We start from the raw sequence: 49,592 nt of genomic DNA on the forward strand, positions 1-49,592 counted from the left end.
GCGCCGGACTCGTCACCGGCGTGTCGCCCGGCTCGGCGACCATCACCGCCTCGAGCGAAGGCCACGCCGGCACTGCCACCATCGTCGTGCAGCCGCCTCTCGCGGCCACGGTCACAGTAGCACCTCCGGCCGCGACGCTCATCGTCGGCGACAGCGTGGCGCTCAGTGCGACCGCGAAGGATGCGCAGGGCAACGTGATCACCGGTGCGCCGATCACCTGGTCCACCAACAACGCCGCCGCCGCGACCGTCTCGGCGGCAGGCCTCGTGAAGGCAGTGGGCGCGGGCACGGCAATCATTACGGCGACGAGCGGGAGCGCGAGCGGCTCTTCCACGATTCTCGTCATTCCCGTGCTTTGACCGGGCGGCGAACAGCGGTCCGTCTCGACAACGCCCCAGCGCGGGCCATCGACGCGCCCATCGTTCCGAGCTAGATTCGAGCCCGGCGCATCGCGCGCCGCTTCCGTCGTTCCCTGCACTTGCCGTCCCCCATGGCTTTCCGCCCGATCCGCTGGTCCGCGCTCGGCGTCTGCGCCGCGCTGGCGACGTTCGTTCTGCCTAACGGAACGCGCGCCGAGCGCGCGCCGTCGCTCGGCCCGGAGGCCGCGGCGTCGCTCGACGCCTTCATCGCGCACGAGATCCGACAGAAGGAGCTGCCCGCGTTCAGCGTCGCGCTCGTCGACGACCAGCACGTCATCTGGTCGAAGGATTACGGTATGGCGCGCCCGAACGACAGCATCCGTGCGAGCGCCTCGACGGTGTATCGCGCCGGCGCCATCTCGCAGGTCCTGACCGACATCGCGATCCTGCAACTGGCGGAGCGCGGCAAGCTCGATCTCGATGCGCCGCTGACGCGCTATCTCCCGGCGCTCCATCTCGACACGCGCACGCCCATCACGCTGCGCGAGCTCATGACCCATCGCGCAGGGCTCGAGCGCGAACCGCCGATCGGCGGACTCACCGATGATACCACGCGTTCGTTGCGCGACATCGTCCAGCGCCTCGATTCCGCGCCGTCGGTCTTCGCACCGGGAACGCGCACGCACCCATCCGATGCGGGCGTGGCCCTCGCCGGCTACGTGCTCGAGTCCACGCAGCGACAGGCGTTCGCCGCCGACGTGCGGACCGCCGTGCTCTCTCCGTTAGGCATGTCGCACAGCGCGTTCGCGCGGACGCCGCCAATCACCGCGGCGCTCGCCGCCGGCCACATGTGGACGTACGATCCGCGCAGCCTGCCGGCGCCGACCTTCGACATCGGCGCCGCGCCCGCGGAGGGCCTCTACACCACCGCCGGCGATCTGACGCAGCTGCTGCGCGCGCTCTTCGCCGGCGGCCGCGTGCTCCGGGCCCGCACGCTCGACGCCGCGATGCGGCCCGCCATTCGCGGCGCCGACACCGCGCGCACGACGCTCGGCTTCCGCCTAACGACGCTCGACCGGCGGCGCGAGCTCGTGCAGCACGGCGCCCTCTACGGCGTCACCTCCGAGATCGCCGCGCTCCCCGACGACAAGCTCGGCGTCGTCGCCATCACCACCGAAGACGACGCCCTCGGCGTCACGAACCGGGTGGCAGCGCTCGCGCTGCGCATCATGCTCGCCCAACGCAACCACGCCGCCCTCCCGCCGCTCGATACCACCAGCGACGTCCCGCCGGCGCTCGCCCACGACCTCGGCGGCGAATACGCCGACAGCGCACGCGTCGTCGACCTGTTCCAGAGCCTGGGACATCTCTACCTGGAGGACGCTCGCGGCGGCGAGCGCGCCGACCTTCGGATGCTCGGCGACACGCTCGTCGACGATGGCCGCCTCGCGTTCGGCATGCGCGTGCGTCGCGCCGGTGACAGCGCCATCGTCCTCGGCGGCGACACGCTTCGCCGCGTCGCCGAGCCCGAGCCCGCGCCGGTTCCCGAGGCATGGCGCGGACTCATCGGCGAATACGGACCCGACTATCGAACCGTGTACGTCCTCGAACGCAATGGCGCGCTCGAGCTGCTCGCCGACTGGTTCGTCCGCTATCCGCTCGCACCGGTGTCGGCCGGCACGTTTCGCATGCCCGACCGCGGCGCCTACGCCGGCGAGGAGGTCGCGTTCTCGCGGTCGCCGACCGGACGCGCCACGAGCGTGACGTTAGGCAGCGTGCGCTACGCGCGGCGCGTCACTGGTCCGGAGGACGGCTCGCAGTTCCGCATCACCCCGCTCCGTCCGCCGGCCGAACTCCGGGCGGAAGCAATGGCTGCCCAACCGCCGCGCGAGACGGGCACGTTCCGGCCGGCGGATCTCGTCGAGCTGGTCCGGCTCGACACGACCATCAAGCTCGACATCCGATACGCCACGTCCAACAACTTCATGGGCACGCCGCTGTACCAGGAAGCGCGCGCATTCATGCAGCGTCCGGCCGCCGAGGCCGTGGTGCGCGCCAGCGCCTGGCTGCGCGCGCGCGGCTTCGGGCTCCTCATCCACGATGCTTACCGCCCGTGGTTCGTGACCAGGATGTTCTGGGACGCGACACCCGACGACAAGAAAATGTTCGTTGCCGATCCGTCGAGCGGCTCGAAGCACAATCGCGGGTGCGCGGTGGACCTGACGCTCTACGATCTCGCGACCGGCCAACCGGTGACGATGACCGGCGGCTACGACGAGATGACGGATCGCAGCTATCCCGACTACCCGGGCGGCACGTCGCGCCAGCGGTGGCTGCGCGCGCTGCTGCGCCGGGCGATGGACATGCAAGGCTTCACCGTCGACAAGGAAGAATGGTGGCACTTCGACTACACGGATTGGCGCGACTACGGGATCGGCAACGTGCCGTTCGACCGGATCGCGTCCGGCGCCTAACTGACAGGTTCACCGTGAACGGATCACTCGCCATGCGTCGCGCCCTGCTCGTGCTCTCCGCCGCGCTCGCCGCCTGTACATCGGCGCGCGTCGCGCCCGCCCCCACCCCCGCCTCGCTCGAGGGGCCGTACGACCTGGTGATCGAAGGCGGTCGCGTCGTGGACGGCACCGGCAATCCCTGGTTCTACGGCGATGTCGCCGTGATCGGCGAGCGCATCGCGCGCGTCGCTCCGGCCGGCATGCTCGCGCACGCACCCGCCAAGCGCCGCATCGACGCCCACGGCATGGTGGTCGCCCCCGGGTTCATCGACATCCAGGCGCAGTCGGTGGGCGAGCTGGTGAACGGCGACAGCCGCGTGATCAGCATGACCACGCAAGGCGTGACGACGATGATCTTCGGTGAAGGAGAGACGCCCGCGCCGACGAACGCCAAGGTGATCCCGATGTATGCCGACGCCGACGGCGCCGACAGCACCGAACAACGGATCATGGCCGGCTTCCAGGGTCCGCACGGCTTCGGCAACTGGCTCGAGGAGATGCAGCGCCACAAAGCGTCGGTGAATTTCGGTTCGTTCATCGGCGCGGCCACCGTGCGCGCGTACGCCAAGGGGATGGCCGAGGGATCCGCAACGCCGGCGGAGCTCGACACGATGCGCGCTGTCGTTAGGCGCGCGATGCAGGACGGGGCCTTCGGCGTCGGGAGCGCGTTGATCTATCCGCCGGGCAGCTACGCGTCCACGCAGGAGCTCGTGGAAGAAGCCAAGGCCATGGCGCCCTACGGCGGCGTCTACATCACCCACATGCGCTCCGAGGGCGACCGGCTGCTCGAAGCCGTCGACGAAGCGCTCACGATCGGTCGCGAGGGCGGCGTGCCGGTCGAGATCTATCATCTCAAGGCGGCCGGCGTGCGCAACTGGCCCAAGGCCCGGCAGGTCGTGGCCAAGATCGACTCGGCGCGCGCCGCGGGGCAGGATGTCGCAGCCGACCAGTACGCGTACACCGCGGGCGCGAACGGCCTCTCGTCCTGCATTCCCCCGTGGGCCCACGCCGACGGCAAGCTGCTCGAGCGGTTAGGCGATCCCACGACGCGCGCCAAGATCAAGACGGACATGATGCAGGTCGAGAGCAGCTGGGAGAACCTCTGTCTCGGCGCCACGCCGGCGAACGTCGAAGTATTGGGATTCCACGAGGACTCGCTCAAGCAGTTCGAGGGCAAGCGCCTCTCGGACATCGCACAGGCGCTGCACACCGATTGGGCCGACGCGCTCATCAACCTCACCATCGCCGAGCACAACCGGCTGGGGCAGATCCTGTTCATCGCATCGGATTCCAACGTGGCGATGCAGATTCAGCAGCCGTGGATGAAATTCGGGACGGACGCCGAGGGCCTCGACCCCGACAGCGCGCAGGGCATGACGCACCCGCGCTCGTACGGCAACTATCCGCGCGTGTTAGGCCGCTTCGTGCGCGAGCAGCACGTGCTGCGGCTCGAGGATGCGATCCGGAAAATGACGTGGGCCGTGGCTGCGCGCCTCTCGATCCACGACCGCGGCCTGATTCACGAAGGCATGCACGCCGACATCGTGGTCTTCGACCCGAACACGATCATCGATCACGCCACGTACGAGAATCCGCACCAGCTCTCGACGGGCATTGAGCACGTGCTCGTGAACGGCGTGGAGGTCGTCACGGACGGCAAGTCCACGGGGGCCAAGCCGGGCGAGATCGTGCGCGGCCCCGGCTACGTTCAGCGTTAGGCGCGGCCGCGTCAGGCGCCTGCCGCGACCGCCTTGGATGCCACCCGGGCTGTCTCGGCGAGCACCGCTGCCCCGATGAACAGGCTCTCCTCGGCGGCATAGAACCGCGCGGAGTGCGCCGGAATCGGCTCGCCGCCCGCTTCGCGCGCCCCGATGCGCAGGAAGCACCCGGGGATGCGCTCCATGTAGTACGCGAAGTCTTCGCCGCCCATGTTGAGCGTCCCGAGCGGCGTCAGTGCCTGTTGGCCCAACACGGCCACGGTCGCGGTGCGCGCCCAGGCGGCGGCTTCGGGTGGATTCACGATCGGCGGCGGCCCCAGGTCGATCGCCACCCGCGCGCTCACGCCATACGCGCCCGCGAGCGTCCCGGCGAGCCGACGCATCTCCTCGTGCAGCGTCTGGCGCGTGTCCGCGTCCACCGCGCGCACGGTTCCCTCGAGCACGGCGGAGTCCGGAATCACGTTAGGCGCGGAGCCCGCGTGGATTGTGCCGACGGTGACTACCGCCGCGCGCGCCGGGTCCAGACGACGCGACACGATGGTCTGCAGCGCGCCCACGAGCGCGGCCGCGGCAACGATCGGATCCGCGCCCTCTTGCGGCCGTGCGCCATGGCCGCCGCGCCCCGTGAGCTCGATGCGGAACGTGTCCGCCGCCGCCGCGAGCGGTCCCGCCTCCGCCACCACCTGCCCAACGGCGAATCGCCGGTCGACGTGTCCGCCGAAGATGGCGCGCACGTCGTCCAGCGCGCCCGACTCGAGCACGGCCGCGGCGCCGCGCCCGGTCTCCTCCGCCGGCTGCAGCACCACGAGCACATCCCCCTGCGCCGGGGTCATCGCCAGCAGGTAGGCCGCGCCAACCGCCCACGACGCGTGCACGTCGTGTCCGCAGGCGTGCATCACGTTAGGCGTGCGCGACGCGAAGGGGAGGCCCGTGGCTTCCTGGATCGGCAGCGCGTCGATGTCGCCGCGCACCGCGACCAACGGCGCCGCCGGATCGCGTCCGCGAATCCGCGCCACCAGTCCCGTCTCGGCGACGCGATCCAGGCGCCGCGTGTCGAGCGGCGCCAGCGCCGCCTGCAGCCGCTCGCACGTGCGCCGCTCGGCGAACGACAACTCCGGATGCTCGTGCAGATCGCGCCGGAGCGTCACCAGCGCGTCGCGCGCGTCCGCGGGAAAGAGATCAGCTATCGCGCTCGGAAGCATCCCCGCCACCTCCCGTCGATCAGCGTCCGATGACGTCTCGCCGCACCGTCAGGTTGTCGATCCGGTCCATGTCCACCGTCACACCCATGCCCGGCGCATCGAGCGGCACCCGCACCATCCCCCGCTCGTCCATCGTCCACTCCGGCGTCACCACATCGCGCTCCCAGTAGCGCGAGCTCGGCGACAGGTCGCCGGGCAGCGTGAAGTTGGGCAGCGAGGCCAGTGCGACGTTGTGCGCCCGGCCGATCCCGCTCTCGAGCATCCCGCCGCACCACACCGGCACGTGCTGCGCCCAACAGTAATCATGGATGGCGAGCGACGAGGCGAAGCCGCCCACGCGTCCGGGCTTGATGTTGATGATACGGCCGCTGCCTAACGTCACCATGTCCTGCGCCCGCTCGAGATCGGTGATCGACTCATCGAGGCACAAGGGCGTGCGCAGCGACTGCTGCAGCGCGGCGTGCCGCACCAGATCCTCACGGCCCAACGGCTGCTCGATCATCACCAGGTTGAAGGTGTCCAGCCGGCGCAGCACCGCGCTGTCGTCGAGCGTGTACGCCGAGTTGGCATCGACGGCCAGGTGCGCCGTGGGCCCGAGTGCCTCGCGAACGGCGCTCACGAACTCGACGTCCGTCCCCGGCGCGATCTTGATCTTGATCTTGTTGTACCCGTTCTTGCGCGCCGCGAGCGCCAGCTCGACCAGCGCCTCCGGGCTGCTCTGGATGCCCAGCGAGATGCCGGTGGCGATCTCGTCGCGCGTCCCGCCCAACATGCGCGCGAGCGGCACGCCCTCGAGCCGCGCCGCGAGCTCCCACGACGCCATCTCCACCGCCGCTTTCGCCATGCGATGCCCGCGAAAATCGCGATCCAGGATCTCCGACACCGCGTTAGGCGACGGGAGATCCGCGCCCCGCACCCGAGGCGCGACCCAGGTGCGAATCGCCCACCACGCCGTGTCGATGGTTTCCGGGCTGTAGTTGGGCTGCTCGCCCGCTACGCATTCGCCCCAGCCCGATATCCCGTCGGGATGCTGTAGCTCCACCAGCGCGATGCGCCGCTCCGTCACCATGCCGGACGAGATGCGGAACGGCTGCTTGAGCGGGAGTCGGATCTCCCGCAACACGATGCGATCGAAACGCAGCGTCACAGTTCGGTTGGGCCGGAGGATGGGGTGGCAGTGAGCGTAGCGATGTAGTAGCTGCAGTCGGCGCCGTCATCATGGACGAATCCGGTCACTCCATACCCGGCGTCGACCGCCCACAGAATGACGCAGCGCGTGCTGGCGCGCCAGCGCGTCGCGGTCGAGATCGATTCCGCTTGCACCCGGTCGATCGATGCGGGAACGGCAATGCGCACGACCGGATCGCGCGGATGTGCCGAGAGATCGGGAACGCTGGGCAGGCCGTCGGCACCCACTGGATTGAGCACGGGTGCGTCGAGCGCATCGTTGGGCGGACGCGTCGCGAGCGGCGCCTCGCGATCCAGCTCCCACGCGACAATGAATCGGTCGGTGCCGAGCCCGCGATGCAGCGTGCTGCTGGTATCCGTGCCGTACATGTTGGGCACGTATTCGATCACGTGCGCGCCCAACCGGTTGATGTTGAGGTGCGCGTTTCGCGACACGAGCGGGTCGAAGGTCCAGTACATCCGCGTGATGCCGCGTTGGCGAAGCGTGTCGCGTTGGTACGCTTTGAGGCGTCGGCCGATACCGTGGTCGCGCATGTCGTCGCGGACGGCGAGCATGTCGGACCAGTGGGCCAATCGACCGTGCTCGACGCCCGTCATGCCGAACACGAAGCCGACCAGTTGGTCGCCCTGAAACGCGCCGGCGGCGACGCCGCCGATGCGCTGCGTCACTTTGAGCAGGGCGGCCGGGACGCGTTCGCTGAATTCGGGGCCCCAGACCTCGGTCTGCAGGTCGGCGCAGCGCGCGAATTCGTCGTGTGTGCGAAGGGCGCGCACCTCGATTGCGTTGGGCGTCGAGGCGGCGTGCGGTTGGGAGTCGAGCACCGGCTTGTGCATGGGCGATCGGCAGCGGGAACCGGCAACCGGGGCGGGACGGCGGGGGCCGGCCCGGTGGCGGTCAATATGCAAGACGACATGGTATACCTCAAGGTATACAATAGCGCACCGGAAAACTCGACCCAGGCTTGCCGATTCCCGCCGTTCCTGTACCTTCTGCCCCTATGCCCGAGGCCACGAAATCCGGCAGGCCAAACCAACCCGTCAGCAAGCGCGCGACCCGCGGCGACCGCATTGCCCGCGCCTACGAACAACTTCGCGACCTCATCATCGCGGGCCGCCTCGCCCCGGGCTCCCGCATCATCGAAAGCGACATCGCCGAACGGTTGGGCGTCAGCCGCACACCCGTGCGCAGCGCCCTGCACCGCTTGCAACAAGAAGGCTACATCGCCGGCGTTGGGCGGAAGAAAGAACAACGCCTCGTCATCGCGCCGCTCACGCAGGAAGACGCGCGCGAGTTGTTCGAAATCATCGGCTCGATCGAAGGACTCGCGGCACGCGGCGCCGCCGAAGCGCCCGACCACGCGCGCGACTCGTTGGTCACGCAGCTCCGCCACATCAACGTCAAGCTCTCCGAAGCATCGCGCCCCGGACATCCGGATCCGCTCCGCATCTTCGACATGGACATGTCGTTCCACCGGCACTACGTCGACGCGGGCGCCGGGCCGCGCCTGCGCGCGCTGCACGACGCGATCAAGCCGCAAGCCGAACGCTACGTGCGCCTCTACACCAGTTCGTTGATCGACGAGATCGGCCGGTCCGTTGCCGAGCACGACACGATCATCGAGCGCATCGCCTCCGCGAATGCCGACGGTGCCCAACGGTCGGTCGAGCGCAACTGGCGCAACGCCGCCGTTCGCCTCCGGCGCGTCATTTCGACGCTGGGCGAGCGCGGGAGCTGGTAGCCGGCTCGTATACCAGCGACGACAACGGCGCCGCCAATTCCTCCAATCCGGTCCGCTCCGCGCGGACGCCGTAGATCAGCTCCACGATGGCCGCGGCGAACATCAGCACGGCCGCGAGCACGTAGCCGAGGAACAGTTGCACGCGCGACCCGCTGCCGATGAGATGCCCGAACAGCGTCGGCGCCACGATCCCGCCCGCCGCCGTGCCCAACGAATAGAAGAAGGCGATCGCCAGCGCCCGGATCTCGAGCGGAAAAATCTCGCTCACCGTGAGGTAGGCGGAGCTGGCGGCGCACGAGGCGAAAAAGAAGATGATCGACCAGAGCGCGGTCTGCGAAGTGGCCGACAGGTAGCCCTGCGCGAACAACCATCCCGTGAGCACCAACAGCGCCGCCGAGATGGCGTAGGTGCCGGCGATCATCTGCTTCCGGCCGATCGTGTCGAACAGATGGCCTAACAGCACCGGGCCCAGAAAGTTGCCGACCGCGAACGGCAACAAGTAGATCCCGGTGCGCGGAGCCGGCACGTCGTAGAATCGCGTGAGAATGAGCACGTACGTGAAGAACACCGCGTTGTACAAGAACGCCTGCGACGTGATCAGCGCCAGGCAGAGCACCGACCGCTGCCAGTATTGCTTGAACATTACCCGCGCCACCAGTCCGAACCCGAAGCTGCGCCGCGGGTGGATGACTAACGGCTCGGTCGTGCACACCTCGAGCGTGCGCCCCAGACTCCGTTCCACCCTCGCTTCGATGGCGTCCATGATCCGGTGCGACTCGTGCCCCGAGCCGTGCGTCATGAGCCACCGCGGACTTTCCGGGATGCTCTTGCGCAGGAACAGAATCAGCAAGCCTAACGCAGCGCCGATGCCGAAGCCGACACGCCAGCCCAGCGTCGGCGGCAAGATCGCCGGATCCAGAATGAGCAGCGTGGAGGCGGAGCCGATCGCCGCGCCGATCCAGTAGCTGCCGTTGACGATGAGGTCCGCCCGGCCGCGATACGTGGCCGGGATCAATTCGTCGATCGCCGAGTTGATGGCGGCGTATTCGCCGCCGATGCCGGCGCCGGTCAAGAACCGGAACGCGATGAAACTGCTCAGATTCCACGAGAACGCCGTGAGCAACGTGCCCAACAGATAGACCGCCAGCGTCACGAAGAAGAGCTTCCGTCGCCCGTAGCGATCGGTCAGGTGCCCGAACACGAGCGAGCCGATCACGGCGCCGATCACGTACGTCGACCCGATTTCGCCGATCTGCGTCGCGGTGAAGTTCATCACCGCCGGATCCTGGAGCACGCCGCTCACCGCTCCGGCGAGCGTCACCTCGAGCCCATCGAGGATCCAGGTCACGCCGAGCGCGATCAGGATGAGCCAATGGAATCCACACCACGGCAGTCGGTCCAAACGCGCCGGAATGTGCGTCTCGAACGGTTCGGCGGTCAGTTGGTCATCCATTGGCTACTCGCATCACGATGGCCTCCCCGGGCGCCGATGTCCGCTGGCGACACGGCCGCATCCGAGTGTATTCTGCGCAATGCCGGGTCCGCTTGATAGCTGCAGGACCCGTTCCCGACGGTGGTGACATGGAGCTTCTGGACTTACTTCTTGGCTCGAACGCCTCACGCAGCGCAACGCTCGCCGCGATGAGCCCCGTGGTCCTCATGGGTCGCGGACACAGCGGCACCCGGGTGCTGGCGTGGATGTGTGTACACCTCGGCGTCACGTTGGGCACGAGCGGTCCGCACATCGAGGGCGATCCCGACGACGTCCGCTTCACCAACAAGATCAAACGGCTGGCGGCGCGCAACCTGGATGTGACGTCGCCGGCGCGTGTGCGCGAGCCGGCGTTGCGCCGCTTCAAGGCGGCGGTGTCGGCGTACTACGCGGGACTCGGCAGTCCCGCGGGCATGTGGGGCTGGAAGTTTCCGGAGACGTATCTCATCGCGCCGTACGTTGCACGCGCGTTTCCGCGGGCGAAATACCTGCACCTGGTGCGGGACGGACGGGACGTTGCGTTCAAGACCCATCTCACTGACAAGCCGCGGCACCGCGTTGGGCGTGCGGTGCTGAGCGCCTGCAACGCGCTCGGGCTGCCCGAGCATCTGCGTGCGGCCGCGTCATGGCAGTACCAGGTGGACCGCTTCGATGCGTTTCGCGAACAGCTGCCGGCGTCGGATGTGCTGGACCTCCGATTCGAGGACCTGTGCACGGCGCCGCGCGAGAGTGCCGAGCGGTTGAGCGCGTTTTTGGGCGCACCGATGACTGATGCGTGCCGCGAGTACGCGGCCACTGGCATCGACACGCTCAAAATTGCCCAGTATCGCGACCAGGATCCGCGGCTGGTGGACGAGGTGGAGCGGCGCATCGGCGCAACGCTCCGGCGGTACCGCTACCTGCCCTGACGACGGCGCGCGGCGTCAGGTTCCGAGACGGGTCGTGCCGGGCCCACCCGGCCAGTCCGTTAGACGATCACCGGCGCGGCGGCCCGGACGCCGGCCGCCGCTCGATCACGCCCCCGGTGCCCACGAAGCCGAACCGGTGGTAGAGCGTTCGGCTGCGATCCGTCGGCCACAGGAACAGCGCGTCGAGGCCATGCGTTTCCGGCGCGCACACGAGCGCCGTGAGCAGCGCGCTGCCGACGCCTTCGCCGCGCGAGCGCTCATCGACGAAGAAATTCGAGATGTAGCCGTGCCATTCGCCTTCGCCTAACGGATTGGGAATCTTCTCCACGATCTGCATCCAGATCGCGCCCACGACCCTTGGACCGCGCGCGGCCACCCAGCAGCGCCACGAGGCGCCCGGCCGCAACCGGTCGGCCATCCAGTCCTCGCATCGCGCGAGGAACGCATTGGCATCTTCGTCGGGCGTGGCGAGCCCGGCTCGTAAGGCATAGCGCAGTCGCGCCAGGGCCGGCGCATCGCTGTGCACCGCGCGCCGTACCGTGACCGATGTTCGAGTCATGTCCTAGCGCCGTCATGCGAGAGTCCGGTCGCGCAATCCACGCGCGACACGCCACAGAATGTACGCGATTCGCCCCGTCCACCGCCACCGGATGGCGCGGTGGTGTGAGTTGTTTGGCGCGCATCGGCGCATTCGGCATCGACTATGCAGGGCTGGCCGGAATCTTCTCGCGCAGGCCGTCGTGATTCGGATCGCCCCATTACTCACAACGCCGCGCCGGTGCGCACGCGTCTCGCCTCCGAGGCGCGTCGCCCGCCCGCCCCCGTCCATCCCATCGGTCCATCTCCGCACACACGATCCACCATGCACGGCGCCGGTATGCCTAACGCAGCCGAGTCGCGCTCCTGGGGTGTGAACGTCCAACTCGCTTCGAACCACGGAGGATATTGCTATGATCCCGAACTCGCGTTGGGGTACGCCGAGTGTCCGGAATCATCACGCGATGACGGCGGTGCTGCTCGCGCTGGCCGTCTGCGTCATGTCGACTGCCGCCGGCGCCCAGGCGGCAGGAAATGGCAGCGTTGCCGGCAAGGTCGTCGATGAACACGGTGCGCCTGTCGTCAGCGCTCAAGTCTTCGTCGATCGCACGACGATCGGCACGCTCACGCGCGGCGACGGCACGTACCTCCTCGGCAGCGTCCCGTCCGGCTCGCACGTGCTGCGCATTCGGCTCATCGGCTATCGGCCCGACTCGGCCAGCATCACGGTCACCGATGGTCAACGCACCGAGCAGAACTTCACGCTGCACGCAGATCCGCTGCAGTTGCAGAGCGTGGTCGTCACCGGCACATCGGTTCCGACGCAGAACCTCAAGGCCAGCGTCGCTGTCACGTCGATGAGTCCGGAAGAAATCCAGCAGGCCGCGCCCCGCAGCACCACGGAGATGCTGCGCTACGTGCCCGGATTCACGCGCGTCGAGAGTTCGGGCGGCGAAGTGAACGAGAACATCAGCATGCGCGGCATTCTGGGCGTCGAGCTCGTCATGTTCATGGAAGACGGAATGCCGGTGTTTCCGACGATGCACACGTTCTTCATGAACGCCGACAATCTGTTCCGTCCCGACGAGAACATCGAGCGCATGGAAGTGGTGCGCGGCGGCGCATCGGCGCTGTTCGGATCCAACACGCCGGGCGCCATCATCAACTTCATCAACAAGACGGGCGGCGACCAATTCCAGGGAACGATGGTCGCCACCGGCGGCACGGAAGGCTTGGCCCGCTATGACGTGGACATCAACGGTCCGCTCAACGACCAGTGGCGGTTCAACGTCGGCGGGTTTTATCGCTACGACCACGGCGTGCGCGATCCCGGATTCCCCGGCATCCACGGCGGCCAGCTCAAGGCCAACGTGACCCGTCTGCTCGACAACGGCTACATCCGGTTCTCGGCCAAGGTGATCGACGACAACAACCAGTTCATTCTCGATCTCCCGTTCGAGAACAACGGCAATCCGCGCTTTGTGCCCGGGTTCAGCGCGTACGGGTCGATGAACACGAACGAGGGACTGGACCTCTCGGTGCCCACGCCCACGGGCAAGCAGGAGTTTCCGTTAGGCAACGGCATCGCGACGGATGCCTCGTGGTTCACGGCCGATGCGGCGTTCGACCTGGCCAACGACTGGCACATTCGCAACAGCGCGCAGATCATGCGCGACCACGAAGAATGGAACGCGCTCGTGCCGTCGAACGCGATGACGGTGCAGAACTTCCTGACCATGCCGGCGGGCCAGGGCGGGCTCGGGCTCCCGGCGGGATCGACCATCCAGCTCAACTACACCAACCATTTCGACGACGCGGGCAACCCGCTGCCCTTCAACACGCCCAACGATCTGGTGGCGCCGGGGCAGGACATCCACGTGTCCAAACCGATCGCCGCGTTCCAGGATCAGGTGCAGGCGCGCAAGGAGTTTGGCAAGAACACGCTGTCGTTAGGCGCGTACTTCGCCAACTACAGCCAGGACAACCACTGGTTCTTCAGTCAGGTGCTGACCGACGTTCGCGACAATCCGCGGTTCCTCGATGCCGTGGTCACGACGCCGGGCGGGGCCCCGACGCCCATCACGAAAAACGGCTTCATGAACTTCATGTCGGGCTACACCAACGGCACCGGCCAGACGAGCATCGTGTCGGGCGTGGTCGGCTTGAGCCTGCAGCCCACGGACAAGCTGCACATCGACGCCGGCGGTCGCGTGGAGTACGATGACTACGTCCAGGCGTCCGAGAACACCTCGACCTTCGATCTCGACAGCAACGCGGCCACGCCCTGGAACAACGAGACATTCGGCAACGGGTCGTTCCGCCACTTCCAGAAGGGCATCACGGATTGGGCCGCTTCGCTAGGCGTGAACTACGCGCTCAAGGACAATCTGTCGCTCTACGCCTCCGGGTCGCGGGGCTACAAGATGCCGGCGTTGGACGAGTTCCTGCAGGCGCAGGCGCAGCAGCAAGTGAATCTGTTCGAGTCGCGCGAAGTGCAGTCATACGAGGCCGGCGTGAAGGGCGTCACCGACATGTTCGGGTATACGCTCGACGGCTTCTATACGGTTCTCAAGAACGTCGTCAATCAGGGATTGGTCATCGACTCGGTGACGGGACGGTCGACGTGGGTGATCCAGCCGCAGCCGCAGAACAAGGCGTACGGTGCGGAGGCCGAGCTGGTAGCCAATCCGCTGCCCGGACTCCAGTTGTTGGGCAACGGCACGTTCCTGCGCGCCGAGCTCGGCTCGGGCGCCGGCGCACAGGTCGGAGCGCGGCTCAACGGCGTGCCGGCCTCGTTAGGCAACATCTCGGGCACCTACACGATCGGCAAGTTCCGCGCGCTCGCCGACTGGCACTGGGTCGGCTCGCGGTTCGTGGACATCACGACGGGCATCCAGCTGCCGGCCTACAGCTACTTCAATTTTGGCGCGTCGTATCTCTTCCCGCAGAACGGCGTGACGCTGGACGTACGGCTGTTGAACGCCTTCCAGGGGGAAGGGCTCGAGGAAGGCAACCCGCGTCTCTTGACGTCGGGCACGAACCCGATCTTCCTGGCGCGTCCGATTCTCCCGCGGCGGCTGACGGTGTCGTTGCGGTACGATTTTGGCGCGAACGGCGAACCGACGTCGCCGGCGTCCACCGGATCGACGACATCGCCATCGCAGTCGACGTCGAAGCAGTAGGGCATGGCAGGGTGGTTGGTTAGGCGGCGGGCCGGCACCGGCCCGTCGCCGGGCCGTACCGCGCGGGCGGTGGCGGCCGGCGCCGCGCTGGCCAGCGCGGCGCTGGCGGCCGCCGCCCGCGCGGCGGCACAGACGCCCGCCGCCGACTCGGCGTTCGTGCTGGCTACGTCGGACCCGGCCCGCACGCCGTCGCCGTTCTTGGGCAACGGGCACGTCGGCGTCACGGTGCCCCCGTTAGGCATTGGCGCGTCCACGTCGCTGGTCGCGGGACTGTATGAGCACGGCCCGCTCGACGTGCCCCGCATCGCCGCGGCTCCGGCGTGGAACGCAGTCACGGTGTTCGACGGCGCTCACTGGCTGGACAGCACCGCGCTCTCGACCGGCGCCATCCGCTCGTACCGGCAAACCATCGACATGCGCACCGGCGTCGCGCGCACCGCCTTCGATTGGGTCGACGGATCGCGCCGCACGTCCGTACGCGTCGAGACGTTCATTTCGCGCGCCGATCCGCACCTCGCCGTCGTGCAGCTCTCGCTCGTGCCGCACCTGGCGGGTCCCATCCGCGTGCGTGTCGCGCTCGCCTCGTGGCCGCCGCCCAACCGGCTGCCGCTCGACACGCTCACGCGCACGCAACCCGGTTGGGGCGCGGCCGAGCTCTGGTATCCCGGACATTCGGTCGTCCGCGCGCGTACGGCACGCTTGTCGCCGTTCGGCGCGCGCCTAACGATGCTCGCCTCTCCCGCCGGCCGCAATGAAACCCTGGCCGAGGCGGCCGAGGTCGCGTGGCCGCCGGGCGCGGTGGCGCACGCCGATACCTCGGCTGACGGCGCGCGTGTCGACATTGTCATCGATGCGGCCGCGGGCCGGTCATACACGATCACCGAAATCGCGAGCATCGTGCCGTCATTCGACGATCGGTCATCTCTTGCAGCCGCGATCCGGGAAGCTGGATCGGCGCGCGTCGCCGGCATCGAGACGATCGCGGCACGCAGCGCCGCGGCGTGGCGACGACTGTGGGAGAGCGACATCGAGATCCAGGGTGATACCGCGCTGCAGCGCATCGTGCGGTCCATGATGTTCTACCTGTTGTGCAGCGCGGATTCGGGCACCCGTCTCGCGATTCCACCCATGGGCCTCTCGACCGCCGGCTACTATGGCCACGTCTTCTGGGACTCGGACACATGGATGTTTCCCGCTCTCGTGCTCACGCACCCGGACATCGCGCGTTCGTTAGTCGACTTCCGTGCCCGCGCGTTGGGCGCCGCTGAGGCAAATGCGCGCTCGTACGGCTTTCGCGGCGCGATGTATCCGTGGGAATCCGATGAGTTGGGCCGCGAGACCACCCCGCATTTCGCATCGCAGAACGCGCACTCCGAGATCCACGTCACCGGCGATGTCGCGCTGGCGCAGTGGCAATACTACCTCGCCACCGGCGACTCGGTGTGGCTCGCGCAGCGAGGCTTCCCGGTGATCCGCGAAACAGCCACCTTCTGGGTGAGCCGGTCGACGTTTGACTCGGTGCGCGACCGGTACGACATCAAGGACGTCGTGTCGGTGGCCGAGGGACTCGTGGGAGTGGACGATGACGCGTACACCAATGCAGTCGCGCGGCGCAATCTCGAGATCGCGACGCTCGCGAGCCGCCGGTTGGGCGTGAGCGCCGACCCGCGGTGGGCCGCCGTCGCGGCGAGGCTGCACATGCCGATGGATTCGGTGAGCCATGTCTATCGCACGTACGAAGGCGCGCCCGATTCGACGTTGGGCGTCATCACGCCGCTCCTGAGTTATCCGTTAGGCGTGCCGATGAGCAATCGCGCCAAGCGAACGCACCTCGAGCAGGCGGTGCACCGCATTGGCGACGAAGCAGCCGGTGCGATGATGGGCGTCACACTGCTCTCGGTGGATGCCGCCGAGCTCGGCGATCGCGCCTTGGTCGATTCGCTGCTGCCGTACAGTTATCGGTCGCACGTGCACGGACCGTTTCTCCTGTTGTCCGAGACGCCCAGCAACAACGCCTTCGATTTTCTCACCGGCGCCGGAGGATTCCTGCAGCAGGTGATCTTCGGATATACGGGGCTTCGTCTCGAGGCCAACGGACTGGTGCCGGCGTTTCCGCCCGTGCTCCCATCGCACATCAAGCGACTCGTGCTGCGGAACATCCAGGTGCGCGGCAAGCACTACGACATCATCGTCGACGCGTCCGGACGCCGGATGGTGCCGCACAAGGAAACGCGGCAATGATGCTCGCGCTCGTCGTCGCATTGCTGCACGGCGCATCCCCCGCACAGGTGTCCACGCCTCACGCTGTGTCCAGACGTGTGACGCCGGTGCTCGCGTTTCCAGAGCCGGGGTTGGACGACACCGCCGCCTACCAGGGCTACGAGACCCGTCTCTATCGCGACGCCGCGAACAACACCGTCCAGATCTATCTGGACAGGCGCAGCGGACGCGTGGTGGAGCTCCTCGCCGACGCGATCGACGAAAGCGTCGGATTCACAATTCGCTCGGGCAGTCGTCCGGCAACCATCGACTGGTCCGGCAGCGGCGCCCAGGTCTCGGATTCCGCGGGCACACGCACGCTCACCTGGTGGCTCGAGGCGCGCACGCGCCGAGCAACGCTCGGGTTCTTTCTGCTCGGCACGATGCGCGTAGAGCGGGACTTCCAGTATGCGCATGCGCAGCTCAGGCCGTTCGACGCGCCGCCATACGTCATCGCGCCGGAGTCGGCCCTCGTCGCGCACGTGGCCAAGTTAGGCGGCGATGAGCAGCGACGGCAGCTCGGCCTGCTCGATGCGTCGTCGGTCGGCGAGCTCGCTGGTCGCCTCGATCCGCCGCCGGTACTGCACGAAGTGAACGGCAGGTGGATCGTCGCCATAGAGAAACCCGCGCTCGATGGCAAAACCTGGCTGCGGCTCGAGCTCCAAGGCGACACACGGACGTCGCGAGCCTCCGTCTCCGGCCACCTCGTGTCGATCGAAGATCGCATCGGCGCGCCGCTCCGCATTGCCGTCCGTGTCACCACGAATGCAACACCGCTGACGCCGCTCGCCCGCGACGATATCTTCACCCCGGCGTTTCTGGCGTTTCTCGCTCGAGCGCAGTTCGCCGCACACGGCTCGATGTCCTCTGCCGCCGGCCTCAGGTATCGCCGCCTCGAGCGCGAGGTGCGCAGCGTGGAGCTCTTGAGCTCGGACGAGAAGCTCATGGCCGGCCTGCCCAACTTTGCCACGTATTTTGGTCGCGACGGCATGATGGCCGCGCTCATGATGCGCCCCATCTGGCAGCCCGCGATGTCAGGCCGAGTCATTGCCAGCGTGCTCCGCAAGCTCGGACCACGTGGTGACGTGTCGCACGAGGAAGCGTTGGGCGAGCAAGCGATCCGCGAGCACGCCGAGATCTACGACTCGCTGATGACGGTGTACGAGTTAGCGCCCAACGACAGCGTGCTGGCCGCGGCGCGCGACGTGCTTTCGAATATTCGCCGCGTGCGCGAGAACTACCACATGATGGATGATGAGTTCCAGCTGCCTGTGCTCGAAGCGCGCTACCTCTCGGATACGACAGTGACAGCTGCCGACAAGCGCACGTTCCTGTTCGGCACCGAGAACGGCGTCACACGGTTGGCGCTCATGATGCGCGAGCTGGCCCTGGTGTCAGACGAGACCCAGGCGTACGTGCGCGACACCGCCGCCGACAGCCTCGTCAGTTTCGTCAAGCTCGACTCCACGCACTGGCGCTCGGCCAGTTGGCGGGATAGCAACGCCGGGTACGGCAACGGCCGCTTCGCCATGGACATCAACGCCATCTGGGCGCCGCAGGCGTTGGCGTCGATCCGCGTCATCCTGGGCGAGCTCCATTCGTTAGGCATTGACGCCGCCGCGCTCGACACCGTTGTGCCGCGGTCCCCGAGGACGCCGCTCAACGATTGGCTGCACGATACCACGGCGCTCGCGCGCGCGATCGATGCATGGCGCCGCGCCCGGACGCACTTCCTAGTGCGCTTCGATGCATCGCACGTACGCGACCGGGTCCACGCAAAGCTCGCCTGGCTTCCGGCCGAAGAGCGCGCCTACTGGAACACGGTTCTTGCACGGACAGACGCCGGTCGGGATTCGCTTGTATTTCTTGCGCTGTCGCTCGATTCGGCCGGCACGCCGATTCCGATCGTGAACACCGATCCGGCCACCGATCTCTTCCTTGGCGATTTCACCGCGCGGGTCATCGCCGGCAGCATGCACGCTGCGGACGTGCTGGAGGAGGTGGCGCCGTTCGTGCGGCCGTATCCCGTCGGACTCTTCATCGCCGGATTGGGACCTGTCGTGTCCAACGATACGTATGCGTCGCCAGCGGTGTGGGATGCATTTCGCACGGATGCCTATCACTCGCCGCGCGTGGTGTGGGGGCGGGAGGTCAGCCTGTTGCTGTTAGGCCTCACCAAACAGATCGCCGCCGCGTACGATTCCGGCGGCAGGCTTGCCCAACCATCGTTGGCTCCGTACGTCCGATCGCTGCGTGCGGCGCTCGACAGCACGCGCGCCGCCGTGGCCGCATCGCACCTCGAGCACAACGAGCTGTGGAGTTATCGTATCGCGAACGGCCGGTTGCTCCCGACAAGATACGGGACCGCATCCGACGTGCAGTTGTGGAGCGCCACCGATCTGGCCGTGCAGTTTGCATTGTCCACCCTGCCCCGCTGACCTCACGTGCAACCCGTCACCCGCCTTGCCGGCATCGACTACGTGATCATGGCGGCGTACTTTGCCGCCGTGTTGGGCGTGGGCTTCGGCCTCCGTCGCCTAACGAGAACCAGCACCGACTTTTTCCTCTCCGGACGGTCGCTCGCGCCCTGGATCACGGGCCTCGCCTTCATCTCGGCGAACCTGGGCGCGCAGGAAGTGATCGGCATGGGCGCATCCGGCGCGAAATACGGGATCGCAACGAGCCACTTCTATTGGGTAGGCGCGATCCCGGCCATGGTGTTCGTCGGGCTCTTCATGATGCCGTTCTACTACGGGTCGCGCGCGCGGTCGGTGCCCGAATACCTGCGGCTCCGCTTCGACGAGAAGACGCGGACGCTCAACGCCGTCACGTTCGCGGTGATGACCGTGTTCTCGTCCGGCATCTCGATGTACGCCATGGGCCGGCTGCTCAATCTGTTGTTAGGCTGGAGCTTCAACGTCAGCATCCTCGTGTCCGCGATCATCGTGCTCGCCTACGTGCTGTTGGGCGGCCTCACGAGCGCGATTTACAACGAGGTGCTGCAGTTCTTTTTGATTGTCTTCGGCTTTCTGCCCTTGGTCGCGCTGGGTCTCCATGCCGTTGGCGGCTGGCACGGCCTCACGGAGCGTCTTGCAGCGTACTCCGTCACGCGGGGCCTTCCAGCCGACGCGTATACGCACAGTTGGCGGACGATGGGCAGTGCATCCCAGAACCCCATCGGCATCGAGTGGTTCGGGTTGGTGATGGGACTCGGCTTCGTGTTGTCGTTCGGGTATTGGTGCACCGACTTTCTTGTCGTGCAGCGCGCGATGGCCGCCGACTCGATGACCGCCGCCCGTCGCACCCCGCTCATCGCCGCGATCCCGAAGATGTTGTTCCCGTTCCTGGTGATTCTGCCCGGGATGATTGCGTTAGTGCTTGCCGCGCCGCATGTCGCCGGCCACGTGAGCCAGGGTCTCATTCCTGCCAAGGTCGGCGCCAACGGCGCTCCGTTGGTCGACGCGTCGGGACGCGTGATTCTGGACTACGACCTCGCCACGCCGATGATGCTCGTGCGCCTGTTTCCGCCCGGCATGTTGGGCTTAGGGCTAACCGCGCTCCTGGCGTCGTTCATGTCCGGCATGGCCGGCAATACGACCGCGTTCAACACCGTGTGGACGTACGACATCTACCAGAGCCACATCAACCCGGGCGCGTCGGATGCGCACTACCTGTGGATGGGTCGCGTCGCCACGGTGGGCGGCATCGTGCTCGCCGTGCTCGCCGCCTACGTGGCGAACACGTTCAACAACATCATGGATCTGCTGCAGCTGGTGTTTGCGTTCGTGAATGCCCCGCTGTTCGCGACCTTTGCGCTCGGCATGTTCTGGAAGCGGACCACGGGACACGGCGCATTCATCGGGCTGATCACCGGGACGGTGGCGGCCGCGGTGCACCACGGCCTCACGCTGCCGTTAGGCATGGCCGCGGGGCTCAAGGGCGGGTATCTGGGCGTGGTGCACCACTATCCGAGCGAGCTGGCGCAGACGTTCTGGACGGCGATTGTTGCGTGGGTCACGTGCTTCGTCGTGACGATCATCGTGAGTCTTGCGACCAAGCCGCGAGAGGCGGACGAGTTGCGCGGGCTCGTCTATTCGCTCACGGCCAGACCGCGGGACGAAGGGTTGGCGTGGTATGCGCGGCCGTGGGTGCTGGCGGTGATCGTCCTGGCGCTGACGCTGGTGCTAAATCTGATCTTTGCCTAGCGTCGCGTTAGCCACAACGACTGCGTTCTAACGCTAGTCGACCGAGGACTCAGCGATCGATTACGACCTGTTCGACGTTGAGGTACGTCGGCGCTCCGGGCGGTCCCTCTGCGGCTCCGTAGCCTACCCGAAAGTCATGCCACACTTCAACTCGATCGCCGGCTTGGATCGCGCTCACACTGCTCGAGAAGATCCCGCCGCGTATCTGAGTAAACACAGGCGTCGACTTCCCGAGGATGAGTCCGGCGTTCGCGACCGTGCCTGGAGGAATCACCAGCCACACATCGTGTTGCGAGAATGCGCCTTCGGGTCCAATACCGCTCTCGACTTCGACTCGTACGACTGTCGCGCTAAAGTCGGGCGGCGTCGCCAGTGCTAACGTGGCTGGAGGACCGAGCATGCTGCTGCACGCAGCGAGGCTAACAAAACACACACACGCGAGGCGATACGTGTTCGATCGCATGACGCCTCCTCAGCCAGCCGGCCTGGTGGAACTCGCGCCGAAACGACTCAGTGACCACCATTCGAACGCCGTTCGTGCCGACTCGGAAGCGGTGCGTGCCGGCCCCAGCATTGGCGCCAGGCGTCGGCGTCGGCAGTCGAGTCGGCGTCCTTCTCCGTCGCGTCCAAGGTCAACACGACGTAAAGTTGCGGGTGACCGCGGTCGAGGATGATGCCGGTCGTATGCGCCTCGATCATCTGATGACGCCAGTGCCGCCTAACGCCTGCGTTCAGCTGCAAGGGAATAGAGAAGAGCCGAGCGCAGGGAGTTACCGGAACCGTCCGACGCGTCAACGCTCGTTAGCCAGCGTTGTCGGAGCGTACCACGTGATCTCGGTAAGCCCTCCATCGTTGAAGGCTTTGCACCGCGGTGCCTGGATCGAATATTCCCGATTCTGACGACGGATCGAAGGCGCGCCATCCGCATCGAAGAAGAAGGTCAGCAACCAACCCGGCAGCCGCGTCGCCGCCGCGCACGTGGAGTGCCAAGCAGTCGACCACGCCGGCGGCGCCGATGTTGAATTCGACGGAGAAGTCCGGTCCCTCGAACGTGCCCCACGACGGATCCGAGAAATCTACGCCAGGCACAACTTCGCTTATCAGATGGATTATCTCCGCGCGTGAACCCAATGGGCGCGGTACGAAGTCATCCGGAATATCATCGACGCTTTGAGCGGTCGGCGGTATGTCGCGAACGAAAATGTCCCAGCTCATGACCCTCCTCTGGCTAACGGGAAGCGTTCCGCGGCGGGAGACAATAATGCTCAACTGCGCGTGAGCATCATCGATTGACTCTACATCGACATCCAAAATGACGCGAGCGATCGCCAAGTCCGTCCAGAACCGCATCCGCAACGGTTCGGCCAACCCGCGAGCCTCGAACTCAGATGGTGCAGTGACGCCGACATCCTTACCGCCTGAAAGAACAAACCAGAAGCGCCGAAGCGATTTGATCCAGGGTGGGATCAGTCATGGTGTTCCTCCGATTCCGAAGCTCACCCGTCAGCTTCAGCGCTCGTTAGGCGGCAGCTGCGACCAACTGTCGGGCGCTTCGGGCTACTTGGCATCGGGGCTGCGAGCCTCCAGCTGCTCTACACCAAGGCGATCCGGATCGATCGCTGCGACAACGAATTCTCCGGTGGAATGGGGACTGCCGCTCCGTCGGCGCAGAAGCGCAAGCTGTCCCGCGTGCGCCATTGCATCCGCGAGTGGGCCCTGAAGCAGCTGCTCGGTCGTCGTATCAGAAGGGTTCGCCGTTCGCCGAATCGAATCGGCAAGCTCGCGAAGCGTGGCAAAGAAGCGCTCGACCTCGGCCGAGTATGTCGCGCGATCCGTTAGTACGTCGCGTGGCTGACTCAGGAGGCCGATCGCGCACTTGAGGACGCCGCTCATGTGCCGCAGACCTGGCGTGGCGTGCGCGCGCGGTGTCCAGGCTGGAACGCCTCGTAACCGGCGGGCGCGCCGCGCAACGCCTTCGCCGTTCGATACGCAACTGTCGCGAGAAAATGCCGCAGCAGTGTCTGATTGCGGTTCATGTCCGTCACGTGATGCGTGATGGCCGCCTAACGCCCTGGCTAACCTGCACCGACATCATATGAGAACGCTCGCGTAGTGACCGTATTCAATACCTCCCGTGGAGGTTCGCGTTCGTTAGTCGGTAGGCGGCGAGAAACCGACGTTCGCTCACCGGGTGTCGTTGAGAAGCGCGATGCACGCAGAGGCAGCGAGGCGCGCCAACGCCTCGCGAGCGGCACCGCGATCGAGGTGTTCGCGCCGGTCCCAGGTGAGACCGCTGACATCGTCGCCTCCATAGAGAATGGCCCCGAGCGGAACACTGCGAAATTGAGCGACGGCCGCAAGTGCGGCCACTTCCATTTCCACTGCCAGACACCCTTCCGCCTTTCGTGCACTCACCCGCTGAGCAGTTTCTCGATAGACCGCATCCGTGGTCCACGTCTTCGCCAGCCGGAAGGGCACATCCCTCGCCGCCAACGTTGCGGTAATCGTCGTCACCGCGCTCGCGTTGATCATGATCTCGCGCGCGGGCGGCACGTAATGATACGACGTGCCTTCGCCGCGTACCGCGGTTGATGGAACGATCAGATGCCCGGCCGCTACGTCCTTGTCGAGCACGCCCGCCCCGCCGCACACGACAAAGGCACGACAGCCGAGCGCGATGAGCTCCTCGAGCAGCATTGCCGCGAGCGGCGCTCCGAGACCGGGATGGACAAGCGTGATTGGCTCATCGCCGTTGTGCCACTCGTAGACCGCGTGTCGCCCAATCGTACTCGTGAGATGCGTGACCAGGCGCAACGATCCGTTGGCCTCCCAGCGCGAGATGACTTCGTGGAAGAAGCACAGCACGTGCAGCCGAGTCAATAAAAGCGCTGGCGCAGCCAGCGTAATTCAGAAGATCGGCTGTCAGTTGCAGCGTTCGTTATGCGCGCTACCGATCCTAAACGCCAGGTCGCGGATTTCAGACCGGGAAACAAGTTGCGGAGAAGCGCTCTCCACAATCCTGAAAGTGTCTGCCTGAATCGTTGGCAACCGCGCTAAGGCCGTCGTGGCCACGCGAATTCGATGCCCTGAATCAGCGACATTGCGCCAGCCGGTAAGTGTCCTTCGCCCGGGAAGACGACATACTTGACCTGCAACGGCGGCGCTCCTGCCTGAAGGCGAGCCGCGAACGTCGACGGCTCGTCGTACATGAGCGGGTACTTTGACGGCGGTTCTTCACCACCCACCGTGATCAGTACTCGCAGCGCCATGGGCTCCCGCTTCATGCGTTCGAAAAACGCAGCCTCGTCCACCAAGACATTCTTGTTGAGAGTGGGACTCGCAAGCAGATATGTCGAAAACTTTCCGGGATCGCGAAGCAGGGAGCGCACTGCCAGCATGCCGCCCAGGGAGTGGCCCCAAATGGCTTGGCGAGCACGATCGACCCGGAAATGGCTCAAAATGTACGGTTGCACTTCCTCGTATATCGCGCGCAAGAAGGCGTCGCCGCCACCAGTTACTTTCGCGTCCTGGGGATCGGGCGCGCGAAAGGGAGTCAGATCGAGCGATCGCAACTCGCTCGCTATCATGACGTCCGTGGTCTGATAGCCAATCGCAACGACATATCCCGTTCCTGTCTGGCCAGTCGCGCCGAATACCCTAGCAACTTCAGACGAGGTCGCGAGCCACGCCGTGCCGTCCAGGACGTATAGGACAGGATACCGGAGCGAGGAGTCAGGGCGAACCGGAGGGGTAATCGTCAGCCTGTACGGTCGCCCCGTAATCCGCGACGTGAAGTCGTATTGCAACGCGTGCGGCAACGTGACCGGCTGTCCGCGTTCGGGAATCGGCCCACTCGCTAGCTGCGCCGGCAATAACTGGGCGGCGCCGGCGAGCAGCCAGATCGTCGCGGCGAGTCGGAAAGTACCGAATGGCGTGGCTTTTCGAGTGAGCATCGTAACTAGATGGGTGCTGCTCGCGATGGCCGGTGCAGCATGACGCCTTCCGTTAAGCTGCGTGCGAATCAAATAAAACGCGAGCGTAGCGAGCCTCATTAGATCGCACGTCAGCTTCAACGAGTGTTAGATAGCGCGGTCGGGAAACCTAAATGCGTTTAATAGTGGCGGCATACCATTCCCCATTATGAGCACCCAGGACCTGCACAAGAGAGCGTGACGAACAATTCGGAGCGAATTCGCCAATTCCCGTCGACCAATCGTCAGTAGGCAGCGTAGCGACCGCCAACTTTCCGAAGCCCGGCGGGTGTCGACCAAGACCCCGTCCACGTGCCAGTCTCCGCCGCCCGACCACCGGAAGAACTTACCTCGATTGACGTTGGAGTGCGGACGTAGACGAGATTCGCAGCACGAGCGAACTCCTTTGCCCATGCCTCTGATTCGGCAGACCTGCCCTGCGAGAGCGTGCCGCTTCCGGTCGTGATCTGGTACTCAACGTCCAAGAGGCCAACGACCCCTTTGACGTCATGGCGTACAATAGATGCATTCGATTGCGCGCGGAGCGCTCGAATCTGGTCCGCAGCCGACTGTCCGAGCATTGGCGGTGCCACCACAACACACGGGAGTGCGGCGACAGCAAGATGTCTCATATACTCAAAGGTTGAAGAGCTATCTAACTATACATCTATGCTGCGTGTCAACATTGTCGATTGCCTTACGCGACTACGTTATGCTGCCATCTCTTGCCTAAAGCTGCGAGGCCTCGCTGCCTAAACGCAGAGTCGCGCGCCGACAAAATCGCGATTGCCTTGACTGACCAGCAGTTATCGGCGTTCGAGCCGATCGCGCATCCGGAATTAGGCTGCGAGGACACGCAGGAGAACGAACACAGGCACGACAAAACCGCCGAGCGTTCAGAGGAATCCCAGGGTTATCGACGGGGCTGCGGACGCCGAGGCCGCCGCGATTCAACGCGTGCCTATGCCGCATCATCGTCTACACACTCGCCGTGACCAACCAACTCCGCACTGTGCGGATTTCCGGACCGGACTCCCGGCGGTGAATCCAAAACAAGCGTGGACGTTGTGACGCATGGCGCGCTTCGCGAGGCCGAGGTCGACTACGGCGTCACGCGCCCGGTTCCTTCTGGCTGATCGCCAGCGGCGCAACCCGCGGCCTGACGCGCCGCAGCACCGCCACAAGCACACCGCCGACGACCAGCGCCTCGAGCATCGCCAGCGGAAGGCCGAGCAACACGCCATACATGAGGTAACCGACGGCGCCTAACGATCTCCAGAGCAGCAACGTCGCGGAAGTGAGCGCGACCAGCCGCGCGAATGTCCAGGCCAACGCCAGAACAATCGCCGCGCTCACGACGCTCTCCCGCCGGTACCATGTGACCACGATCAACAGGATGACGCTCAGGACCACCGCGATCACGCCGCCCACCCGAACGAGCACGTCATGATGCGTGTTCGCGGCGAACGACAACAGACCTAACGCAGCACCGCCCGAAATCGCAAATCCGGCGATCAGCGCCGCCCTCGATACGCGACCAAGTGCGCGCGCAACGTCACCGAACATGCGGTTCATCTCCCTCGATCAGGGCCGGCGCAGGCCAGGGCCTAACTTATCCAGTTGCCGACCATCAACGCGAACACGCCGAGCAGGAGCGCGACGCCGCCGCACACGCCGAGCACCACCGCCGCGATGCGCGTCGCTCGCACCAACCGATGCTTGGATGTCCCGGCGCCCGCATCCTCCAGCAGCACGCGATCCGATATTCCCCACGCCCCGAACGCCAACAGACAAACCCCGGCCGCCAACAGTTGAAACCACGCCGGCGGCTCGATCACGATCGCGACCACGGCGGTCACCAGCCCAATCGCCAGCACCGAAACCAGGCGGCCGTCCGGCGTCCGGCGCGCAAGTTGCGCCAAAACTGTCCCGAGATTCTCTTGAGTCGTCTGCATGACCGCTAGCCCCGCCTGCGCCGCCAAGGAGGCACCATGACCGAAATGATGCGGTTGGACATCCGGTTTCCCATCGGCGGCCTCTTCACAGTCCTGGGACTCCTCGTGGCTGGATATGGTCTCACCACCCGCGGCGACGCACGCCTCTACGAGCGATCCCTGTTCGTGAACATCAACCTCGTGTGGGGGATCGTCATGATCCTGTTCGGCCTCGCCATGTTAGGCCTGGCGTGGCACCGGCTGCGGCAGGAACCGCGCACGCCCACCGCCTGAGGACGCACGCGCCGTCACTGCGCGCAATGCGCACGATCGGCCGCCGACAACTGCGTCACGAAGGCATGCTGCGCCGCCGTCGCGGCGCCCCACGCCGACAGTTGAACCATGTCCCGCTCGATCGCACATGGAAACGGCGTTGACGGGTTCGTCTCCACGTTGCTGTGTTGATGCCTGGCATAGAACGCGCGCGCGTCGTCGGAGAGGCCGCTCAGCACCATCGCGTTGAACTCGTTCACCAGAATGAACGACTGCTTGGCCGAGTGCCCGAGGCCCTCGCGCGCGAATCGCAAGGCATTGCGGCCATCGCCTAACAACAAATCCTGCCACGAGATGTTCCCGAGATCGACGGCTAACGCATCGCCCTCCGTGGCGTTCACGCGATCCGAATCGGCGCGCGTCCTCGCCCTCGGCATCATCTGGTTGTAGAAGTATCGCGAGATCAGCAGGTCGTGCTGCCGGTAGCGCAGCACCGCGTTCCCGATGCGCATAAGGCGCGCGGCTTTTGACGCGGAATCCTTGCCTACGGTATCGCCGGCCACCCACTGCCCAGCCTGCGCGGCCATGATCCCGATCGCCGCGTGATAGGCCCTGAGCTCGTGCCAGTTCACCGTGGATCGAAAGGTGAGCGCCGAGTCGATCCGGAACGCGCGGTCGACGGCGGAGTCCGCCACCGCGAGCTCGCCGCCATCATGTGCGATCTGGCCGAGCGAGTCCTCGATGGCCGCGAGATTGTAGTAGTCGGTCGCGGTGCCCTGCCCCCGCGCCAGTGTGTCGAGCGTGTCGCGTGCGGCGCGCGCCGACGCCACCGCCTCCCGACGATGCTTCATGCCTAACTGCGCACGCGCCTGCTGGATGAGCGCGAGGCCGATGGCCAACCGCCCCTGCGACACCCATTGCGTGTCGGATGTGGTGAGGCCGATTTTCACCAACGCATCCCAGTTGGCAATCGAACTGTCCGCGCTGGCCAGGGTGGCGTCATACTGGCGGGTACCGAGCGCGAACATCGCGGTCCACCCATGCATTCGGGCGAGCCAACTCCGGCTGCCGTTGTAGTGGTCCGTCGTGAATCGGCGCCGCGACACGGCCACCGCACGCCCCATGTCCGTTAGGCTGGCCGAGGCGTCGTGGCGCGCCGTGTCGAGCAACGCCATGTTGTACCAGAGTTGCGACGCCGTATATGCCAGCGAATTCGCGGATTGATCGCGCCGGCGCAGACCGGAATCCGTCACGGCCAACGCGCTCGTAATCCATTGACGCGCGGGGTCGTACCGGTGCTGCTGATACAACGCCAGCGCGCCATACAGATACATGCGCGCCAATCGATCGGAGGCCATGGAATCGGTCTTCGGATCGGCGCTGCGCGCGTATGGGATGCCGAGCCGCGCGGCCTCCACCGCATCGACGGAGTCCCCGTCGAAATAGAAAGCGTGCGCGAGCTCCGAATAGCTCTGCCTGGCCACCCACATCGACACGGAGTCGTTGCGCGACGCCAGGCGCTGCACCGCGGCGAGACCATGGCGGCCGTGCGCGATCGATGACGTCACGCTGTCCAGCGCATAGAGCAGATCTGCGGACACACTGTTCACGCGCGCATCGATCTGCAGCGGGCACAGCTCGTCGGGACTCCGCTTGATCATCTCGTCCGTCGAGGCATCCGACAACTCCAGCAAACTCTTGTATGCCAACTGCAGCGATTGATTGGCGCTGCTCGTCGTCGTGTCGCCGAACTTGTTCACCACGGCGAGCGTATACGAACAGAAGTCGTCGAGCAGACTCGCGGACCGGCCCCGCTCCTGTGCCGCCTGATCGAGCGCCAGTTGCTGCTGCGTGTTCGCCCGCGCCGTCATCGAATCGGCATGGATCGCGCGCGCCGCTTCCGACTGCGCGCTGCGCTCGGACACGCGCAGGCGCTGCGTGGTTCGCTGCGCATTGATGCCGAACCACAGCGCCAGTGCGGCCGCGATCACAGCGACGCCAAGAAGAGCTCCGGTGATGCGCTGCTGCCGCTTCGCTTTGGCGAGTTGCGCCGCCGCGACCGCCGCTTCCTCTTTCGCCCTGCGTTCATCCTCCTCGGCCCGGCGCGTTTCGAGCAGGCGGCGCTCTTCCGCCCGCCGCAACTCCAGGTTGTGCATCCGCTCCGTGCGCTCGAGCAACGCGATCGGCGCGAGCACGTCGTGCGTCAGCTCGATCTGCGGCGTCTTGCCCCGCTCTTCCACGTGGAGCAGCCGCCGATCCACCAGCGTGTCGAGATCATGCGGCGACCCGTGATAGGTGTCGACCAGGATCTCGTTGGCGCGCTCTACCGTTAGGCGGTCGCGGTAGCCCTTCTGCGTGAGCAGGAAATCTTCGACGAACGCCTTGACCCCGCCCTCGGGCGGCGCCGCGAGATCGCGGAAGCAGTCGAGGTAGAAGTCGCGGAGCACCGACTCCTTGTTGCTCGCGACCAGCTCGAGCGAGATCGCGTCTTCGCCGCGCTTGAGCCTGAGACCGTTGAGCTGCCGGCAGAAGAGGCTGAGTAGCGAGGGATCCACCTCGAGCCGCTCTGCTGCCGGCTCGTCGATGGGCCGCGACGCCTCCAGGCCATCGGCCGTCGCATCCTGCCCCGCCACTGTCCGCACGATCGCCTCGGCGACCTCGCGCGTCACGAGATGCCGCGCCGCCGCCGGCCGCTCGACCACGTCGAGCGCGTGCCGCCGGTCGAACCGCGTGAGGCGAACGTTGTTCAGGATGATGGACGGAATCTCAGTGCGCAGCGCGTGCAGGTGCGGCAGGTAGTCCTCGCGCAGGCTCAACAACACGCGGTAGCGCGCCTGCTCGAACGTGTACCGGTCCACCAGCGCGGGGTTGCTCCGCATGGCGCGTTCGAGCGCGCGCGGCACGCGATTCTCGATCAGGTCGCCTAACAATTCGGTCGTGCGCGCCACCATCCGGCCGCCGTCGCGCCGTGAGGCGCCTAACGTGAACAGCTCCTCGAGCTGGTCGAACACGAGCACCGGCGTGAGCAGCCCGCCCGTTTCGTTGGGCAGATCGAAGTCGACGTCGTGCAGATACTCCCACGGACCCGGCGCCGCGAGCGGGTCGCTGGCGCCCGAGAGCTTGCGCGAATGGATGGCGCCGGCAACCGCCTGCGTGATCTGGCGACCCGGCGGATCCGCATCGGCGCGCACGCCATCCTCGAACTCGCCATAGTCGAGACGAATCGGGACCGGGAGAAACCCTTCTTCGCGAAGCCGCGGGAACAACCCGGCCTGCAACAGCGACGTCTTGCCGAGTCCGGATTGCGCGTAGAGCACGGTGAGGGGCTCGCGCCTCACGCGGCGAAACAGATCGTCCAGCTCCTCGTCGCGGCCAAAGAAGAACTTCCGGTTCGCCTCACGGAACGCGAGCAGGCCTAACCAGGGGTTCTCCTCGTCGACCACGGGCGACGTGTCGATCGCGAGGCTCGGGCGCGAACTCACGCGCCGTCGTCCTTGAGCATCGCCACGATCTCCGCGATGCGCGTCACGGCGCGCTCCGTGCCCGGGCCGCCGTCGTGTTCTTTGATGTCCGCCTCGCGGAATACCGGCGGCACGCGGCGGAAGGACGTGCCCTTGAGGCCGATCGGCACGATGAACGGGATGCCGCTCCCGGTGTGATCCTTGTTGCGATCGACGGCGCATGCCCATTCGCGGCGGAACTTGCCCTGCGCGCGCGCTTCGGTGGCTTCGGAGAGAATCGGCACGAACAGCAGCGCGCCCGACTTGATGTACTGCTCGATGCGCTCGAGCCAGGGGTCGCCGCTCTCCAGCTGGTCCTCGTCGAACCACGTCGTGACGCCACGTGCTTCGAGCGCCTGCTTGAACGTGCGCACCTGGGCGACGTCGGCGCGCGTGTAGCTCAGGAACACTGCGTTAGGCGGTGGCTCCTGCCACTGGCGCGTGGGCCGGAGGCCCGGCCGCTCCTGCGCCTTCCACCGGCGGTGCAGCTCGTCCACGAAATCGACGGCGCCCTTGGGAAAGAGCTGCGTCGCCCGGCTGAATTGCCGAAGGAACGCGACGAAATTCGCGTCCACCCGGGCACGATCGTCGGCCACGAACTCGCGCACCGTGCGCTGCCACGACAGCGGCGCGTTCTTGGTGGCGCGGATGAAAAACCGCGCCAGCCAATCGGTGTAGCCTTCGCCTAAAAAGAGCAGGTTGTTGCGGTTGAGCGCTTCGAACAGGTTCGTGGGGCGCGTCGCTTCGCCCTGGAAGTACCGGATGTGCTCGAGCAGGTCCTCCTCCGTGAGCACGTACGGTTTTCCCGGCGCCACGCGCCCCAACAGATTGTAGACGCGCGTCATGTTCATGGCCGACGGCGTGAGCTCGATGTCGTTGGCCTGGTTGGTCGAGTAGATGTGCGAGCGGAACTGCAGATCGTTAGGCGCACCGCTGTATCGCACCTCCATCAGCGCGCGCTCGAGCAGGTCGTCGAACGTCAGGTTGACGAAGAGGCGGAGCGGCGTGATCTCGGCCAGTTGGCGCAGCGGCTCGGGCGTCGGGAAATCCGTCTCGCCCAGGATGCGCCCGATTTCCTTGGTGATCGTCTTGCGCTGCCGCTCCGGGTCGGGCGACATGCGGATGAACGCGGACGCGACGTCGTTGAGGTTCGTCGCGTTGGCGGCGGCCGGCACGCCGCCCGGCCACGTCAGCCGTTCAGAGAGCGTGCGTGCGACAAATCGCGTGAGCGGCTCGCGTCCGCCGTCGACCTCGATGAGCACGAGCTCGGGTCCGACGATCGGCACGACGCTCTGATCGCCGATGGCCGAGAGGAGGTCATCCCAGGCATCGTCCTCCCACATGTCCGCGGGAGTCTCGGCGAGAACGGACAGGACCTCCGAGCGATCCGGCTGAGTCACGGGGGTTCGACGTTGGTCGGTCTTCTGGTACGCCGCAGGGACAACGGCGGGGGCTACAATAGTAGGCTGACCCTGCATGGCGCGCAATCAGTCCGTCGGCGCCATAGGTACAGTGTGGTCCGGCCCCGCTGAGATTCGTTCATGCGCGGGCCTCGGATACAGATGCTCGAGCCGCACATTCGCCTCCGCGTACTCCTTCCCGGCCTTCTGGTAGGCCGGCATGTTCGCGATCCGGTCGAGCCGCATGTCCAACTCCTGCACCGGCCCCTCCGGCGTCGCCACGTTGAACTCCTGATTGTAGCGGACGTACGTGAACCGCTTCTGCTCCCCCGACAACAGCGATGGCCCGGCGCCCGACAGCGCACCCAGCTCGTTGTCCAGCGGCGCGCCGAAGACACAATCGCCTAACGCACGACACATCATGTCCTCGTGCTGCGACGCCGCATCGATGAGCGCCGGCACCGCGAACTTGAGCTGATCCATTACCGTGATCTGCTCGGCCACCTTGTCCGGCAGATGCACGCGCTCGGTCCCCGTCCCCACCGAAATCACGTGCAGCGCCTCCCGCCCCGATGGCCAGTTGAACCGGTACTGCGGAAGCGTCGCCATCAGCACGGCGATCAACGACGGATTGTTGAACGGCGTCACCCCGCCATCCACGAACAGAAACTTGTGCCGGCCGAATTCCACGCGCTCCGGGGCGAAATACGTCGGCGCCGCCGTGCTCGCGCGCAAGAGCTTCCACAGCGGCACGTTCAAGTTGCAATCGGGACGCGAGCGGTCGTTGTAATGCGCGTCCGGATGGTTCGTCACCGGCCACGGCGAGCCCGTCGTCGCGTTGCGCATGAGGATGAGCAGCTTGACCGCGATCTGCGGCGATCCCATGAGCACCGGCTTTTCGTGGTCCTCGTCCTCGCTGAAATGCTGGCGGAAAAAATCGGCCACCGCATCCGCGCGGTACTTCCGCTTCCACTGGCGGTACCACGGCTCGCGCTGGAACATGAACGGCCCGAACTCCATGTACAGCCGTTCGATCTCGGCGACCGGCTTCCGTAAGGCAAGGAACGCGGCGATGATCGCGCCGGTGCTCGTGCCGGCCACCAGGTCGAACACGTCGGCGAGCACCAGATCGGGCGCCTGCCGCTCTTCCCGCAGCAGCGCCTCGATGCGCGAGAGAATCTGCAGCGTGAAAATGCCCCGGACGCCGCCGCCATCCAACGTGAGGATTCGCTTCATGTCACGCACCCTGACCGCAGCCAACGTGAACGCCGTCCGCTCCGGCGCCGTTAGGCGCCGCCCCGCTCAGGCTTCCACCAGATCACGCGAATACAATACCGACCACTCGGCGACTTCGTCGCTCAACATCTGCGCACACGCTTCGCCTACATCGTACGCCTCGAGCGTCCAACCGCCCGGATCCTCGCCGCTCGCGCGCGCCCCACGTACGCGCGCCTGCAGCACCTCGCACTCGGCCCGGCAGCCCTCGAGCATCTCCACCATCACCGCCGACCGCTCCGCAATCCGCAGACACTCGGACTGAAACCGGATGCTGTTGAGACTCGAGACCACCGCCGGCAGCACCGCCGCGAAGAATACGAGCGCCGGACCGTACGCGTGCCCAACGTCGATCCATCCGCGGCGCAGTCCCAGGAGTCGAGCCACGATCAGGAGCAGATCCACGAACACGATGATGATCACGGCAAGGTTCAAGCGCCACACCCAGCGCCTGATCCACCGGTGCATGCGGCGCTGGGTATGGCTCGTCGCCCGATGATATTCGATCTGCGTCGCGAGCCAGTTGTCGTGCACCAGGACCAGCGCGCGGTCGACGTCGGATTGGCTGACAGTCCCGTTGCCGCGCGACTGCGCTACCGGTGTCTCGAGCGGAGACATTCCGGTGCCCGGAGGCGCCTCGCGAATCACGGCTTGCAACAGCCAATCGACCACGCTCTGCCGCAACGCGGTTGCGGCGTATCGCGCGACCCGTGGCGGCGCCAACCGCAGCAGCGCCATCGGCGACAGGTACTGCATCGCCCGCAATCGCTCGGCGAGATACCGATAGTCGACCGCCTTGCTGTTCCAGTGGTGGCTGTTGCCGAGATGCGTGTTGAAAAAGATGGCGACCAACACGGCTAGTTCGACGATGGCGAGCGAGAGCAGCGTACGAGCGCCTTCACGCTCGGGTGCGCCATGGCGCGCGAGGAAGAGCAGATACACCAGGCTTGTCACCGCGAGCGCCACGGCGAGCGCCGCGAGCGTGTAGTTGACGAGGAACGCGCCGCGGTAGAGACCCGTGTAATGCGCGCTCAGCTCCGCCGCCCGCGCGCGGAATCGGGTGAACGGCTCGACGATCGTGTCGGCGCCGCTCGCCGTTAGGCGGTGGAAGCGCCGCACGAAGGCGGACCACAACCGCGGCCTCACGCGCGCGCGCCGATGCTCGCCGCCGAAAAACTCGTCCAGCAACTCGGCCTCCCCGTTATCCAGCCGGGCGGCGCCGCCCTCATCGCCGTCGCGCGCGTACGGCCCCGCGCGCGACGTGCGCGGATCGGCCAGGATGCGCGTCACGACCTGGTCGACGCTCCGTTCCCACGGCGCCGACGCCGAGGCGCGCGTGCGCTCCAGGTCGACCGGCCGCGTGATGACGGTCACGGGCCGCTGGCGCTCGTCCGGCGCCGCCGAGAGCAACAGGACGGGGATGCCTAACGCAACGGCGGCCGCCATGGTTTCGCGGGTGCCGCCGATCCCGGCGCCGCCATCGAGGTCGGCGTTGGCGATGAGGAGGTCGCAGTGCCGGAGCAGCGCCGCCGCCTGCACGCGAAACGCGCGGTTGCGGCGTTCTGTCGTTAGGCGACCGTCCGCGCCGCCGCGCGGCGCGTGCGGCACGCAGCGCCCATCGAGCTCGATCGTGTGCGCGCAGCGGGCCAGCAGCGCGTCGAACGTGCGCTTGTCCGTGACTTCGCTGTTGTCACGAAACGACCGCGCGTCGCACGGCAGGATGGCGACGAGCTCGAATTCGGTGCGGGCGCCGGGCTTCGATGGACCCGCGCGGGAATCACACTCGAACGCCAACAGCGACTCGAAGGCAATCTGGTCGGTTCCGTCCGCGAGCCCCGACACGACGCGCATGAGCGGCCGTGCCGCCCGCTGATCATTGCCCGACGCGTAGTACGAGCAGATGTCCGGTCGAGTGGATTCCGCGCGTCCGGGCGCGAGCGCCTCGAGTCGCATCGCCAACACCCGGTAGACCTGCGTGAACACCTCGTGCAGCCGCGCGCGCTGCGACTCCGGCAGCTCGATGGCCCCGGCGACACCGACGCGCAGTACGAGTCTCGGCTTCTCGAGCGGACTGAGCACCGCACTACGGTAGCACGTTCAAAAGCGACGAGCCAGCCGAACAATCCGTAGATCCGCGTGCTCCGTCCGATCCGTGTTCCTTAGAGCGAGCAAGCTCTCCACGGGCGCTGCCCTGCGCCCGCTCATCCTATACAATAGTAGGAACAGATGTTGCGGCCACCTATCTGGACCTAACGTAGTTGTCCCGTCGCCCGTGGCGTCTAACGCTAGCGTGTCGCCGGCACCTCGAACGTCCCCTCCACCACCTGTACGAAGTTGCGCTCCTCGCGGAAAATGCAGCGCTTCTGCTGCGCGAACTTGAAGTTCTCCTGCGCATCGGGATCGGTCTTGAGCCGGTCCTTGTACCGCTCGTACGACGCGAGGCTGTCGAAAGCGATCAAGCCCCACGCCACATCGTTAGTCCCTTCGTAGGGCAGGAAGTATCCGATCAGGTGTCCCCCGCACCGCGGAATCACCTTCCCCCAATTCGCCGCATATTGCGCGAACGCTTCTTTCTGGTACGGGTCGATCTGATAACGGATCACGCACGTGATGGTCATTGCTGAGCTCCGGTCGGCGGGAAGGACGCTGGCCCAACGCGTCACCACGAGCGCCGCGCACGCGGCAAGCCCGGTCTTGAGTGCGTCGCGCCGGCCGACGCGCTCGGACGCCAAGTGGTCCTCATCCATGGCAGCCAAGATAGCAATTGCCGAGCGCTCACACTTTGATTAACGTCGAAGTATGGATGTCGCCCGCCGAGCCGATGCGCATGCCGCCCGCGCCGCCGCCGCCATCGGCGAGCCCGCCCGCGCCCGCATGCTGTACTGCCTGCTCGACGGCCGCGCGCGCACCAGCACCGAGCTGGCGCTCGTCGCCGGCGTCAGCCCATCCACCGCCAGCGTCCACCTGCACAAATTGGTGGCCGAGCATCTGACCAGGGTGCAGGTGCAAGGCAAGCACCGGTACTACAGTCTCGACGGTCCCGAAGTCGCCGACGTGCTCGAGGCGCTGAGCGTGTTCGCCGGGGCCACGCGCAGCGAGTTCGTGCCCAACACGCCCGACCACCTCCGCGCGGCGCGCACCTGCTACGATCACCTCGCCGGCGCGCTCGGCGTCGCCATCAACGACCGCCTAACGACGCTCGGATGGATCGCCCACGCCCACGGCGAGGCGGCCGGTACGTACGAGGTCACGCCCAGAGGCGCCGCATCGCTCGCTACGCTGGGAGTGGATGTCGGCGCCATCAAGGGACTCCGGCGCCGCTTCGCGTTCGCCTGTCTGGATTGGAGCGAACGCCGGTCGCATCTGGGCGGCGCCGTCGGCGCCGCGCTGCTCGACCTCGCGCTCGGCCGAAAATGGGTCGCGCGACAGCGCGAGTCGCGTGCCCTCACCGTGACCGCCCTCGGCCGCCGCAGCTTCCAGCGCGAGCTCGGCCTGCAGCTGTAACCGCGCTCGACACTGCGGCCCGGCCTGTTCCCAGCGGTCGGGGTCCGCAGTGCCGCCCACGCCTGTATCTTGCACCTTGGTAGTCCGTATGACATATCTCACGCCCCGAGGACGGGCGCGTACGTCGAGATGCTCGGCGGAACGATCACGGTGGACGGCACACTCGGGCAAAGCACACGATTTCTCGTGAGGCTGCCGCCGGACTGACATCAGAAGCCTTGACGCCATTCTCCCGCACCCGCGCTCGTCACGGTCTCAGGTGACCCGCAGCACACACACCTCCTTTCGGGCCCAATCCCAATGACACATCGTTCGGCGACGTTCCGGTCGTACCTCATGCTGTGCGCGGCGGTACCGATCCTCGCGCTTGCGTCGGCGCCGGCGGCGCGCGCGCAGTCGGACACGACCGATCCGCGCGCGCATCTCAAGCCCGGCCTCTACGATGCCGGCGTGGCGGCGAAGGGCATGCAGCTGGTTGCCCACGCCAACAAGCCGGCGGAGTTCCACCCCAACGATCCGGGCGGCCTAACATACGCGAACTCCGATCTCGCGTTCGGCGGCAAGTACCTGTATCAAGGTAACTTCAGCGGCATCCAGATCTGGGACATCTCGAATCCCGCCAAGCCGGTACTCGCCGACCACCTGGTCTGTTTCACCGAACAGGGCGACGTGTCGGTCTACGGCCACTTGCTCTTCGTGTCGGCCGAGAACACCGGCAGCCGGCTCGACTGCGGTACGCAAGGAATCAAGGACAGTGTGAGCAGCGAGCGCATGATGGGCGTTCGCATCTTCGACATCTCCGACGTCACGCATCCCAAGCAGGTTGCGGACGTGCAAACGTGCCGCGGTTCGCATACGCACACCCTGGTGCCCGATCCGAACGACACAGGCGTGGTCTACGTGTACGTGTCCGGGCTGTCGTCCGTTAGGCCCAAGAGCGAGCTGGCCGGCTGCGAGTTGGGCAGCATGTCGAACCCCAATTCCGCGCTCTTCCGCATCGAGGTCATTCGCGTGCCGGTGGCGCACCCCGAGCAGGCGAAGGTCGTGAGCACGCCCCGCATCTTCGCCGACCTCACCAAGCCGGCGACGCACGGCCCGGCGATCGCCGACACGGCCAATGGCGCGGCGCTCACGATGGCGCGCGGCTATCTGCCGATCATCGGCCTGCCGGCCAAGACGACGGCGGCCGATTCGGATCGCGTGGCGCATCTCATCGCCCAGGTGATGTTCGAAACCGACACGGCGAAGTTCAAGGCGTTGAGCGATTCGCTCAAGCAGTTAGGCGTAGACGTGCCGGCGACGCCGGACAGCCTGGCCAACAGCGGAGTGCTCCAGTGCCACGACATCACCGCGTATCCGGCGGTACACCTCGCCGCCGGCGCGTGCGCGGGCTACGGGCTGCTGCTCGACATCAAGGATCCGGCGAATCCGGTTCGTCTGCAGGCCGTGTCCGATTCGAACTTCTCGTTCTGGCATTCGGCGACGTTCAACAACGACGCGACCACGCTGCTGTTCACGGACGAGTGGGGCGGCGGCGTCGCGCCCAAGTGCCGCGCCACCGATCCGCTCGACTGGGGTGCGGATGCGATTTTCTCGCTGAGCGGCACGACGCTCACGCAGAAGGGCTACTACAAGATGCCGGCGGCGCAGACCGCGCAGGAGAACTGCGTGGCGCACAACGGGAATCTCGTGCCCGTGCCGGGCCGGGACATCCTGGTGCAGGGGTGGTATCAGGGCGGTCTCTCGGTGTTCGACTTCACCGATCCCGCGCATCCCAAGGAGATCGCGTACTTCGACCGCGGCCCCATCGATGCGAACAAGCTCGTGTTAGGCGGCTTCTGGTGCGGCTACTATTACAACGGCTACATTTACGGCTCGGCGATCGCGCGCGGTCTCGACGTGTTCAAGCTGACGCCGACGGCCGATCTGACGCAGAACGAAATCGATGCGGCGAGCCTCGTACGCTACCGGACGCTGAATCCGCAGGACCAACCGAAGATCGTGTGGCCGGCGGCGTTCCCGGTGGCGCTCGCGTACGTCGATCAGCTCAAGCGCGACAACGGACTTCCGGCCGACCGTCTGTCGGCCATCGAGAGCGCGCTGACATCGGCGCGGTCGGCGAGCGGCGCCAAGCGCACGTCTGCGCTCCGGAAGGTGGCCGCCGACCTGTCGCAGGATGCCCAGGGCGCAAGCGATGCCAAGCGCGTGCAGCTGCTGGAAGAGGTGGTCAAAGGATTGGAGGCAGCCAAATGAATCGCATCCTCGCTGCATGGTTCCGATCGGCGCTCGTGCCGTGCGTTGCGTTAGGCATCGGCGGCGCGGCCGCCCTGCCCGCGGCGTCGCGGGCGCAGTCCGACACCACCGACCTGCGCGCGCACTTGAAGCCCGGCCTCTACGACGCCGGTGAAGCGTCGAACGGCCTCAGGCTGGTGGCCACCGTCAAGAAGCCTGACGATTTCCATCCCAACGATCCCGGCGGCCTGACGTACGCGAACTCCGACCTCGCATTCGGCGGCCACTACGTCTATCAAGGAAATTTCAGCGGCTTCGAGATCTGGGACGTTGCGGCTCCCGCCAAGCCGGTGCTCGCCGAGCACCTCGTCTGCTTTACCGAGCAGGGAGACGTCTCGGTGTACGGGCATCTGCTGTTCGTGTCGGCGGAGAACGGGGCCAGCCGGTTGGATTGCGGCACGCAAGGAATTCCGGACAGCGTGAGCAAAGAGCGGATGATCGGCATCCGGATCTTCGACATCTCGGACATCACGCACCCAAAGCAGGTGGCCGATGTACAGACCTGCCGCGGCTCGCACACGCACACGCTCGTGCAGGACCCGAACGACAAGAGCGTCGTTTACGTGTACGTATCGGGGTTGGCGCAGGTGCGGTCATCGGGTGAGATGCCGGGCTGCGAGGGCGGCGCGATCACCGACCCGAACACGGCGCTCTTCCGCATCGAAGTAATTCGGGTTCCGTTAGCACATCCAGAGCAGGCGAAGATCGTCAGCTCGCCGCGCATCTTCAACGACCTCACGCACACCGCCACGCACGGCGCGGCGATCGCCGATACGGCCAACGGCGCCGATGTCGTCCAGGCGCGCGGGTTCATCGATGCGATCGGCATGCCGCGCACGGCGACGGCGGCCGACACGAACCGGGCCGCCCACCTGCTCGGCACCCTGCTCTATACGAGCGACACGTCCAAAGCGCGCGCGCTGACCGATTCGCTGCGCACGTTAGGCATCAACATCCCCAACCTGTTCGGCGGAACGGGCGGCCCGTCGCAGTGCCACGACATCACGGTGTATCCGTCGTCCGGGTTCGGCGCCGGCGCGTGCTCGGGCTACGGCATCCTGCTCGACATCAAAAACCCGATGCACCCGGTGCGTGTCGACGCGCAAGCCGACTCCAACTTCTCGTTCTTCCACTCGGCGACCTTCAGCAACGACGCAACCAAGGTACTGTTCACCGACGAGTGGGGCGGCGGCGTGGCGCCCAAGTGCCGCGCGACCGATCCGATCAATTGGGGCGCCGACGCCGTGTTCACCATCAGCGGCACGAAGCTCACGCACGCGGGCTACTTCAAGATGCCGGCGGCGCAGACCGACGTCGAAAACTGCGTCGCGCACAACGGGAACCTCGTGCCGGTACCCGGCCGCGACATCATGGTGCAGGGATGGTATCAGGGCGGCGTCTCGGTGTTCGACTTCACGGATCCGGAGCACGTGAAGGAAATCGCCTATTTCGACCGCGGCCCGATCGATCCGACAAAGCTCGTGATCGGCGGCTATTGGGGCGGCTACTACTATAACGGCTACATCTACGGCTCGGAGATCGCGCGCGGACTCGATGTGTTCGAGCTCACGCCGACAGCCGAGCTCACGCAGAACGAGATCGACGCGGCGAAACTGGTGCACCTGACCCTGCTGAATCCGCAGGACCAGCCGAAGATCGTCTGGCCCGCCGCGTTCCCGGTCGCGCTCGCATACGTCGATCAGTTGAAGCGTGACAACGGGCTCCCGGCCGCGCGCCTAACGGCGATCGAGAGCGCGCTCACGTCCGCCCGGTCGGCGAGCGGGGCCAAGCGCACGGCGGTGCTCAAGAAACTGGGAGCCGAATTGTCCCGAGACGAGCAGGGCGCGAGCGACGCGAAGCGCGTGCACTTGCTGGCGGGCGTCGTGAAGGGGCTGGCGACGGCGAAGTCCTGATCCGGTCATTGCGTTGGGCAGCAAGACGAGGCGGGCGTGCCACTGGGCGCGTCCGCCTCGTGAACGGATGACGGCTCGGATGGAACCGATCGCGCGGCTGCGCTGGCGAGATCGTCACGCACAGGCACGGCGCGTTGGCCTTCACGCCGACCATCGGAGAGTTTTTGCCTACAAAGTAGGCAAAAACTCTCCGATGCCGCGAGCGAACGTGCCGACCCGGCCGCCTACCGACGAGCACAGCCTTCGCCACCGCAGACACTCGCCCGCGCAACGCACGCCAAGTATTGTCCGTACAGTCCGCGGGGAGATCGCTCTCGGAGCGAGCCCGTCCGCACAACCCATGGCTACTATGTCACTCTCGAGCCGAATTTCCGCCGCGCCACAGTTGGCGCTCGCCGCGGTCGCCGCCGGCATGATTACCGCGCGCCTTCCTGCACAGTCCGCCTCTGCCACGACGCACGACTTCACGCCGGCCGACGTCGCCTTCGTCCAGGGCATGATCTTCCACCACGCCCAAGCCGTCGTGATGTCCGACTGGGCCCCGACACACGGAGCCCGCGCCGACGTCGCCACCCTGTGCAAACGCATCGCGCTCTCGCAGCGCGACGAAATCACCATGATGCAGCACTGGCTCGAGGCACGTCACCTCGAGACGCCGGATCCCCTCAACATGCTGCCGGGCCACGCCGGGCCTCCGCACGATGAAAGCGGAATGAACATGCCGGGCATGAACATGAAAGGCATGGACATGAAGGGCATGGGCACGGGATCCCAATCCATGCTGATGCCGGGCATGCTCACCCCCGATCAGATGCGCCAGCTCGACGCCGCGCACGGACCGGCCTTCGATCATCTCTACCTCACGGGCATGATCAAGCACCACGAGGGCGCGCTCGACATGGTCAAGACGCTCTTCGACACGCCCGGCTCCGGCCAGCAGCCCGAGTTGTTCTCGTTCGCCACCGATGTCGACGCCGGACAGCGCGCCGAGATCGGCCGGATGCAAGCCATCCTGAAAACGCTCACTCCGAGCCCAACCCAATGACACGTCGCATCACTCTCTTCCGGTCCCCTCTCGTCCTCAGCGCCGCGCTCGTCGCAGCGGCCGCTCTCGTCCCTCTTCCCGCGCGGGCCCAGTCCGACACGAACGATCCGCGCGCGCATCTCAAGGCCGGCCTCTACGATGCCGGCGTCGCGTCCAAGGGCATCGACCTCATCGCCCACGTCAACAAGCCGGATGACTTCCATCCCAACGATCCCGGCGGCCTCACGTACGCGAACTCCGATCTCGCGTTCGGCGGGCACTACGTCTACCAGGGGAATTTCAGCGGCTTCCAGATCTGGGATGTGTCGAATCCCGCCAAGCCTGTCCTAACGGACCACGTCGTCTGCTTCACCGAGCAAGGCGACGTGTCCGTCTACGGGCACCTGCTCTTCGTCTCCGCCGAAAATACCGGCAGCCGGCTCGATTGCGGCACGCAAGGCATCCAGGACAGCGTGAGCAAAGAGCGGATGATCGGCGTCCGCATCTTCGACATCTCGAATCCCAAGGCGCCCAAGCAAGTGGCGGACGTCGAGACGTGCCGCGGCTCACACACACACACGCTCGTGCAGGACCCGAACGACAAGGGCGTGATCTACGTGTACGTATCGGGGCTCGCGCGCGTGCGGTCGACGAGCGAGATGGCCGGCTGCGAGGGCGGCGACATCACCGACCCGAACACGGCGCTGTTCCGCATCGAGGTGATTCGCGTTCCGTTAGCACATCCCGAGCAGGCGAAGATCGTGAGCTCGCCGCGGATCTTCAACGATCTCACGGCGCCGCCGACGCACGGCGTGGCGGTCGCCGACACGGCCAACGGCGCGGCCGTCAAGGCGGCCAAGCGCTTCCTCGGCCGGTTAGGCATGCCCGCTACGGCGAGCGCCGCCGACTCCGACAAGGCGGCACGCCTCGTTGCCGACGTGATGAACTTCCGCAACGATACGGTCAAGACGAAGGCAGCCATCGACTCGCTCAAGGCGATGGGCTTGAACCTGCGCGTCCCGGGCGGCGGAGCACGCGGCGGCCCGTCGCAGTGCCACGACATTACCGTGTATCCGTCCGCGCACTACGCCGCCGGCGCGTGCTCGGGCTACGGGTTGCTGCTCAACATCAAGGATCCCACGCACCCGGTGCGGCTGCAGGCCGTCGCGGATTCCAACTTCTCCTTCTGGCACTCGGCCACGTTCTCGAACGACGCGTCGAAGTTGTTGTTCACCGATGAATGGGGCGGCGGTACCCAGCCCAAGTGCCGCGCCACCGATCCGATCGACTGGGGCGCCGACGCGATCTTCACCTTGACTGACAACACGCTGACGCATGCCGGCTACTTCAAGATGCCCGCGGCACAGACGGAACAGGAAAACTGCGTCGCGCACAACGGCAACCTGGTGCCGGTGCCGGGTCGAGACATCATGGTGCAGGGCTGGTATCAGGGCGGCGTGTCGGTGTTCGACTTCACCGACCCCGCACATCCCAAGGAGATCGCCTACTTCGATCGCGGTCCGATCGACTCGACCAAGCTCGTGTTAGGCGGCTACTGGGCCGGCTACTATTACAACGGCTACATCTATGGTTCCGAGATCGCGCGCGGTCTCGATGTGTTCAAGCTCACGCCGACCGCCGATCTGACGCAGAACGAGATCGACGCCGCGAAACTGGTGCACTTCGACCTGCTGAATCCGCAGGACCAACCGAAGATCGTATGGCCCGCAGCGTTCCCGGTCGCGCTCGCATACGTCGATCAGTTGAAGCGTGACAACGGGCTGCCCGCCGATCGGTTGACCTCGATCGAGAATGCGCTCGAGTCGGCAAAGTCCGCGAGCGGCGCCAAGCGGACCGCCACGCTCAAGAAACTCGCATCGGAGCTGACGCATGACGCACAGAGCGCCAGCGACACGAAGCGCATGAAGCTGCTCGAAGGCGTGGTGAAGGGGCTGGAGAAGTAACGAAACGCGGGCGCCTCACCAATCCGGTAAACGGCGAGGCGGCTGGTATCTAAGCTCATGAAGACGCGGACAAAGCACGGACACGACGGACAGAGCAACAAGAAAAGGACTCTTGGCTGTTGTCGTGTCCGCTGTGTCCCTGCTTTGTCCGAGTCTCTATGAGCGTAGATGCTCCCGTCGGGACGCGATCCAGTAGTGTGCCCTCAGTCTTCGACCTCCAGATGTCCGCGCATGCCAAGCGCCGCGTGCGGATCGCACTGGAAGTAGTAGTGGCCCTTGGGCAGCGTGACTTTGACATCGTACGTCTGTCCCGCGAGCTGCAGCATGTCGCTCACCGGCGGCAGCCCCTGCACGCCTGGATTCGAGTCGGGCAGAAAGTCGACGTTGTGCACGCCTAACGACAACGTGAATCGGATCACGTCGCCGCGATGGGCCTCGATGTCGTTCGGCTCGAACCGGCTGCCCTTGTCGTCGGCGATCAGCTGGACCGTGATCACGCGACGGCCGGGGTCGGGGGTCTGCGGACCGGCCGCGGCGGGCGCCGCCGGTGTGGCAGCGGCCGGCGACGCCTGAGCGGAGTCGCCGGAGGCCGGCGCGGTGCCGCCGCAGGCAGCGGTCGCCAGGAGGGCGGCCAACGCCGCAGCGGCAGCGAACATGGTCTTGCGTGCAATCGCATTCGACATGATGGAGTTCTCTCGCAAGGGATGGATGGTAGGACGGGCGATCAGAAGTCCTTTCGCCGGAAGAGCCGCGCGCCTAACAGAGCGGGGATGGCCGCCCAGGCGGCGAGCAACGCGGCCGCGATGGCCGTGCCGGCCGGGGCGCTGAACAGGCGCGTGAACGATGCGCCCGTGTAGCCCATGAGCGCCGAAATGTCGAGGTGCATGAGCATGACCACGCGCGCGAGGTCGATCGGATTGGCGAGCGTCGCCACGAGCAGCGGGCGTTCGAGCGGCGCGCCGGCCAGTGCGGTCGCGGCCACGAGCACCACGGCATCGTACGCCAGCGCCGCGCACGCCCATCCGCCTAACGCAATGCCGAAGGCGCGGAGCCGGTCGTCGGTGCGCAGCGCGAGCGCCACGCCCGCGCCGGCGAACACGAGCGTGAGGGCCACCCCCGCTCCGACCAGCAACACCGCGTCGCCCCCGACGCCCGCGCCGCCGCGCAGCGCGAACGGCATCCCGATGCCCAACACGATGCCCGCCGACAACAACACCGCCATCGCGGCGTAGGTCCCGGCAAACATCGCGTCCCGCCCAACGGGCTGCGCCAGCAGCAGCTCGATGAACTCGCGCGCGCGGTGCACGTAGATCGTCGCGAACACGATCGCCGCCAGCGGCACCGTGAACAGCACGATGCTCGTCAGGCTGACGAGCGCCCGCGTCGGGTCGCCGCCAAAGCGGAGCAGCAGCTCCGTCGCGAGGAGAAAGAAGATGGCATAGCCGAAGAGCCAACGGCTCCGCAGCACGTCGAGCAGCTGAAACGCGGCGATCTTCGCGGCTACGCGCATACGACCTCCTTGTTCATCATCGACGCAATGGCGCGCTCGAGGTGCGGTTGTCCGGTGAACACGCGCAGCTTCTGCACGGAGCCGGCGTATCCCACGCGGCCCGCGCGCAGGAACACGATGTCGTCGGCGAGCTCGTCCAACTCGCTCATCACGTGCGACGTGACGAGCACCGTTTTGCCTTCGCTGCGCTCGCTCAGGATCTTGTCCTTGAGCACCGCGTTCGCCGCGGGATCGAGCCCCGCGCTCGGTTCGTCGAGCACGACCACGCGCGGGGCGAACAGAAATGCCAGCGCGACGGCGAGCTTCTGCCGCGTGCCGCCCGACAACGCGCGGACGCGCGTATCGAGGTGTGTAGCGATCGCGAGCCGCTCGAACAATTCCCAGTCGATAACGGCCGACTCGCCACGCAATCCGAGCAGAATCTTCGTCACCTCGCGCGCCGTGAGGTGCTCGGGGAAACGGCTCATCTGCGATGCGTATCCGATGGTGGCGCGATAGGCCGGATCATCTCCGACGCGCACACCGTCGACGCGGATCTCTCCGCCGTCCGGCCGCACGAGGCCCAACAGGCACTTGATGAGCGTCGTCTTGCCGGCTCCGTTAGACCCGACCACGGCCGTCACGCGACCCGGTCGAACGCACAGGTCCACGCCGCGCAGCACGTCGCGCGCGCCAAAGGACTTCGTGAGCGCTCTGAACTCGATCATATCGCTTAGGGGATGGGGGTGAGCGCCGGCGTGTCGTCGACCACAGACGACGGCGTCAGAGAAGGCACCGCCCGTTCGACGCCATCGAGCAGCATGACGAAGGAGCTGCGCAGCAGCACCAGCGTGGGCGGGTTCTGCGCGACGATGAGTGAGAACAAGCGCACGGGGTGGAACGGCGCGTCGCCCACGCCGTTGCGATCCAGGTCGTAGCCCCGATAGTCGTCCCAGTAGTTGCCGGCAAAACGCGTCGTGGTTTCGCCGCCGCGCATCCCGACATCGAAGGTGTTGTCGAAGAAATTGTTGCGCTCGAAGCGCGCATCGTCCGTGCTCGAGAGGAGGCGCACGGCCCATCCGTTGGACCGGAACGTGTTGTGCGACGCGACCAGACGGTTGGCGCCGTCTGCCGACAACCCGACGGTGTTGTGCGCGAACTCGTTGTCTTCCACGCGGCTGTCGTCGATTTCCTTGAGGAGCAGCCCGTACGCCGCATCGCCCCAGTTCGACTCGAAGCGATTGCCGGCCATGAGCACGCGATGCGTGTACATCACCGCGACGCCGGCGTGATTGTATCGGAAGGTGTTGCCGAGATACTGGCAGTCGTCGGAATACATGAAGTGCAGGCCGTAGCGCAGATTGTGCTCGCTCGTGTTCCCGCGCACGACGGTGTGGGTGACGAACTCGAAGTAGATGCCATCTCGCTGGTCGCTCACGTGATTGTCGGCGATGAGCGCGCCGCTCGCGGCCCACAAATGAATGCCGTTGCCGAAGCTCGTTTCATCGCGCGCGGCGCCGCGGATGTCGTTGTGGATCACGCGACAGCCGACCGACTTCGCGAGGTAGATCCCGAAGAACGCGCGCTCGATGAGATTGTCCTCGATGCGGCAGTTGCGGACGGCGAGGACGCGCACGGCGGCGAGGTCGCTGGTGTAGCTCACGCCCACGTCGCGGAAGTGCAGGTGCCGAATGGTGACATCATCGGCGGCAACCGTGAGAATCGCGTGCGCGGACTCGCCATCGAGGATGGCATCGCCGGCTCCTTCGATCAGGAGCGGCTTGTCGACCATGACCAGCGGCTCGCGGTACGTGCCGGCGCGCACGACGATCCGGTCGCCGGCGGACGCGCGGGCCACGGCTTCGCCTAACGTCGCCAGCGCGGTGCCCGGCGCCACCACCAGGGTGCGCGACGCCTGGCCCAACGCGTGCGGCGGCGCCGCGACGCACGCGACGAACAGCACGGCGCGCGTCATCGCCGGCAGGGGACGCATCACGCGGCACTCGTCGGTGCGGATGGGCGATGGCGCGACAGCACGAGCGCCACCACGCCGGCGACCAGCGCCGCCACGGCCAGCCACGCCCCGGGCGCCGGCCACGACGAGGCGGTGAAATTCAACAGCTGCTTGGTGCCGATCAACGGCGGCTGGTACACCATGCCGGGCACCTTGATGATGGCGTGCTCGGCGTCGAGGTCGTGGCCGAACGTATAGGACCATCGGTACAGATCGGCGAGCCCGGCAGCCCCGACGAGCACCACGGCGCCGAGCCAGGCCGCGACGAGGCGCCTGCTGCCTAACGCAGCCGCGATCAGCGCCAGGACGGCGAGGCCGGCCAGGAGCCACGGCAGGATGCGGAGCTCCGGCAGGGCGCCGGGATCGATCGGCCGCATCCCGATGTAGTGATTGAGCTCGTTGATGTTCCCCAGGTCCTGCGGCGTGGCGCCGGCAATCGTGCCGGCGCCGATCTGCAACCCCAGACCTTCCGGGTACTGCGGCGCCGTCAACGCAATGCGCCAGAGCGGGAGGCGGAGCGATGCCGCGAGCAGCACGCCCGCGATCACGAGCAAGCAGCGCGAGAAGCGCGACATCATTGATGCCCCCCGGCGGCCGCGCCGCCCGTCGCCGTCGGGTGCATACCGGCCATCCGGTCGCCGCCAACGGGGTGATCGCCGATGGTCGCCGACAGCGCCACCGTGCTTCCGGCCGGCGACACGCGGACGTACCCCTGCATTTCCTGGTGCAGCGCCGAGCAAAAGTCGGTGCAGTAGAACGGATAGACGCCGCTCGCGCGCGGGACCCACTTGAGCGTGCGCGTTTCCCCCGGCGCCAGGATCAGCTCGGCCGCATCCGTATTGCCTAACACAGCGAAGCCGTGCACGATGTCCCAGTCCTGCTCGATGTTCGTGAGGTGGAAGTAGACGGTGTCGCCAACCGAAATGCCCTCGATGTTGTCGGGCGAGAAGTGCGACCGGATTGCCGCCATCTTCACGTGTACGGTTTTGCCCTGGCGCGAGATGCCGCCCTCGGCTTCGGTCTTCACCGCCCACGGATTGGCGTTCTCCGACAGCGTGTTGAACTTCACCGAGTGGATCAGGCTCGCCGGAAGCGCCTGCGCGTAGTGCGGCTCGCCGATGGTCGGGAAATCGAGCAGCAGCTGCATCTTGGGTCCGCTGATGTCGTACAGTTGGGCCGACTGATCCATGATCGGTCCGGTAGGCAGATATCGATCTTTGGTGATCTTGTTGAGCGCGATGACGTACTTGCCCCATGGCGCGCGCGAGTCGCCGCCCGGAATCATCAAGTGGCCGATCGCATAGAAGGTGGGCGTGCGATCCACCACCTCCCAGGTCCCGAGCTTCCACTTCACGATCTCGGACGAAATGAAGAACGACGTGTACGCGAAGCCCTTGCCGTCGAACTCGGTGTGCAACGGGCCTAACCCGGCGCTCTTCACTTCGCCGGCCAGCACCGCGTCGTACTTGAGCACGGGAATCCCGTCCACGACCTTGTCGAACGCCTTGGACGCGATCGCCTGCTGCATCTTCGTGAACGAGTGTACGGCGATCATCGCGGACAACTTCCCGTTGCCGACGATGTACTCGCCGCTCGGGTCGACGTCCACGCCGTGCGGCGACTTGGGCGTCGGCAGGAAGTACATGAGACCATCACAGCGCGACGGGTCGAGCACGGTCACGCTGGTCTTTCGCTCGACGCGTGCAGTCGTGGAGTGCTCATCGAGCACGTTGTGGT

The 49,592-nt window shown here is 66.3% G+C and carries 38 protein-coding genes (1 of these 38 cut by a window edge); 15 read left to right on the forward strand and 23 right to left on the reverse strand.

Annotated elements, in window-relative coordinates; genetic code table 11:
* The 3 genes from VFW04_08910 to VFW04_08920 form a co-directional block, all read left to right on the forward strand.
* Positions 1 to 359, forward strand: the end of a protein-coding gene (locus VFW04_08910; GenBank protein HEX5179435.1) for an Ig-like domain-containing protein. The gene continues 508 nt to the left of window position 1, outside the view; 359 of the gene's 867 nt are visible here — the last part of the coding sequence; its start codon lies off the left edge, out of view; the stop codon is at positions 357 to 359.
* A gap of 131 nt (positions 360 to 490) precedes the next feature.
* On the forward strand, positions 491 to 2,833 hold the full coding sequence (locus tag VFW04_08915; GenBank protein HEX5179436.1) for a serine hydrolase: 2,343 nt from the start codon (positions 491 to 493) through the stop codon (positions 2,831 to 2,833).
* Positions 2,834 to 2,865: 32 nt separating this feature from the next.
* Entirely contained in the window at positions 2,866 to 4,590 is a 1,725-nt protein-coding gene (locus VFW04_08920; protein ID HEX5179437.1) for a D-aminoacylase, read from the forward strand.
* Between the two features lie 11 nt (positions 4,591 to 4,601).
* Here the strand turns inward: VFW04_08920 and VFW04_08925 are convergent, their stop codons facing one another.
* The 3 genes from VFW04_08925 to VFW04_08935 are packed head-to-tail and all read right to left on the reverse strand — an operon-like array spanning position 4,602 to position 7,814.
* Positions 4,602 to 5,792, reverse strand: coding sequence for a M20 family metallopeptidase (locus tag VFW04_08925; protein ID HEX5179438.1), 1,191 nt, complete (start codon positions 5,790 to 5,792; stop codon positions 4,602 to 4,604).
* A gap of 19 nt (positions 5,793 to 5,811) precedes the next feature.
* Complete coding sequence (gene menC, locus VFW04_08930; protein ID HEX5179439.1) at positions 5,812 to 6,939, reverse strand: o-succinylbenzoate synthase; 1,128 nt, start codon at positions 6,937 to 6,939, stop codon at positions 5,812 to 5,814.
* Positions 6,936 to 7,814 (reverse strand): GNAT family N-acetyltransferase, encoded by an 879-nt coding sequence (locus VFW04_08935; protein ID HEX5179440.1) that lies wholly within the window; start codon positions 7,812 to 7,814, stop codon positions 6,936 to 6,938. Before VFW04_08935 ends, menC begins: the two co-directional genes overlap by 4 nt.
* A 164-nt stretch (positions 7,815 to 7,978) precedes the next feature.
* On the opposite strand from VFW04_08935, the gene VFW04_08940 reads away from it, so the two are divergent.
* Positions 7,979 to 8,719: a GntR family transcriptional regulator gene (locus tag VFW04_08940; protein HEX5179441.1), complete on the forward strand. Its 741-nt coding sequence runs from the start codon at positions 7,979 to 7,981 to the stop codon at positions 8,717 to 8,719.
* Here the strand turns inward: VFW04_08940 and VFW04_08945 are convergent.
* Entirely contained in the window at positions 8,685 to 10,172 is a 1,488-nt protein-coding gene (locus VFW04_08945) for an MFS transporter (GenBank protein ID HEX5179442.1), read from the reverse strand. The two genes, VFW04_08940 and VFW04_08945, sit on opposite strands and share 35 nt — an antisense overlap.
* Positions 10,173 to 10,300: 128 nt before the next feature.
* On the opposite strand from VFW04_08945, the gene VFW04_08950 reads away from it, so the two are divergent.
* Complete coding sequence (locus VFW04_08950; GenBank protein ID HEX5179443.1) at positions 10,301 to 11,119, forward strand: sulfotransferase; 819 nt, start codon at positions 10,301 to 10,303, stop codon at positions 11,117 to 11,119.
* Positions 11,120 to 11,186: 67 nt separating this feature from the next.
* Here the strand turns inward: VFW04_08950 and VFW04_08955 are convergent, their stop codons facing one another.
* On the reverse strand, positions 11,187 to 11,678 hold the full coding sequence (locus VFW04_08955) for a GNAT family N-acetyltransferase (GenBank protein ID HEX5179444.1): 492 nt from the start codon (positions 11,676 to 11,678) through the stop codon (positions 11,187 to 11,189).
* 391 nt (positions 11,679 to 12,069) lie between these two features.
* On the opposite strand from VFW04_08955, the gene VFW04_08960 reads away from it, so the two are divergent.
* Genes VFW04_08960 through VFW04_08975 form a run of 4 tightly spaced genes read left to right on the forward strand, consistent with a single transcriptional unit; the run spans position 12,070 to position 21,302 of the window.
* On the forward strand, positions 12,070 to 14,838 hold the full coding sequence (locus tag VFW04_08960) for a TonB-dependent receptor (protein ID HEX5179445.1): 2,769 nt from the start codon (positions 12,070 to 12,072) through the stop codon (positions 14,836 to 14,838).
* Positions 14,839 to 14,841: 3 nt separating this feature from the next.
* Positions 14,842 to 17,079, forward strand: a complete 2,238-nt coding sequence (locus tag VFW04_08965; protein ID HEX5179446.1) for a hypothetical protein — start codon at positions 14,842 to 14,844, stop codon at positions 17,077 to 17,079.
* Positions 17,076 to 19,535, forward strand: a complete 2,460-nt coding sequence (locus tag VFW04_08970; protein HEX5179447.1) for a hypothetical protein — start codon at positions 17,076 to 17,078, stop codon at positions 19,533 to 19,535. Before VFW04_08965 ends, VFW04_08970 begins: the two co-directional genes overlap by 4 nt.
* A 6-nt stretch (positions 19,536 to 19,541) precedes the next feature.
* On the forward strand, positions 19,542 to 21,302 hold the full coding sequence (locus VFW04_08975) for a sodium:solute symporter family protein (protein ID HEX5179448.1): 1,761 nt from the start codon (positions 19,542 to 19,544) through the stop codon (positions 21,300 to 21,302).
* A 49-nt stretch (positions 21,303 to 21,351) separates the two neighbouring features.
* Here the strand turns inward: VFW04_08975 and VFW04_08980 are convergent, their stop codons facing one another.
* The 7 genes from VFW04_08980 to VFW04_09010 all read right to left on the reverse strand — a co-directional run bounded on the left by VFW04_08980 (position 21,352) and on the right by VFW04_09010 (position 27,228).
* Positions 21,352 to 21,765, reverse strand: a complete 414-nt coding sequence (locus tag VFW04_08980) for a hypothetical protein (GenBank protein ID HEX5179449.1) — start codon at positions 21,763 to 21,765, stop codon at positions 21,352 to 21,354.
* 47 nt (positions 21,766 to 21,812) lie between these two features.
* Positions 21,813 to 22,043 (reverse strand): hypothetical protein, encoded by a 231-nt coding sequence (locus VFW04_08985; protein HEX5179450.1) that lies wholly within the window; start codon positions 22,041 to 22,043, stop codon positions 21,813 to 21,815.
* 60 nt (positions 22,044 to 22,103) lie between these two features.
* Positions 22,104 to 22,670: a hypothetical protein gene (locus VFW04_08990; GenBank protein ID HEX5179451.1), complete on the reverse strand. Its 567-nt coding sequence runs from the start codon at positions 22,668 to 22,670 to the stop codon at positions 22,104 to 22,106.
* An 816-nt stretch (positions 22,671 to 23,486) separates the two neighbouring features.
* On the reverse strand, positions 23,487 to 24,182 hold the full coding sequence (locus tag VFW04_08995; GenBank protein HEX5179452.1) for a nucleoside phosphorylase: 696 nt from the start codon (positions 24,180 to 24,182) through the stop codon (positions 23,487 to 23,489).
* A 173-nt stretch (positions 24,183 to 24,355) separates the two neighbouring features.
* On the reverse strand, positions 24,356 to 25,255 hold the full coding sequence (locus VFW04_09000) for an alpha/beta hydrolase-fold protein (protein ID HEX5179453.1): 900 nt from the start codon (positions 25,253 to 25,255) through the stop codon (positions 24,356 to 24,358).
* Between the two features lie 1,128 nt (positions 25,256 to 26,383).
* Positions 26,384 to 26,839 (reverse strand): hypothetical protein, encoded by a 456-nt coding sequence (locus VFW04_09005; GenBank protein ID HEX5179454.1) that lies wholly within the window; start codon positions 26,837 to 26,839, stop codon positions 26,384 to 26,386.
* A gap of 41 nt (positions 26,840 to 26,880) precedes the next feature.
* On the reverse strand, positions 26,881 to 27,228 hold the full coding sequence (locus VFW04_09010; GenBank protein HEX5179455.1) for a hypothetical protein: 348 nt from the start codon (positions 27,226 to 27,228) through the stop codon (positions 26,881 to 26,883).
* Positions 27,229 to 27,264: 36 nt separating this feature from the next.
* On the opposite strand from VFW04_09010, the gene VFW04_09015 reads away from it, so the two are divergent.
* A complete protein-coding gene (locus VFW04_09015) occupies positions 27,265 to 27,501 on the forward strand; it encodes a hypothetical protein (protein ID HEX5179456.1) in 237 nt (78 codons plus the stop codon).
* Between the two features lie 14 nt (positions 27,502 to 27,515).
* On the opposite strand, the gene VFW04_09020 is transcribed toward VFW04_09015, so the two are convergent.
* The 5 genes from VFW04_09020 to VFW04_09040 all read right to left on the reverse strand — a co-directional run bounded on the left by VFW04_09020 (position 27,516) and on the right by VFW04_09040 (position 36,402).
* Entirely contained in the window at positions 27,516 to 30,962 is a 3,447-nt protein-coding gene (locus VFW04_09020; protein ID HEX5179457.1) for a hypothetical protein, read from the reverse strand.
* On the reverse strand, positions 30,959 to 32,380 hold the full coding sequence (locus tag VFW04_09025; GenBank protein HEX5179458.1) for a toll/interleukin-1 receptor domain-containing protein: 1,422 nt from the start codon (positions 32,378 to 32,380) through the stop codon (positions 30,959 to 30,961). The genes VFW04_09020 and VFW04_09025 overlap by 4 nt, the downstream gene beginning before the upstream one ends.
* Before the next feature lie 87 nt (positions 32,381 to 32,467).
* Positions 32,468 to 33,616 (reverse strand): patatin-like phospholipase family protein, encoded by a 1,149-nt coding sequence (locus tag VFW04_09030; protein ID HEX5179459.1) that lies wholly within the window; start codon positions 33,614 to 33,616, stop codon positions 32,468 to 32,470.
* A gap of 66 nt (positions 33,617 to 33,682) precedes the next feature.
* Positions 33,683 to 35,734, reverse strand: a complete 2,052-nt coding sequence (locus VFW04_09035) for a hypothetical protein (protein ID HEX5179460.1) — start codon at positions 35,732 to 35,734, stop codon at positions 33,683 to 33,685.
* 206 nt (positions 35,735 to 35,940) lie between these two features.
* Complete coding sequence (locus VFW04_09040; GenBank protein ID HEX5179461.1) at positions 35,941 to 36,402, reverse strand: NIPSNAP family protein; 462 nt, start codon at positions 36,400 to 36,402, stop codon at positions 35,941 to 35,943.
* A gap of 52 nt (positions 36,403 to 36,454) precedes the next feature.
* On the opposite strand from VFW04_09040, the gene VFW04_09045 reads away from it, so the two are divergent.
* From VFW04_09045 to VFW04_09065, 5 genes are all read left to right on the forward strand, one after another.
* A complete protein-coding gene (locus VFW04_09045) occupies positions 36,455 to 37,159 on the forward strand; it encodes a helix-turn-helix transcriptional regulator (protein ID HEX5179462.1) in 705 nt (234 codons plus the stop codon).
* Between the two features lie 300 nt (positions 37,160 to 37,459).
* Positions 37,460 to 39,412, forward strand: a complete 1,953-nt coding sequence (locus VFW04_09050; GenBank protein ID HEX5179463.1) for a hypothetical protein — start codon at positions 37,460 to 37,462, stop codon at positions 39,410 to 39,412.
* Positions 39,409 to 41,364: a hypothetical protein gene (locus VFW04_09055; GenBank protein ID HEX5179464.1), complete on the forward strand. Its 1,956-nt coding sequence runs from the start codon at positions 39,409 to 39,411 to the stop codon at positions 41,362 to 41,364. The genes VFW04_09050 and VFW04_09055 overlap by 4 nt, the downstream gene beginning before the upstream one ends.
* 340 nt (positions 41,365 to 41,704) lie before the next feature.
* A complete protein-coding gene (locus VFW04_09060) occupies positions 41,705 to 42,409 on the forward strand; it encodes a DUF305 domain-containing protein (GenBank protein ID HEX5179465.1) in 705 nt (234 codons plus the stop codon).
* Positions 42,406 to 44,352, forward strand: coding sequence for a hypothetical protein (locus VFW04_09065; GenBank protein HEX5179466.1), 1,947 nt, complete (start codon positions 42,406 to 42,408; stop codon positions 44,350 to 44,352). The genes VFW04_09060 and VFW04_09065 overlap by 4 nt, the downstream gene beginning before the upstream one ends.
* 203 nt (positions 44,353 to 44,555) lie before the next feature.
* Here VFW04_09065 and VFW04_09070 read toward each other — a convergent pair whose 3' ends face one another.
* The 6 genes from VFW04_09070 to VFW04_09095 form a co-directional block, all read right to left on the reverse strand.
* Positions 44,556 to 45,035, reverse strand: coding sequence for a plastocyanin/azurin family copper-binding protein (locus tag VFW04_09070; protein HEX5179467.1), 480 nt, complete (start codon positions 45,033 to 45,035; stop codon positions 44,556 to 44,558).
* A gap of 41 nt (positions 45,036 to 45,076) precedes the next feature.
* The gene (locus tag VFW04_09075) at positions 45,077 to 45,862 is read right to left on the reverse strand and encodes an ABC transporter permease subunit (GenBank protein ID HEX5179468.1); all 786 of its coding nucleotides are present in this window, start codon (positions 45,860 to 45,862) and stop codon (positions 45,077 to 45,079) included.
* Positions 45,853 to 46,569 (reverse strand): ABC transporter ATP-binding protein, encoded by a 717-nt coding sequence (locus tag VFW04_09080; protein ID HEX5179469.1) that lies wholly within the window; start codon positions 46,567 to 46,569, stop codon positions 45,853 to 45,855. The genes VFW04_09075 and VFW04_09080 overlap by 10 nt, the downstream gene beginning before the upstream one ends.
* 5 nt (positions 46,570 to 46,574) lie before the next feature.
* Positions 46,575 to 47,834: a nitrous oxide reductase family maturation protein NosD gene (locus VFW04_09085; GenBank protein ID HEX5179470.1), complete on the reverse strand. Its 1,260-nt coding sequence runs from the start codon at positions 47,832 to 47,834 to the stop codon at positions 46,575 to 46,577.
* Positions 47,834 to 48,433 carry a hypothetical protein gene (locus VFW04_09090; protein ID HEX5179471.1) on the reverse strand — a complete coding sequence of 200 codons (600 nt, stop codon included), beginning with the start codon at positions 48,431 to 48,433 and terminating at the stop codon, positions 47,834 to 47,836. The genes VFW04_09085 and VFW04_09090 overlap by 1 nt, the downstream gene beginning before the upstream one ends.
* A partial coding sequence (locus tag VFW04_09095; GenBank protein ID HEX5179472.1) for a nitrous oxide reductase occupies positions 48,430 to 49,592 on the reverse strand: 1,163 nt, incomplete at its 5' end. The genes VFW04_09095 and VFW04_09090, both read right to left, overlap by 4 nt.

The organism is Gemmatimonadaceae bacterium, assembly GCA_036273715.1.
Lineage (GTDB): Bacteria > Gemmatimonadota > Gemmatimonadetes > Gemmatimonadales > Gemmatimonadaceae > JADGGM01.

Coding starts and splice junctions, on each gene's coding strand:
- VFW04_08915 (HEX5179436.1), top strand. CDS start 491: ATGGCTTTCCGCCCGATCCGCTGGTCCGCGCTCGGCGTCTGCGCCGCG.
- VFW04_08920 (HEX5179437.1), top strand. CDS start 2,866: ATGCGTCGCGCCCTGCTCGTGCTCTCCGCCGCGCTCGCCGCCTGTACA.
- VFW04_08925 (HEX5179438.1), bottom strand. CDS start 5,792: ATGCTTCCGAGCGCGATAGCTGATCTCTTTCCCGCGGACGCGCGCGAC.
- VFW04_08935 (HEX5179440.1), bottom strand. CDS start 7,814: ATGCACAAGCCGGTGCTCGACTCCCAACCGCACGCCGCCTCGACGCCC.
- VFW04_08940 (HEX5179441.1), top strand. CDS start 7,979: ATGCCCGAGGCCACGAAATCCGGCAGGCCAAACCAACCCGTCAGCAAG.
- VFW04_08945 (HEX5179442.1), bottom strand. CDS start 10,172: ATGGATGACCAACTGACCGCCGAACCGTTCGAGACGCACATTCCGGCG.
- VFW04_08950 (HEX5179443.1), top strand. CDS start 10,301: ATGGAGCTTCTGGACTTACTTCTTGGCTCGAACGCCTCACGCAGCGCA.
- VFW04_08955 (HEX5179444.1), bottom strand. CDS start 11,678: ATGACTCGAACATCGGTCACGGTACGGCGCGCGGTGCACAGCGATGCG.
- VFW04_08960 (HEX5179445.1), top strand. CDS start 12,070: ATGATCCCGAACTCGCGTTGGGGTACGCCGAGTGTCCGGAATCATCAC.
- VFW04_08965 (HEX5179446.1), top strand. CDS start 14,842: ATGGCAGGGTGGTTGGTTAGGCGGCGGGCCGGCACCGGCCCGTCGCCG.
- VFW04_08970 (HEX5179447.1), top strand. CDS start 17,076: ATGATGCTCGCGCTCGTCGTCGCATTGCTGCACGGCGCATCCCCCGCA.
- VFW04_08980 (HEX5179449.1), bottom strand. CDS start 21,765: ATGCGATCGAACACGTATCGCCTCGCGTGTGTGTGTTTTGTTAGCCTC.
- VFW04_09000 (HEX5179453.1), bottom strand. CDS start 25,255: ATGCTCACTCGAAAAGCCACGCCATTCGGTACTTTCCGACTCGCCGCG.
- VFW04_09005 (HEX5179454.1), bottom strand. CDS start 26,839: ATGTTCGGTGACGTTGCGCGCGCACTTGGTCGCGTATCGAGGGCGGCG.
- VFW04_09010 (HEX5179455.1), bottom strand. CDS start 27,228: ATGCAGACGACTCAAGAGAATCTCGGGACAGTTTTGGCGCAACTTGCG.
- VFW04_09015 (HEX5179456.1), top strand. CDS start 27,265: ATGACCGAAATGATGCGGTTGGACATCCGGTTTCCCATCGGCGGCCTC.
- VFW04_09030 (HEX5179459.1), bottom strand. CDS start 33,616: ATGAAGCGAATCCTCACGTTGGATGGCGGCGGCGTCCGGGGCATTTTC.
- VFW04_09040 (HEX5179461.1), bottom strand. CDS start 36,402: ATGGATGAGGACCACTTGGCGTCCGAGCGCGTCGGCCGGCGCGACGCA.
- VFW04_09045 (HEX5179462.1), top strand. CDS start 36,455: ATGGATGTCGCCCGCCGAGCCGATGCGCATGCCGCCCGCGCCGCCGCC.
- VFW04_09050 (HEX5179463.1), top strand. CDS start 37,460: ATGACACATCGTTCGGCGACGTTCCGGTCGTACCTCATGCTGTGCGCG.
- VFW04_09055 (HEX5179464.1), top strand. CDS start 39,409: ATGAATCGCATCCTCGCTGCATGGTTCCGATCGGCGCTCGTGCCGTGC.
- VFW04_09060 (HEX5179465.1), top strand. CDS start 41,705: ATGGCTACTATGTCACTCTCGAGCCGAATTTCCGCCGCGCCACAGTTG.
- VFW04_09065 (HEX5179466.1), top strand. CDS start 42,406: ATGACACGTCGCATCACTCTCTTCCGGTCCCCTCTCGTCCTCAGCGCC.
- VFW04_09070 (HEX5179467.1), bottom strand. CDS start 45,035: ATGTCGAATGCGATTGCACGCAAGACCATGTTCGCTGCCGCTGCGGCG.
- VFW04_09075 (HEX5179468.1), bottom strand. CDS start 45,862: ATGCGCGTAGCCGCGAAGATCGCCGCGTTTCAGCTGCTCGACGTGCTG.
- VFW04_09080 (HEX5179469.1), bottom strand. CDS start 46,569: ATGATCGAGTTCAGAGCGCTCACGAAGTCCTTTGGCGCGCGCGACGTG.
- VFW04_09085 (HEX5179470.1), bottom strand. CDS start 47,834: ATGCGTCCCCTGCCGGCGATGACGCGCGCCGTGCTGTTCGTCGCGTGC.
- VFW04_09090 (HEX5179471.1), bottom strand. CDS start 48,433: ATGATGTCGCGCTTCTCGCGCTGCTTGCTCGTGATCGCGGGCGTGCTG.